Here is a 57671-nt window from a genome sequence, read left to right as displayed (position 1 = left end):
ACCGGTCGAGGACTTCGTCGAACAGGCCCAGTCGGACCTGAACGTGAAACTGGTCGAACGCTTCGACGCCGACGGCAACCCCGCGGGCACCATCGGCCGATTGACCTACGCCACCGACCTTTTCGTCGAGGAGTCGATGCAGCGGTTCGCCCGCTGGTACATCCGCATCCTCGAGGCGGTCACCGCCGACCCGCACGCGATCGTCGGCGACATCGAGTTCATGGATCACCGGCAGCGACTCGAAGTCCTCGACGCCGCAGGCGAACTCGGCGTCGCCGTCCCCGAGGCGACCATCGCCGACCTGTTCGCCCGCCGGGCCACCGCGGCCCCGGACGCGGTGGCGGTCACCGACGGCACCACCGTCTTGACCTACGGGGAGTTGGCGCAGCGCGCCGAAACCGTGGCCGCCCGCCTGATCGCCCACGGCGCGGGCCCGGAAACCCTGGTGGCCGTGGCACTTCCGCGCTCGACCGACCTGGTCGTCGGGCTGCTCGCGGTGGTCATGTCGGGTGCGGCCTACCTGCCCCTGGACGTGGCCTACCCGGCCGAACGACTGCGCTTCGTCCTCGACGACGCCGCACCGGTGGCCATGCTGACCACCTCGGCGACGGTCTCGCGCGTGCCCGAATTCGCCGGCCCGATCATCGAACTCGATGACGACACCGCCGCCGCCGGTGTGCAATTCACCCCCGTCAGTCCCGACAATCTCGCGTACATGATCTACACCTCGGGCTCGACCGGGCGACCCAAGGGTGTGGCCGTCACCCACCGCGACGTCGTCACCCTGCTCACCAACGCCGCGACGAAGTTCGACATCGGCAGCGACGACGTGTGGACGCTGTTCCACTCCTACGCTTTCGATTTCGCGGTCTGGGAGATGTGGGGCGCCCTGCTCTCGGGCGGCCGCCTGGTGGTCGTCGACTACGACACCTCCCGCACCCCCGACGCTTTCGTCGACCTCGTCGCCCGCGAACGCGTCACCGTGCTCAGCCAGACCCCCTCGGCGTTCTACGGATTCATCGACGCCCAGCGCCGCCTGCGCGCCGACGATCTGGCCCTGCGCTACATCGTCTTCGGCGGTGAGGCCCTCGACCCGGCCCGCCTGGGCGACTGGTTGCGCGAGCACCCGGCGGGCACCCCGCGCCTGGTGAACATGTACGGCATCACCGAGACCACCGTGCACGTCACCTACGCCGATATCGACAGGGCCGAGGGCGGCGGCATCGGTCGCGCGCTGCCGGGCATGGCGGTCTACGTCCTCGACGATCGGCTGCGGCCGGTCCCGGTCGGCGTCGCCGGCGACCTCTACGTCGGTGGCGGCCAGCTCTCGCGCGGCTACCACGGCGCGGGCGCGCTCACCGCGGGCCGTTTCGTCGCCGACCCGTTCGGCGCCCCTGGCACCCGGCTCTACCGCACCGGCGATGTCGGCCGGTGGCGTCGCGGCGGGACCGGACTGGAACTGGACTACCTCGGCCGCGCCGACGCCCAGATCCAATTGCGGGGTTTCCGTATCGAATTGGGCGAGGTGGAGTCCGCGCTGCTGCGCCATCTCGGCGTCGCCCAGGCGGCCGCCGCGGTGCACCGCCACGCCGAGGGCGTCGACCAGCTGATCGGCTACGTCGTCCCCGCCGACGGGCACGACCTCGACCCGGACGCCGTCCGCGTCACCGCCGCCGAACTGCTCACCGGCTACATGGTGCCCTCGGCCGTCGTGGTGCTGCCCGCGCTGCCGGTGACCGTCAACGGCAAACTCGACCGAAAGGCTCTGCCCGCACCGGACTTCGAGCGCGCCGCGGATGCCTACGAGCCGCCGCGCACACCGACGGAGATCGCCATCGCCGAGGTCTTCGCCGAGACCTTGCGGGTGGCCAGGGTCGGGGCAGGCGACGGCTTCTTCGACCTGGGCGGCAACTCGCTGCTGGCCACCGTGGCGGTGACCCAGCTGCACGCCCGCGACGTGCGGATCGAACTGCCGTGGATGTTCGACGACGCCACCCCGCGCGCGCTGGCCCGCCGGGTCGACGAGGCCGAGGGCGGTTCGGGCATGCAGGTCCTGCTGCCGCTTCGCCCCGACGGCGTCGACACCCCGCTGTTCGCGATCCACCCCGCCGGTGGTTTGGCCTGGTTCTACGGCGGCCTGGTCGGACACCTCGGCGACACCCGCCCGGTGTTCGGACTCCAGGACCCGCACGTGGTGGCCGGAGAACCCAGCGCCACCTCGATCGAGGAGCTGGCCCAGCGCTACGTCGAGGAGATCCGGCGCACCCAGCCGCGCGGCCCCTACCACCTGCTCGGCTGGTCCCTCGGTGGCGAGATCGCCCACGCCGTGGCCACCCGCCTGCAGGATCAGGGCGAGCGGATCGGGGTCCTGGCCATGATGGACAGCGCCGCGGGACCGCTGGAAACCGCCGCCGGGCCCGACTCCGCGCCGGGCGAGCTGATGGCCGACCTGCTCGGCGGGTGGCGCGAGCTGTTCGATCTCGGCGACACCGTCTCCGCGAGCACCACCGACCAGGCCTGGCAGGTGGTGCGTGACCAGATCACCGGCACCGGGCTGTTCAGCGGCGAACAGATCGACCGGGTGATGGAGAGCTTCGCTACCGCCGGCGAGCTCGCCGACAGCTACACCCCGCGCACCTTCGTCGGTGACCTGGTGTTCTTCACCGCGGGCAAGGACCGCGACGACACCGAGGCCATCGCGGGCACGTGGCAGTCCCACATCACCGGCACCATCCACAACACCGTGCTCGACGCACGCCATCTCGAACTGACCCATCCCTCCGCACTGGCCGTGATCGGCCCGATCCTCGAAGGATTCATGACGTCATGACAACTACACAGCAGCAACTGCGTCTCGACGACGGGCGCACTGTCACCTGCACCAGTCCGGCCGAAGCGCGCATGCTCTGGAACGAGATGATCACCGACGGGTACTACCGACAGGCCGCGGCCACCCTGCGGCCGGGCGATCTGGTCGTCGACATCGGCGCCAATATCGGGCTCAGCGCGATGATGTTCGCCGAGACCGTGCCGGGCGTGCGGGTGATCGCGGCCGAACCGGCCCCCGCCACCTACGACTGCCTGCAGCGCAACATGGGCGCCTACGTGCCCGACGGCGTCGCCCTCGAGGTCGCGGTCGGCGCCGCGCCCGGCGTGCTGCCCTTCACCTGGTACCCCCGCGCCACCGCCAACTCGAGCCTCTACGCCGATCGCGAGGCCGACGACGACGCCACCAGGACCTTCCTGCGCAACAGCGGTCTGCCCGACGACGCCATCGCCATGATCACGCGCGGGCTGCACGACGGCGAACAGATCGAGGTCGAGGTCACCACGGTCTCGGCGATCCTGGCCGCGGAGAACCCGACCGCCGAGATCGGGGTGCTGAAGATCGACGTCGAGCGGGCCGAGTTCGACGTCCTGCTCGGCATCACCGAGGCCGACTGGGCTCGCGTGCGCACCGTCGTCGCCGAGGTCCACGACCACGAGGGCCGCCTGGCCCAGTTCTGCGACCTGCTCGCCGCGCACGGGCTCACCCCGCAGACCAGGCAGGACTCCTCCCTGGCCGGCACCGAACTGCACGAGGTGTTCGCCACCCGCGAGTGAGGGTCACGGGGTGGTCAGTGCCTTGACCACCGCCGTGCCGAAGCCGAGGTCGTTGCTGGTCGGCAGGCGGGTGTAGGTGCCGCCGGTCTGCTGGGCGAGGGTCTGCAGGGTCTGCGTACCCTCGCCGCCGACCACCACGACATCGATGCGCACCGGCTTGCCCGAGCTGGTGGCCGCGGTGATCTGCTCGACCAGGGCCGAGCCGGTCAGACTCGAATCGTCGTCGGGGCCGTCGGTGATCAGCAGGATCGAGTTCGTCCGGCCGGGGGAGTAGGCGGCGACGGCGGCCTTGTAGGCGGCGAGCAGGCTCGGATACGCCTGATCGGCGCTCTGCTGGCTCGGCTTCACCGTGGTGATCGCCGAGCCGACGGCATTGCGCTGGGAATCGGTGAGGATCCCGGTCGCCACCTGGACCTGGTACGGGTTGGCGCCGTCGAGGTTCTTGCCGAAGGTCCACAGCCCGAGCCCGAAGTCGGGCGGCATCACCTGCAGCGTGGAAGCAACCGCGGCGATCGAGTTCGACAGGCGCGTGGTCGACCCCTCGGCCGTCCCCATCGACGACGAGACATCCAGCAGCACAGTGGCATTCACACCCAGCACCGGGTTGTCGAGGGTGGCCCGCACCTTCTCGAGCACCGCGCGCGGCGGATTCGCCGGCGCCGAGCCGATCGCGGGTCCGAAGCCCTGCGCGGCCAGCGCGCCCGCCTGTTCGGGGGCGCGCAGGAAGTCGATGAACCGCGACGCGATCAGATTCTGGGTCTTGTCGACCCACGGACCCGACAGCAGCGCGGCCGGATAGTCGGCCAGCGGCGCACTGCCGAGGGGCCGATAGGCGGTGAGCCCGCCGGTGCCCAACTGCTGCTGGGGCGCGGCCACCGCGTGCACGGGGTCGGTGGGCGCGCCGGTGATCTGCGACATCGCCGCCATCGAGTCGGGCGGGGTCTGCGCGTCCACGGCGAGCCCGGAGATCGCGGCCACCACCTGCCCGGACGCGGCGCCCTGTTCGGCCAAGGGTTCGGTTCCCGAGAGCGCGGACCCGATCGAGGCCGCCGCGGCGGTCGTCGCGTCCCCGCTGGGCAACGCCATCCGCAACCCACCCCAGCCCGACAGGCCGATCTCCTCGAGGCTGCCCTGCTGCAGGCGCGGCAGATCGCCCCAGGTGATCCGGTGCTGTTCGAGGGCCTGGCGCAGCGCGTCGGGCACGGCCAGCACGATCGGGCTGGTGGCGATGGAGGCCGGGGTGCCCTCGATCAGGCCGGGCACGCGCACCAGTTCGATCGACCGGCTCGAATCGGCGATCCACAGTCCCGGCTGCGGGCCCAGCGCCGGATCCCAGCTCGCGCTGTCGGCCAGCCCGGCCACCAGGGCCGCGGCCGGGCGCGCGGTCACGTTCACCCGCGCGCAGTGATCGCGCACCCGCGGCTCGGCCGCGTTGTAGCGTTCGGCGGCCTCGCGCACCGGACCGGCGATGGCCGGGTCGACCGAGACCTCCAGCGACGCGGGCCCCTCGACGCACTCGGCGGCGGCCGCGACATCGGTGGACTGCGCCCGGTCACTGAGCTGGAACCACGCGAAAACGGCGACGATCACCACCACGAGCACCGCTACCGCGATAACCGGACCCTTGCTGATACCGCGAGATCTGGTCCCACTGCGATGCGTACCCACGCGGCAAGTTTAAGGACATCGCGCCGCAGCGCCAGACGGCGGCCACCATCGCGCATCCGCGCAGGTCATCGCGCTCGCGGCCGGGGTGAGCGGCGCCACGGGAGCCACGCGCGAGGGCCGGGCGTCACAGTCGACACCCGGCCCTACCCCTCACGAGCGGATCACCCGGCCGCGGTCGTACTCACGGCCACCCCACACCCCCGACTGACCCGTGCTCGCGGCGTACTCGGTGCACGCCGCCAGCAGCGGGCAGCCCGCGCAGATCTCGCGGGCGTAGTCGAAGTCCTGCGACGGGTAGGGGAACCACGCCTCGTGGTTGGGATCCCCCCGGCAGGCGGCGCGGTGCCACTGCCCCGAATCGGACAGGGTCAACAGTTCGGTCAGTGCGATATCGGTGGTGGTCACGGCGCGTACTCCTTCCAGATCCGACGCTGCGCGCGAGCGAGCGGGTCGGGAGCCTTGGGCTCCCACAGCAGCCGCATCCCCGCCTCTTCCGGGGTGCGGTCGGCCTTTGTGCTGTTGCAATTCGCACAGCAGGCCACGAGATTGCTCCACGTATTGGGACCGTTGCGGCTACGCGGACGGATGTGATCGACGGTGTGCGCCCAGCCCGCGCAGTACCCGCACCGGTGCTTGTCGCGCCGCAACACCCCGGCCAGGGTGGCGCGACTGTCGTCCCCGATCGGCGCGACGTGAGCCAGGTACACATAGCGCACCAACCGGATCGTCTCCGGCAACCCGATCACCAGGTGCTGCGACCGGATCGGAAAGTGCGGCACCCGCTCGATCACGGTCTCGGCCGCACCACTGATCAGCAGTGTCACGGCCCGATCGGCACTGATCTCGTCCAGGGCCTCGTAGCTGGCGTTGAGCACGAGCACCCTGGTGCGTATCCAGGTGTCGGAAGCGGGCGCCGTCGAGTCGACGGCATGACGGATCGTCATGGGAATCACCATGTTTCGCGAGAATCGAACGCGGGGGCAGGACAGGAAAGGAGATGCGGTCAGACCGCGAACCGGAGATCGGCCGCGGTATCGATACCCAGGCGCAAGGCGCTCCGGGCCGAACCCACATGGCGATAGTTCATATCCGATTCTCGCTGTGGCACTTGCTGTTTCACGGCCGTCTCCTCCTCTCGAAGCTGCTCGTCGGTAACTCGCCCGATGCGAATCCCCCGCGTGGAATTCATGGTGACACAACCGGAGCAGAATGTCGGCCCATTTATTTCCGCCCTCGGTCAGAGGTTGCCGACCTCGCGTTCGAGGCGGCGGGCTACCAGGTCGCGGGCCTCTTCGCGGAGTGTGGGGCGGTAGGCGGTGGGGTAGACGGGGTCGGCGGGGGCGTAGGTCTTGAGGACTTCCTTGGCGAGGGTGATTTTGTGGACCTCGGTGGGGCCGTCGGCGATGGCCATGACCTCGGCGTAGGTGGTCATGTCGAGGAAGGGGAGGTCGTCGCTGACGCCCATGGCGCCGTGTAGGTGCAGGGCGCGGCGGGCGATGTCGTTCATGACCGTCGGCATGGCGATCTTGATGGCGGCGATGTCCTTGCGCACGGCGCGGTAGTCCTGGGCTCGGTCGATGCGCCAGGCGGTGCGCAGGACGAGCAGGCGGAATTGTTCCATCTGGATCCAGCTGTCGGCGATGCGCTCCTGGGTCATCTGGAATCCGCCGAGCACCCCTTTGCGGGCCGGGCGCGACACCGCGCGCTCGCACATCATGTCGAATGCCTTGCCCACCATGGCGACTGTGCGCATGGCGTGGTGTACGCGCCCACCACCGAGCCGGGTCTGTGCGACCACGAAGCCGGCCCCTTCCGCGCCGAGCAGATGATCGGCGGGCACCCGCACATCGGTGAAGCGCAGATGCCCTTCGTGCTCGCTGAACCCGGGCACCGTGAAGTTGCGCACCAGCTCGAGGCCGGGGGTGTCGGCCGGCACGATGAACATCGAAAGCCGTTGGTGCGGTGCGGCTTCGGGGTCGGTCACCACCATCACGATGTGGAAGGTGGCGAACTCGGCGAAGGAGTTGAACCACTTCTCCCCGTTGATCACCCACTCGTCCCCGTCGCGCACGGCGGTGGTGTGGAACGCGGTCGGGTCCGAGCCGCCGGTGGGTTCGGTCATCGCGTAACAGGACCCGATCTCACCATCGAGTAGCGGTTGCAGGTATTTCGCCTGCTGCTCGGCCGTGCCGAAGTGAGCCAGGATCTCGGCATTGCCGGAATCCGGTGCCTGACAACCGAATACCAGCGGCGCCCAGATCGACGTCCCGAGCACCTCGTTGAGCAGCGCGAGTTTCAACTGACCGAACCCGGGCCCGCCCAGCTCGGGACCGAGATGGCACGCCCACAACCCCTGCTGCTTCACCTGCTCCTGCAGCGGCCGCATCAGCGCCCGGATCTCGGGATCGGTGCGGTCATAGGGGTTGGGGTAGAGCAGATCCAGCGGTTCGACCTCGGTGCGGACGAACTCCGCGACCCAGTCGAGCTTGCGCTGGTAGTCCGGGTCGGTCTCGAAATCCCATGCCATGGTCAGCCTTTCGCCTTGTCGACCGGAGCGCACAGCCCGGACAGAACGGTGTCGGTGAGAATCTCGGCGATCTCGGCGGGGGAGTGCGCGCCGCGTTCGCGATACCAGTAGGCCAGCGAGTTGAGCATGCCGAGCAGCCCGTTGGTGACGATGTGATCGGCCGTGCGCAACTGCCCGCGCGAGCGCCCCGCGTCGATCACGTCCTGCCACTGCCGCTGGAGTCGATCACGCAGGCGCTGAAGTTCCGCCGCGTGCTCGGGGGAGAGCGCGTCGGCGTCGCGCAGGTGCACGGCCACCGCCAGCCGATGCGTGACGATCAACTCGACATGCCCGCGAATCAACCCGCGCAGCGTGTCGACCGGCTCCGCTCCCGCCGCCACGACGCGCTCGGCGGCCTCGAGCAGCAGCAGGGTGTAGTCGCGCAGCAGCTCCCACAGCAGTTCTTCCTTCGACCCGATGTGGTAGTACAGCGCGCCCCGCCCGACATCGGCCCTGGCCCCGATCTCGGCGACCCCGGTGGCGTGGAACCCCCGCTCGGCGAACAGCGCGAGCGCCGCGGCATTGATCCGCGCGCGGGTATCGGTGCGATCGGTGGCGCGCGGACGCCCGCGACGACGCACGGGAGCGACCGGTTCGGTGGTCACGGCGCCTCCGATCGGTCGAGCTCGCGACATATTGTTCCGGTCAGTACATTAATTCCCCGCCGCCCTACAATCAAGGGGCGGAATGGACACGGCGCGCGCAGCGTTCGAACCCACACGAGATGTCAGCGCTACCCACGGGTAACATGACATCGACTTTTCCCACCCGGTTTTCACCCAAAGTGAGGCAGTAGATGACAGAGCGGAAGCAGGTCGGCGGGCTCCAGGTTGCGAGCGTTCTCCACGATTTCATCGAGAACGAGGCGCTCCCCGGTACCGGCGTGGATTCCGCCGCGTTCTGGGCCGGTGCCGAGCAGGTCATCAACGACCTCGCCCCGCGCAACCGGGCGCTGCTCGCCGAGCGCGACGAGTTCCAGGGCAAGCTCGACGCCTGGCACCAGGAGAACCAGGGCACCGGCTACGACAAGGCCGCCTACAAGCAGTTCCTCACCGAGATCGGCTACCTGCAGCCCGAGCCCGCCGCGTTCCAGATCGGCACCGGCAACGTCGACGCCGAGATCGCCACCACCGCGGGCCCGCAGCTCGTCGTGCCGGTGATGAACGCGCGCTTCGCGATCAACGCCGCCAACGCGCGCTGGGGTTCGCTCTACGACGCGCTCTACGGCACCGACGCCATCCCCGAGGCCAACGGCGCGGAGAAGGGCACCGGCTACAACCGCGTGCGCGGCGACAAGGTCATCGAGTGGGGCCGCAACTTCCTCGACGACGCCGTCACCCTGATCACCGGCTCGCACATCGGCTCCGCGTACTACAAGATCGTCGACGGCGAGCTCGAGGTCGGCCTGGAAGACGGCACCGACATCGGCCTGGCCGACCCGTCGCAGCTCGTCGGCTACACCGGCGACCCGGCCAATCCCACCTCGGTGCTGCTCAAGCACAACGGTCTGCACATCGAGATCCAGATCGATCCCTCCTCGCCGATCGGGTCCACCGACACCGCCGGCGTCAAGGACATCGTCCTGGAATCCGCGCTCACCACGATCATGGACTTCGAGGACTCGGTCGCCGCGGTCGACGCCGAGGACAAGGTCGTCTGCTACCGCAACTGGCTCGGCCTGAACAAGGGCGACCTGGCCGAAGAGGTCAGCAAGGGCGGCAAGACCTTCACCCGCACCATGAACCCCGACCGCGTGTTCACCGCGCTCGACGGTTCCGAGCTGGTCCTGCACGGTCGTTCGCTGCTGTTCGTGCGCAACGTCGGCCACCTGATGACCTCCGACGCCATCCTCGACGCCGAGGGCAACGAGGTCCCCGAGGGCATCCTCGACGGCCTGATCACCTCGCTGATCGCCGTGCACTCGCTCAACGGCACCGCCGCGCTGGCCAACACCCGCACCGGCTCGGTCTACATCGTGAAGCCCAAGATGCACGGCCCCACCGAGGCCGCCTTCACCAACGAGCTGTTCGGCCGGATCGAGGACGTCCTCGGCCTGACCCGCAACACCCTCAAGGTCGGCATCATGGACGAGGAGCGCCGCACCACGGTCAACCTCGCCGCCTCCATCGAGGCCGCCAAGGACCGCGTGGTCTTCATCAACACCGGCTTCCTCGACCGCACCGGCGACGAGATCCACACCTCCATGGAGGCCGGGCCGATGGTCCGCAAGGCCGAGATGAAGGCCCAGACCTGGATCAGCTCCTACGAGGACTGGAACGTCGACACCGGCCTGGCCAAGGGCCTGTCGGGCAAGGCGCAGATCGGCAAGGGCATGTGGGCCATGCCCGACCTGATGGCCGCCATGCTCGAGCAGAAGATCGCCCAGCCCAAGGTGGGCGCCAACACCGCGTGGGTCCCCTCGCCGACCGCCGCCACCCTGCACGCCACCCACTACCACCTGGTGGACGTGTTCAAGCAGCAGTCCCAGATCGCCAAGGGCGGCCCCCGCGCCACCGTCGACCAGATCCTCGAGATCCCCCTGGCCCAGTCCACCGACTGGACCGACGAGGAGAAGCGTCAGGAACTGGACAACAACTCCCAGGGCATCCTGGGCTACGTGGTCCGCTGGATCGACCACGGCGTCGGCTGCTCCAAGGTCCCCGACATCAACGACATCGGCCTGATGGAAGACCGTGCCACCCTGCGCATCTCGAGCCAGCTGGTCGCCAACTGGCTGCGCCACGGCATCGTCACCGAAGCCGACGTGATCGCCAGCCTCGAGCGCATGGCCCCCGTGGTCGACCGCCAGAACGCCAGCGACCCGAACTACCGCCCGCTGGCCCCGAACTTCGATGACAACATCGCGTTCCAGGCCGCCAAGGAACTGGTCCTGGAGGGCACCACGCAGCCCAACGGCTACACCGAGCCGATCCTGCACCGGCGTCGTCGCGAGTACAAGGCGTCGGTCGCGAACGCGTGAAAATGGTTGCGTAGCAACATCTTCCAATAAGGCCCCGCCTCGGATGAATCCGAGGCGGGGCCTTTGCGACATACCCGGAAATCACCGAAAATACCGGCGTGTCACCCTCAAAACGGTCACCAAAACGGCCACACATCGAGCACAACGCACGGTGCCTGCAGGAGCGACCTACCAGTGTGTTCGCGCCTCTCTCAGGAGCTGACCCTGCCGCGAAATGCCGTAGTTTCGGGGTCGCCCGGTGTCATCCGTGGAACCGGACTGCCCGATATCCGAGGTGAGTACAGGTGGGCGCTCGTGGTGAATCCGACTGACCACTCGGCGTGCTGTTAGCGCGGCATGCCGATGAATTTAGGTCAAGTAATCAATCAGCAGCCTGATGTTGGCGGTCTCGGAGTACTTGCTCACAGTGATCGGCATGCAACGTTAGGCTCTGATCAGATCGGAGGCTGTCGGTGCCGATCGGTACGCTGCTGGTGTCACAGGGCACGGAAGGCACGGCAATGGAATACGAGCAGCGTAGGGAAGCGTGGGCGCAGGTCGCGCGGTGTATTGCTCCGACGAACGCCGCCGTAGTAGAAGCGGTTGTTGGCGGCACGAACGACGACCCGTTCGACGACCTGCGATGGGCGCTGAACGACGAGGGGCTCAGCGCTTACATTGATTGGCGGTCCGATCCGGGCGAGATACGCAGCAGCCTCGGAACGCTGAGGACGTTTCCGCGCAAGTTCGGATGGCGTTGGTTCAGTGGGTTCGTCGGAGACAGCGCTGACTGGGAGGCCGGTGACGACACGGTTTCGCTACTCGAGGAAATTGGGGAGCGTTGCCTCGGGTCTGGTTCGGCTCTGTTGTCGTTGGAGCTTGATGCCGACGGGTACGGCCTGACTGTCGTTGACGTCGAACACTCGGAACGGCTTATGCAGTTGAGTGCGCAGTCAGGACGGCAATTACGGCTGGTACGCGTAGGCGCTTGGACGAATGGAGCACACAAGTCCGGTCAGCGACTACGGACGGCCCAAGAGCCAAGTACGGCCGCTCCGTCCGCTCGGCTTCGAGCACGGGCGGTCAAGCGCGCCGCTGGCGCGGATCGCGTCTCGCGTTTGATGAACGACACCGCCGAGCGGTTGACCGCAGCCATGGCGGAAGCGGGTTTCGAGATATCGGAGGCACTGGACGGTCAGCCTGCCGAGGTATTCCAGGGCAAGCAGGTCAGCTTGCGGAACGTATGGTTCACCTTGCCGGACAGCGGGGTTCCGGGAATGACCGCTGCGGTCGTGGCCAAGTTTTCGCGGCGAGGGTTGGGCTTTCGTGGGATGGCATGGTTAGGTTCGGCCGCAGCGGGTGAGATGGCGCGGCTGGTATCGCAGCGGGGACTCAGTGGCGATGATTTGCTCCAGCTGGTCACCTTCGCTCACTTTGACAACCCGAACGATTCGAGTCGAATGTTGTTCTTCTTCGATGAGAGTGACTACGACATCGAGATGTTCATGCGGTACGTCCATGGCCCGGTGGCAGAGTGGCTTGCGGAGCGGGATTCGCTGGAAAAGCTGTTAGAACTCGCCAGGAGCGGCAATTCAATGCATGTTCTCGATCGGGTCAACCCAGACGCGACGCGACTGCGAGCCGTCGCGGTACTAGGGCTCGAGAACAACCAGCCGAACGCTGTTGCGGCGTTGATGCGCTGGTATCTGGCTCGCACAGAGTTCACCCCCAGCGATTCAGCCGAAAGCGCAGCTGTTTTCGACGCGGCGCTGATGCAGAAGTATCCGGCATATGCCCAGGCACGTGCCGTTATGTGATGTGATGTGATGCGAGTTATTGCGGCCCACATGAACGGCCGCGACAGTCGCTGGCATATGGCGGGCATCGGAGCGTTCCGAACGTGGTCGGAACGTCGGCTTCGGCCCCACATCGTCGGCGTCCGGGCTGGACCTGGCATCAATAGGTCCAGTTCATGCCGGCGCCGCGATACCGCTCGACAGAGATCGGTTCCACACCCGGTCTCAGGTGGTCGCGATACAGCGTGGCGTGGAGGTGGTCGACTTCGTGGGCGACCAGCCGGGCGATTCCGCGCTCGAACACGGTATTCCGGGTTTTGCCGTCGATATCGGTGTGTTCGAGGTGGATGGTCAGCGGGCGCGGTACCTGACCGCGCGTGGTCAACCTGCCCAGCGTCGAGCCGACCGAGTTCGCGGATCTGACAGGCTTGCGCAGCTATGTCCACAGCACGCGAAACGTCGAAACCGCCTTGCGAGCCGGACTCCCCGTCGAGATCGGCGTCAACGGAGTCGGCGAACGCCTGGCCCACAACCTAGACGGGGTTCAGCGCCGCTGCCTCCCGCTCGGCGCGCAGGTCACAGCGAATCTGATGTGTGATCGGGCCGGTGATGTGGCGGGAAGTTCGCGCAGAATCTGCAGATCGAGGGACCGCTCACCGGTTGCGGCTATCCGGTCCACCACGCCAGTTTCAGCGTCGGCGGCGATCTGTTCCTGTGCTGCAACGACTACTACCAGCGAGAACGATTCGGCAACATCACTGACGGTTCGATCCATGAGTTGATGACCAGCGACGCCGCGATCACCGCACGTCGCAAGGTCTTCGGTGTCGCCGTCGCCGAAGACGACTTCGTGCGCAGACGCTGCCACAACCAGACTCACCGCCGTCTCGTGAATCCGGCGGCCGGGGTCGTTGAGGTTGCGGATGAGGTCGCCGCGGATGCAGGCCTTGTGGTGTTCGGCGGTGTTGAAGCGGCCCCATTCCTCGGGTCCGGGGATCTTGTCGTCGAGGTGTTCGAGCCAGTCGAGGAAGACCGGGATCGCGGGTGGGATCGTGGGGAGTTTTGCGAGGTCGCTGAGCCCGTAGGTTCGTACCCCGACCGCGGCGAGGTCGCGGACGAGCCGGATGTCGTAGCCGTTGCGGCCGTTGTGGAACCAGGCGGGCAGGTTGTCGAGCCAATCGTCGCCGTGCGGCATCCCGGGGTAGGTGAAGACCGTCGGCTTGGGGGAGGACCGGTCGGGTTCCGGTCCAGCACTGTGCTTGCTGCGCGCCGATGTCGTTGCCGCGCTGGTGGTGTTGATGGCGAGTTGATGAATGTGTCGTGCCGCGAGGTGTTTTCGGTACTGGCGAAGGCTGGCAAGTACCTGATTTCCACGGTGTCGCCAGTCCGCGAGACCAGCGTCGACGCTCTGAACGGCCGGCGTTGTCGGGTCCTGGGGCTCGAGGGTCGCTTCGGCGATGCTGGTCTGCAAGGTCTCGATGAACCGATCGAGTTCCTCGATGAGGTGGGCAAGGTCGTGCTCGCTCGGTGGGTCAGAGGTCGGCGTTGTCATCGAGTTCCTTTCGGATCAGCGTGATCTTGCCCGCGCGGACCAGTGCGATCGCGCGGGCGCGGAACTCGGTCGGGTAGGGACAGCGCACGATGTTCAGCCTCTCGTACAGGCTGTCAGTTAGCCACCGGAAGTGGAACCCGAAGGGTGGGGCAGGTCACCGCTGTCACCGGATCGTGCAGCAGTCCCTTCCTCTTGTGCCGCCGAGTCAGTCGACTACGAAGTGGCGAGCGATAGGAGTGCGCGTTAGATTTGCAGCCAACCGCGGGTGCTGGTCCCGGCTGCCGACGCCAGCATGCCGTGGTGGGCTCAATCGACGAATCGAATCGGAGGGAAGTGCTCCACGATGCGGTGATAAGTCGCACTGGAATCCATCCGGTGGCCATGGCGCCATGTTGCATTGCGAGATTGAGCATGAGGGGTGGGACTATGTTGTGGTTGGTGCGGGGCCGATTGAAAGTGAATGTAGATCGGGTGCTTGGCGTGTAAACCTGCAGGTAAATTAGTGTGCTCCCCGCGCGAGCGGGGATGAGCCTCCGCAGCCGTCGATGGCGTGTGATGACGGCGGGTGCTCCCCGCGCGAGCGGGGATGAGCCCAACGCCGTCACCAAGTTCAACGTCAACCGGCGGTGCTCCCCGCGCGAGCGGGGATGAGCCCGCACTGATCGACTGGCACTCGGTACCGCAACGGTGCTCCCCGCGCGAGCGGGGATGAGCTCAAGGTTGCCCCGCCGACGTCTGTCGGTCTCGCCTCCGCACATCTTGAATCCGATTCAGAAAGTTCTTGACCGGTGTCGCCGGCACCCCTACGCTCACAGTTATTGAATGCGATTCAAAAACCTGGAGGGGTGATGGTTGGTAATCGGCGGGGTGAGGCTTCGCGGGCGGCGTTGTTGGGGGCGGGGAAGGCTGCGTTCAGTCGGGATCGGTATGAGGAGGTTTCGATTGTCGATCTGGCGCGGTCGCTCGGGGTGGCGGCGGGGTCGATCAGTTATCACTTCGGGGGTAAGAGGGGGTTTTACCTGGCGGTTCTCGAGCAGGCGGCCGAGGAGCTCTGGGGGGCGTTGTCGGCGATGCGGGGGCCGGCGTTGGATCGGTTGACGCGGGGGATCGACCTGCTGCTCGATGAGGCCGAGCAGCAGCCGAGGGCGTTCGAGGCGCTGTTCGCTGATGTGGCCGATGCGGAGGTGCGCGCGATTCGCGACCGGCATCGGACGCAGCTGACCGATGCGCTGGTTGTGGAAGTGACCGATTCGGAGTCGTCGCCGGTGTTGCGTGCGGCGATGGCGGGGTTCGTCGCCTATATCGAGGGGCTGGTGCTGCATTGGACGCGCACCCGCGAGATGACTCGCGAGCAGGTCACGGGTCTGGTGGTCGGCACCATGTTCGGCACGATTCTGGCCGCGTTGCGCACCGACCCGAGTATCGAGCTGACGCGACGCGCGATCGATGCCGCGCTCGCGGATCCGCAGGCCGTGGCGTTTCTCGGCTCCCTGTCCACCATGTCGAACACGACGGAGTGATCTGATGTCGGAAGCACTACCCACCGGCCCTTCTCGGATCGCCGAGACCCGGTTGGCGCGCGCGATCGCCTGGGGTGTCGGGCCCCGCGGGTTGCGTGGGCGGGCCGCGTTGCGTCGCGAGGTGGAGGGCAAGGTGGTCGTGATCACCGGTGCGTCCTTCGGCGTCGGTGAGGCGACCGCGCGCTTGTTCGCCGTGGCCGGGGCGCGGGTGGTGATCGCCGCACGGTCGATGGATCGGCTGCTCGAGGTGGCGGGCGAGATCAATGCCGCCGGGGGCGAGGCGCATCCGTATCGGCTCGATCTGACCGACGAGCAGTCGGTCGCCGAATTCGCCGCGGCGGTGCGCTACGACCTGGGCGAGGTCGACGTTCTGATCCACAACGCGGGCAAGTCCCTGCGTCGTTCGATCCACCTGTCCTACGACCGGCCCAAGGACATCACCGCCACCACCGGCGCGAACTACCTCGGACCGATGCGGCTCACCCTGGCCCTGCTGCCCGGGATGCGGGCGCGCGGCAGTGGCCACATCGTGAACGTCTCCACGGTCGGGATCATGTTCCCCAATGCGCCGAAGTGGGGTTTCTATCTGTCCTCGAAGCTGGCGTTCGACTGGTGGATGCGCGCGGTGGGCATGGAGGCCCGTGCCGACGGCGTCACCTTGACCACGTTCTACGGTGGTCTGCTGCACACTCGGATGAGCGCGCCCAGTCGCTGGATGCGGGTGCTTCCCGGGCAAACGCCCGACGACGCGGCGAAGGTGCTGGCCAAGGCCGTGGTGCGCAAGCCGCGCACGATGACACCGCTCTACGGGTTCCCGTCGGCGATCCTCGCGACCGTGTTCCGGTGGCCGCTGGAGCTGCTCGTCGAGCGGATCTTCCGCAACCTCGGCGACACCCAGGCCTCGCTGTCCCGGCTGACCCCGCCGGTGGCGCAGACGGTCACCGGTTCCGACGGGCAGGTGATCGCCGATGTCCGCTGAGCTGAATCACAGTCTGCGCCAATGGCGTTCGGCGATCCCGGCGGTCCTGTCCTCGGGGATGCTCACGCCGGTCGGTCCGCGCAAGGCCGCGGCGTTGGCGCGAAGCCTCTACCAGTACGGTCCGAGTCCGGCGATGTTGTTGGCGGCCACCGCGATTCGGCATCCGGACAAGACCGCGATCATCGACGACTCCGGGTCAATGACCTACCGTCGGCTCCAACAGCGGACCGAAGCGATCGCCGCGGCCCTGTATGCGGCGTGCGCGACACCGCCGCGCTCGGTGGGCATCCTCTGCCGCAATCATCGGGGGTTCGCCGAGGCGTTGGGCGCGGGCGCGCAGTTGGGCGCGGAGTTGATCTTCATCAACACCGAACTGCCTGCCGCGCAACTGCAAGCGATCCTGGGCAGGCACAACCCGGACGTGCTCATCTACGACGACGAATACGCGATCACCGTGGAGAAGGCGAACTACGCGGGGTTGCGGGTGTTGGCCTGGCGCGAACCGCACGCCGACCCCACCGGGCTGCCGACGCTGGACGACCTGGCCGCCCGAAACCATCCGCGCCCGCCCCGAGTTCGGCACGCGGTGAAGCTGACCCTGCTCACCTCGGGCACCACCGGGCTGGCCAAAGGTGTTCCGCGCGCGATCAAACCGCACGCGATCGTGTTGTTGACCTTGACCGCGATGGCGATTCTGCGCCTGCGGTCGTCGGACCGGGTGCTGGTCGCGCCGCCGATGTTCCACGGGTTCGGGTTGCTGTCGCTGCTGGGTCCGTTGGCATTGGGCGGAACGGCGGTGTGCCGCAGGCGATTCGACGCCGCGACCGCGCTCGATGACATCGTCCGCCACCGGATCACCGTGGTGATGGCGGTGCCGGTCATGTTGCAGCGGTTACTCGCCGTGCCGGGACTGGCCGAGGGGCGGCCGGCGCGTTCGACGCTGCGGGTCATGGTGACCGGGGCGGCACCGATCTCGCCGACCGCGATCTCGGACCTGATCGAGGCGTTCGGACCGATCGTGGTCAACGGTTACGGCTCGACCGAGGCCGGGCTGGTCACCATCGCCACGCCCGGCGATCTCGTGGTCGCGCCCGACACGATCGGCCGCGCCGCGCTCGGAGTGTCGGTGCGGATCCTGCGCGCCGACCGCACCGAGGCCGCGACCGGGGAGATCGGCGAGATCTTCGTGCGCAGCGGCCTGGAATACACCGGATACACCCCCGACCCCTCGGCGAAGGTCTCGACCAAGGAGGTCATCGACGGACACGTCAGTACCGGGGACATGGGCCATCTCGACGCCACGAATCGGTTGTTCATCGATGGTCGCGCCGACGACATGATCGTCTCCGGCGGCGAGAACGTCTTCCCCGGCGAGGTCGAAGACCGGCTCGCCACCCACCCCGACATCACCGACGCGGTCGTGATCGGCGTCCCCGACCCCGAATTCGGCCAAGTCCTCCACGCTTTCGTCGTGCTCGCCCCCCGAGCCGCGACACCGAGCCAGGACACACTCAAAGCCCATGTGCGCTCGGGCCTCGAACGCTACAAGGTGCCCAAACGTTTCATCGTGCTCGACGAGATCCCCCGCAACGCCAGCGGCAAAGTCCTACGGGCGAAACTGCACACCCTGGCCGGGTCCTGAGTCGCTATCCCTGACGCACGGCCTTGGCGGCGGCTCGGGCGGCGACGAGGACGGGGTCCCAGACGGGGGAGAAGGGTGGGGCGTAGCCGAGGTCGAGGGCGGTCATCTGTTCTACGGTCATGCGGGTGGTGAGGGCTACGGCGGCGACGTCGATGCGTTTGGCGGAGCCTTCGCGGCCGACGATCTGGACGCCGAGGAGGCGGCCGGTGCGGCGTTCGGCGAGCATTTTGACCGTCATGGGTTGGGCCCCGGGGAAATAGCCTGCCCGGCCGGTGGATTCGATGGTGACGCTGTGGAATTGGAGACCGGCGCGATGGGCGGCCTTCTCGCTCAGGCCCGTTCGTGCCACCTCGAGTTCGCAGACCTTGCTCATGGCGGTGCCGACCACGCCGGGGAAGGTCGCGTAACCGCCGCCGACGCCGGATCCGATCACCTGGCCGTGTTTGTTGGCGTGGGTGCCCAGCGGGATGTAGCGCAGGGTGTCCGAGACCAGGTCGAAGACCTCCACGCAGTCGCCGCCGGCCCAGATGTCGTCGTGGCCGCGCACGCGTTGCGCGAGATCGGTGAGTAGGCCGCCGCTCTCGCCCAGGGGTAGGCCGGCGTCGCGGGCCAGGTCGGTGGCCGGGCGGACGCCGATCCCGAGCACCACCACGTCGGCCGGGTACTCGTTCTCGGCGGTGGTCACGGCGCGGACCCGGCCGTCCTCGGTGCGCATCCCGGTCACCTCGGCATCGCAGACGAGTTGAATTCCCATGCCCACCATCGCTTTACGCACGAGCGCGCCCATGTCGGGGTCCAGCGTCGCCATCGGTTCGGCGGCCCGGGTGACCATCGTGACGTCGAATCCGCGCCGCACCAACGCTTCTGCCATCTCGACCCCGATATATCCGGCGCCCACCACGACCGCGCGTTTTCCGGTCGCCGACTCCAGGGCGTCGATCAGTGCCTGCCCGTCGTCGAGGGTCTGCACCCCGTAGACGCCCTCGGCGTCGATACCGGGTAGCGGCGGACGGATCGGTGTCGCGCCGGTGGCGAGCACGAGGTGGTCGTAGCTCAACCATTCCCGGTCGCCGGTGTCGAGGACGTGCGACCGGACCCGTCGGCCCGCCGGATCGAGCTCGGTCACCTCGGTGCGCAGGCGCAGATCGATACCGCGCGCGCGATGTTCGGCGGGCGAGCGCGCGATCAGGTCCTCGGCGTCGGTCACGTCACCGGCCACCCAGTACGGAATCCCGCACGCCGAATACGAGGCGAAATTGCCCTTGTCGAACACGACGATCTCGAGCTCGTCGGCACCTCGCAGCCTGCGCGCCTGCGACGCCGCCGCCAATCCGGTCGCGTCCGCGCCGACTACCACCATGCGTTGACCCATGCCACCACCGTACGAGAGGCGCGCGCGGGTGCTGGTCGGCGCGGGTGTTCGCGGTGACCGGAACGGGCGGTGACATCTGTTCGTTATCACAGCGTTGTCATTCGGAGACCTGTTGCTAGGGTGGGCAGATGGGAAGCACAGTCCTCGATGTCCTGTCATTGATCCTCGATCGCGCCACCAACTTCTGGTACTGGGCCTCGTCCGGTTCCTCGGGTGTCCCCCCGCTGTAAATCGGTCGACAGCCCACGAAACCCCCGGAGCCGCTCGGCTTTCGGGGGTTCGTCATAGGGTGGGGCGATGACGGTGGGGACGTGCGTGGACGAGGCTCCGCGGCGCTGGCGTGTGCTGATGGGGCTGACCACCGGGGCGGTGGTCGTCGCGATCGCGGAACTGGCGGTGGTCGACGCCACCCGCCTCGACCTGCTGGCCGGCGCCGCCGGGGTCGTGATCCTGCTGGCGGCGGGCCTGTCCTGGATGATCCTGGCCCCCATCGGCTGCGCGCGCTACCGACAATTCCGCACGGTCGCGCTCGCTCCCCTGATCGCCCTGGTCGGCGTCGCCGCGGTGTGGTTCGGACTCCCGGAACGCGCCGGTTGGTGGCTGTCGAAATCGGCGATGACCGAGGCCGCCGCGAACTGCCGAGAGTCCGACGAACGCTGGATCGGCATCATCCGAACCTGGTCCACCGACCCCGACGCCGGCGGCTGCCGATTCACCACCGGCGACGGCACCCACCTCGGCGGCCTGGCCTACTTCCCACCGGGAACCCAGCCTCCTGACTACGGCGGCGCCGCGTATCAGCCGACCTACACCCGCTACGACGACAACTGGTACCACTTCACGGTGAATCTCAGCGACCACTGAACCATTTTGGATGGACTCACGTTCTAACTAATAGATCAACGTTCATTTCAAACTGGGAAGGTGGCCATCATGGCGCGTGGGTTCGGCGAAGTCGGGGAGTTGGCGGTGCGGTCGATGGAGATCATGGCGGCGGGCGAGCCCGCGGATTTCGAGGCGGTGGTGCATCCGCGGGCGGTCAATCGGGAAGGGGTGGCCGAGCCGATGGCGTGCCGGGGGTTGGGGCCCGCGGCGTTCTACGCGACGGCGCTGTGGTTGCGGCGGGCGTTCGCGGATCTGGCCTGGGACGTGCACGCGGTGGTGACCGAGGGGGATACGGCGGTCGTGCACGCGACGATGTCGGGTCGCCAGGTCGGGCCGTTCGTTTCCTATGATCCGGAAGGCGGTGTGGCGCAGGCGTTCCCGGCGACCGGGAAGACGTTCGCGATCACCCAGACGCACTGGTTGCGGGTCGCCGACGGCAAGGTGATCGAGCACTGGGCCAATCGCGACGACCTCGGGATGTCGATGCAGCTGGGCTGGAACCCGCCGACCCCGGCCTACCTGCTGCGGATGCACCGCGCGACCAAACAGGCCCGCAAGGCCGAGGCCGCCTGATCCGTGCGCGCCGCCGCCACCGAATCGGGTTGTGCGTCACCGCGAGTGGCCCGCGTCCGGTGGCGGCGGCGCGGGCCACTCAACCTGTCGTACCCCGGCGCTACCGTGATCGCACAACCCGAATCCAGGGAGGGTAGCGATGGCTGAGAATGTGCGAGAACGTGCGCAGCGCCCGGAGGATCTGAGCCGGTTGGTCGTCGAGCGGTTGAACGCCGGGGACGTGGACGGCCTGGTCGAACTGTATGAATCCGACGCGGTGCTCGCGTTGCCGGACGGGGTGGTGGCCACCGGGGTCGACGAGATCAGGGCGGCGTATACGCGCCTGGTCGCGGCCCGGCCGGTCTTCCAACCGGGCCCCCAGGCGCCGGTCCTGCGGGCGGGTGACCTGGCGATGACCTCCTCGCGGCTGCCCGGCGGCAACGGCGGGACGGTCGAGGTGGCGCGCCGTCAACCCGACGGCAGCTGGCGCTGGATCCTCGACCAACCGAACGCGCCGTGGACGGTGACCGATCGGCACCCCGTCTCCGGCCTCAGCTCGGGTTGAGCCCGGTGGACAGCACGACGACGACCTTCTCGTCGGTGACCTCGCTGACGCGGACGTCGGTTCCGTTGCTGGCCTGAGACTCGCCGACCGGGATCGTGACCTGCTGCCCGCCGATGGCCAGGGTGACCAGGTCGCCGTTGACGGCGATCAGCTCGGCGTCGATACCGAGGACCGAGGCCTTGGCGCTGACCCCGCGTTCGAAGGTGATGGTGCAGCCGCTGACGGTGCACTCGGAGGTGGTGCCGGGGCCGGTCATGGTGCAGGCGGAGGTGACCGGCGCGAGCAGGAGGGCGAACGCCGCGAGCGTGAGCAGCCGTCGAACAGACATGCGATCAGTGTAGTGAACCCCGGGCGTGTCGCCGCCTATTGCGTGGAGTCGGGATCGAAGCGACAACAGTACGGTCTCGTCGTGTTGCCCGCCGGTCACACCGGTAATACCGTCGCTGACAGGTAGCTGGCATCGTGCGGTTTCGATGCCGATCGTGTGGTCCGAGGTCGGGAGGTAGGGGCATCATGATCGCGAGCGAAATGACCGTTGCCAGCCGGTGGTGGTGGCGGCCGGGGTGGACGCCGGGGCGCTCGTTCTACAACTGGCAGGTGATGCCGACCCAGCCGGTGGCCGACAAGCTGATCGAGATCTTCGCGCCGACGCTGGCCGACCTGCCGGGATTCGAGCAGGTCGACGCCGCGCGACTGCGGATCGACGTGCAGGGGATCGGGTTCGTCGACGGGGTGAAGGGGTTGCACCTGGCGGCGCTGGTGGCGGGTGCGCGCAAGCTGCTCGCGGCCCACGCGCCGTTCCAACTCACCTTCGGCCCGCCGGTGGTGGCCCAGGATTCGATCCGGTTGCCGATCGCGCTGCCCGAGGAGTTGCTGCGGGTGCGCGAGGATCTGACCAGCGCGCTCACCGACATCTGGATCCGCGAGCGGATTCCGGAGTTCGGTGAGCCGCTGCGGCCGTATCTGGCCCTGGCCCACGCCACCCGACCGACCCGGATGCGCGAGATCTGTGACGCGCTCGAGCAGGACGGGTTCACCGATTTCAGCATCGATGACACGGTCTCGGCGGTGTCGCTGGTCGAATTGCAGTGCGAGAACGACCGTTACGACTGGTGTGCGGTGAGCGAGGCGGACCTGCTGCGGGTCCCGGACCCGATCGTGGACCGCCACATCTTCGACGATCTGCCGCCGCGCACGCTCACGAGCTGAGCCGCGGCGGCGGGGTGCCGTGCGGCAGGCGTGGTCCCACCGCGATCCGCGCCCCCGGAACCCGTCCGTGGCCCCAGCCGAGCTTTTCGCGATAGCGGCCGATGTGCTCGGTCGGCACCGTCGCCTCGGACGGCAGCGGGGTGACCTCCGGGGCGACGTAGAGGGCGTCGGTGGGGCAGTACGCCTCGCACATGAAGCAGGTCTGGCAGTCGGACTGGCGGGCGATGACCGGGATTCCGCTGTCGGTGCGATCGAAGACATTGGTGGGGCAGGCCAGGACGCACTTGTCGCAGCCGATGCAGTCCTGCGCGCGCAACAGTTCGATCATGACGCCACCGCCAGCCCGGAGTTGCGGGTGCTCGCCGGGTCGACCCATGGTTCGTCGAGTCCGCCGGAGTGCAGGTGGTGGTGTTGGGCGGGATCGAGGCCGGGGTGATCGGCGCGCTTGCTCATGCCGCGAGTCTCGGTGCGCGCCAATGCCGATCGGTACATCAGGCGCCCGACGGCGGTGATCGCGGCGGCCTGCCGGGACCGCACCCGGTCCTCGCCGCTCACCCCGCCGAGCCCGGCGGACGCGGCATCCCACAGTTCGTCGAGCCGGGCCAGGGCCGGGCGCAGGCGATCACCGTGGCGCAGGAAGTTCTTCTCGAACGGGATCAGTTCGTCCTGGGCCGCGGCGACGACCTCGGCGGCGGTCACTGAAGCAGAGTTGTTGGGGCGCAACCCGACTCCACCGATTCCGTGCACGGCACCATCGGTGCGCCCCGCGGTCAGGGCGTGGGCCGCCGCGCCCGCGCCCGCCCAGCTGCCCGAGGACATCGCCCAGGCGGCATTGTGGCTGCCGCCGCCGGTGAATCCGCCGCAGATCCGTTCACGGGTGGCCGCGTCACCGGCGACGTAGAGGCCGGGAACCGTTGTCGCGCAATCATCGTCGACCACATCGATGCCGCCGGTGCCGCGCACGGTGCCCTCGGCGAGCAGGTCGATCTCGAAGCGGTCGGTGAACGGATTGATGCCGCGCCGGTCGAACTGGAGGAAGAAGTTCGGTTGACCGACGCGCATCTGCGCCTGCACCGTCTCGTCGGCGCGGTCGAGTTGGGCGAACACCTTCTCCTGCGCCAGGGTTCGCGCGATCACGGAGCGGCCCCTGGTGGACCCGGCCTCCTCGAGCACCCGCCCGTCCTCGCCGAAGAAGGTGGCATAGCCGTAGTAGGCGGTCTTGGTGATGGTGGAGCCCTTGGGGACGATGGCATAGGCGTTGGAGAATTCCATGCCGGAGAACCGCGCACCGGCCTCGGCCGCCATCAGCGCGCCGTCGCCGGTGTCGACATTGGTGCCCAGCGCCCGCGACAGGAATGCGCAGCCGCCGGTCGCGAGCACCACCGCACCGGCGGTGATCCGGTAGTCGCGATCGAGCTGACGCTGATAGCCCGCCGCGCCGCGCACCGCGCCGGACTCGTCGACGAGCAGTTCCAACGCGGGGGAGTGGTCGTGGACCTGCACGCCGAGCCGGGTCAGCCAGGCCCGCATCCGCCGCATGTACTCCGGGCCCTGCACGCCCGTGCGCATTTGCTCGCCGGTGGCCGGATCCACCGGGAACGGGTAGCGGCCCTCGACGGCGAGGCGGTTCATGTTCGCGTAGGTCTGGTCGAGGACGCGATCCATCCAGTAGTGGTCGGCCAGGTAGCCGCCGAGGGCCTCGCGGCTCGCCTTCGCGTTGGCGCGGGCGGTCGCCTCGGGCGCGACGTACCAGACGCCGGTGCCCGAGGGCGCGGTGGCGCCGCTGGTGCCGCAGTAGCCCTTGTCGACCAGGATCACCTCGGCTCCGGCCTCGCGGGCGTGGATCGCGGCCCACGACGCCGCGGGACCGCCGCCGAGGATCAGCACGTCGGTGCTGGTGTGCCAGGGGTCGTTCATGGCTGTGCTCCTGTGTCTAGTTGAGCGCTGGCGCGCTCGAGTCGCGGCCCCGAGGGTGCGTCGGTCAGGCACCGTGGCTTGTTCCTTCGTCGCTTATGCCACGGCGGCTGACCGGCGCCCCGGCCGCTTCGCGACCGCCGGGGTGAGGTGGCATAAACGTGCGGAGACGCGTCGGTGGGGCTGTTTTTCGGGGTGTGGCGCGTGCGGGTGCACGAAAATGCCAACGGTTCGGGTGGCCGGCCCCCGGGGAGCGGTGGCGCCTGGGCCTGCCAGGCGCCGCCGGGTGTCAGGCTCCGGTGAACTTCGCGCCGGAGACCGGGGTGGAGGGCGTGCCGTCGACGCCGACCGGGATGTCGCCCTCGAGGGTGGTGCGGTAGAGCACGCGGGTGACGTCGAGGTGGTCGAGGTCGCTGGGCGCGAGGTGGGCGGTGGCGCGGTTGTCCCAGAACGCGATGCTGCCGTGCTCCCAGCGGAACCGGACCGTGTAGGCGGGGTGGGAGATCTCGTCGAAGAGCAGTTGCAGCAGGGCGTCGCTCTGCGGCGGGGTCAGGCCGAGGATCCGGGTGGTGAAGCCGGGATTGACGAACAGGATCCGCTCCCCGGTCACCGGATGCACCCGCACCACCGGGTGTTCGGTCACCAGCGGGTCTGCGGCGATCTTGCGGGCGTAGGCGCTGTCGGCCTCCCACGGCGGGATGCGGCCGCCGAAGCGGTGCTCGGCGCGCAACCCGTCGAGGAAGGTCCGCAGCGATTCCGGCAGCCCGGCGTAGGCGGCGGCCAGGTTGGTCCACTGGGTGTCGCCGCCGGTCTCCGGGGCGATCTCGGCGCGCAGGATCGAGGCCGCGGGCGGGTTGATCAGCGGGGAGACGTCGGTGTGCCAGTGGTTGGTGTAGCTGAACTTCTTGCGGCCGAACTTCTTCTCGTAGAGCCTGCTGTCGACGGCGAGGATCTCCGGGTACTCGGTGGGCGCGTCGTCGTCGTAGGGGTGCGAGGGCGTGACCGCGCCGAATCGGCGGGAGAACGCGATCTGCTCGGCGTGACCGATGTGCTGGTCACGGAAGAACAGCACCTTGTGTCGGTGCAGGGCGGCGGTGAGCTCGCCGACCTGGGCGTCGGTGAGTTCGTCGCGCAGGTCGAGCCCGCTGATCTGGGCGCCGATGTGGCCCGCGACGGGGCTGATCGTCACGGTGGCAGTGGGGGTTTCGAGGGTGGTCATGTCTAGGGGTCCTTCGGGTGAGAGCCGGTGGGCTGGAGCGGGTCTCACCTGCGACAGGCGCTGCTCACCACCCGCATGAGGTCGATCTCGAGGCGGCGACGCATCAGGCGCTCACCCGCGAATCCCGCTGGGCGAACTGGCTTTCCACCGGGTCGAGCCCGTAATGGCCGCGCAGGGTGGTGGTGTCGTAGTCGTCGCGGAACAGGCCGCGCTCCTGCAGGATCGGCACCACCCGGTCGACGAAGTCCTCGAGACCGCCGGGCAGGTACGGCGGCATGATGTTGAATCCGTCGGCCGCGCCCGCCTCGAACCAGGTCTGCAACTCGTCGGCGACCTGTTCGGGCGTGCCCGCGAAGGTGCGGTGTCCGCGTCCGCCGCCGAGCTTGCCGATGAGCTGGCGCACGGTCAGGTCCTCGTTCTCGGCCAGTTCCTTGACCAGCGTGAACCGGCTCTTGCCGCCCTCGATATCGCTCTCGGCGGGCAGCGGCGGCAGGGGCGCGTCGAGGGCGTGCGCGGTGAGGTCGACCCCGAGCATGGTCGAGAGCTGGCGCAGCGCGTAGTCCGGCGAGATCAGGTCGGTGAATTCCTGTTCCAGGGCCTTGGCTTCCTCGACGGTGTCGGCGATGAACGGCACCAGACCGGGCAGCACCTTCAACTCGTGTTCGGCGCGACCGTATTTGGCCAGGCGCGACTTGAGATCGCGGTAGAACCGCACCCCTTCCTCGACGGTGCGCTGCGCGGTGAACACGGCCTCGGCCCGGTGGGCGGCGAATTCCTTGCCCGACTCCGAGGATCCGGCCTGCACCAGCAGCGGCCTGCCCTGCGGGCCGCGCGGGGAGTTGAGCGGGCCGCGCACCGAGAACCGCTCGCCGGCGTAGTCGAGGGTGTGCACCTTGCCGGGGTCGGCGAACACGCCCGCCTCGGTGTCGAGGACGATCGCCTCGGATTCCCAGCTGTCCCACAGGGCCACGGCCACGTCGACGAACTCCTCGGCGCGCTCGTAGCGGCGCGCGTGCTCGGGAATCGCGTCGAGGCCGAAGTTGTAGGCCTCCTCGGCGTTGCCGGAGGTGACGATGTTCCAGCCGGCGCGGCCGTCGCTGATGTGGTCGAGGGAAGCGAATTTGCGGGCCAGGTTGAACGGTTCGTTGTAGCTGGTGGAGGCGGTGGCGATCAGGCCGATCCGCTCGGTGACCGCCGCGATCGCCGAGAGCAGGGTGACCGGTTCGAACACCGTCATGGTGTTGCGTTCGATGCGCGGGCCCACGGCCAGAGTGTCGGCGAAGAACACCGAGTCGAGCTTGCCGCGCTCGGCGATCTGGGCCACCTGCTGGAAGTGGCGCACGTCGAGCACGCGGCGGGCGTCGGTGCGCGGGTGCCGCCACGCCGCTTCGTGGTGGCCGACACCCATCACGAAAGCGTTGAGATGAAAGGTCCTGCGGGACATGGTGATGACTCCTGGTCAGACGTTGGTGGGGGTGGTGCGCCAGCGCGAGAGGCGGCGTTCCAGGGCGACGAGCGCGAAGTTGAAGCCGAGGCCGATCAGCGAGATGGCCACGATGCCCGCGTACATCTGCGGGATCTGGAAGTTCTGCTGCGCGGCGGTGATCAGATAGCCCAAACCGGCACGCGCGCCGATCATCTCGGCCGCGATGAGGACCAGGATCGATCCCGCCGCCGCCATCCTGATGCCGGTGAAGATCGAGGGGATCGCGGCGGGCAGGATCACCTTCTGGAACAGGCGCAGCGGTGAGAAGCCCAGCGACACCGCCGATTTCACCAGCAGCGGATCGACCGTGCGGACGCCGGTGATGGTGTTGAGCAGGATCGGGAAGAAGGTGGCGTAGCCGATCAGCGCGATCTTGGACGTCTCGCCGATGCCCAGGATCAGCACGAACACCGGCAGCAGCGCCAGCGCGGCGGTGTTGCGGAACAGTTCGAGGACCGGATTGAGGAAATCGGAGACCGGCTTGTACCAGGCGATGGCGATACCGACCGGGACCGCGATCACCAGGGCGATGGAGAACCCGGTGACCGAGCGGGTGAGGCTGGCCGACGTGTGTTCGGCGAGTTGACCGTTGGCGGCCAGTTCGAGGAAGGCCTCCACCACGACCGAGAACGGTGGCAGGAACACCTCGTCGACCAGGCCGAACCGGGGCGCCAACTCCCAGACGCCCAGTAGCACGACGATGGCGAGCAAGGGTTTGGCGATGCGGATGAGCGCGCGACCGGTGCTCTTGCCGACCCGCGACAGTGTCGACGGTTCGGCGGAAAGCGGCTGGGGGACAACAGGTGCGGGGCTGAGCTCGGCGGGCCGGGTGAGGACGGGGACGGCGCTAGACATGGGCGGGACTCCTGTCGGGGGACGCGGGACCGTCGTCGACGGCCAGCTCGAGGCGTTGGGCGCGGCTCACCTCGGACTGGAGTTCGGTCCAGATCCGGTGGCGGTAGTCGCGGAACTGCTCGCTGGAACGGACATCGATATCGCCCGCGCGATCGATGTCGATATCGATCACGGCCTTGACCCGGCCCGGTCGCGAGGTGAGCACCGCGACCCGCTGGCCCAGATACACCGCCTCGTCGATGCCGTGGGTGATGAACAGGATCGTCTTGCCGGTGGTGCGCCAGATCCGCAACAGCTCGTCCTGCAGCGACTCCCTGGTCTGGGCGTCGAGGGCGGCGAACGGCTCGTCCATCAGCAGCACCTCGGGATCGAAGGCCAGACTGCGCGCGATCGCCACCCGCTGCTTCATGCCGCCGGACAGCTCGTGCGGGTACCGGTCACCGAAACCGGCCAGTCCGACCAGCTCCAGGTAGTGCTCGGCGATGGCCTTGCGTTCCTTGCGCGGCACGCCCTTGGCCTCGAGCCCGAACTGGATATTGGTGCGGGCGGTGCGCCACGGCAGCAGCGCGTACTGCTGGAACACCACGCCGCGATCCAGGCCGGGGCCGGTGATCGGGGCGCCGTCGAGCAGGATCTGCCCGGAACTGGGGGTGCTCAGGCCGCCGAGCAGGTCCAGCAGGGTCGACTTGCCCGACCCGCTGGGGCCGACCAGGACCAGGAATTCTCCGGCGCTGACGTCGATGGAGATGTCGTCGATGGCGGTGAACTTCTCGGTGCTGCCGCGCACGGCGAACTGTTTGCTCACCGAACGCAACGCGAGTTTGGCTGGGGCGTGGCTCATTTCGCGGCCACCACCTCTCCGGTCGGACCGCTGCTGGGCTGGTAGGTGCCGTTGGCGTAGGGGTTGTCCTGGTTGGTGAACAGCTCCTTGGCGGTGATCTTGCCCTTGGGCAGTTCGCCGTTGCGCTCGAGCCAATCGATCCAGATCTGGATCTCCTTGTCCGCGATCACCGCGCCGGGCACCGGGATGCCGGGCGAGCGCCAGTAGTCGAGCAGCTTGAGGTTCTCGTTGCGGCCGCGCTTGCTGATGATGTCGGTGAACTTCGCGACCACCTCGTCACGCGGGGTCACCTGCAACCAGCGGGTCGCCCGTGCGGTGCCCTGCACGAAATCCTTGACCGCCTCGGGGTTCTGGGCGATGTAGTCCTTGCGGAAAACGTAGGTGCCGTAGTCGAATTCGCCGAAGATGTCCTTGTCGGTGAACAGTGGGTGCAGCCCGCCACGGGCCACCGCGGTCTCGCGGAACACGCTGCCGAGCGCGCCGACGTCGATCTGGCCGCTGCGCAGCGCCTCCTCGGTGTTGACCGGCGGCACCACGATCAGCTGGACCTGCTTGATCTCGTCCTCGCTCAGGCCCTGCTGGTGCAACCACTCCCTGGTGACGAACTCGTGGTGCGCGCCGAGGGTGTTGACGCCGACCTTCTTACCGATCAGATCGCGGGCGGTGCGGATCCCGGCGTCCTCGCGCACGAAGTAGCCGGTGAACGACTTCGCGTCGGAGCCATAGGAACTCAGCACCGACTGCACCGGCGCGCCGCCGGCGGCGAGCTTGACCACCGCGCCGTTGAACGCGCTGCCGAACTCGACCTGCTTGGTGGCCGCGGCCTGGATATTGGCCGGGCCGCTGGTGGTGTCGCCCTCCCACTGCAGGCTGATCTTGCTGAAATAGCCCAGGTTGTCGGCCAGTTCGAACGGCGTGACCTGTCCGGTCTGTCCCTGGTAGCGCAGCACGGTCTTGCCGTCGGCGGTCGTGGCCGACTCGGAACCACCGCACGCGGTGAGGCCCGCGAGCAGAGCGGGGGCGACGAGCGCGGCGGCGAGCGCACGCAGCGGACGTCGTCGGAAGGTGTTGGACAACATGTTTCGCGAATTCTTTCGACGGCGCGCGGGATCGCGCGGCGTCGCCTGATCGGCGCACGCCGCGACGATCCGCACACGGAGGGCGGAGAGTGACGGGAGAAAAAAAAGAAAGATCGGCGGCGCGGAATGCCACCGCTCGGTCAGCTGCGACAGAATCCGGGAGACAGGCGCATCAGGTCCACCGTTCGACGGCGGACGAGCGCGGGGGATTCGATCATGGCGAGACTTTCGTGAATCGGAACGGCGAAGGGGACGCCGCTGCTATTCGATAGTGCTGCACGCCCGCACGGTTGGGCAATAGCGTTTCCACATCGTGAAAATCACGGTGCGTCGAATTCCTCACCAGCGGCGGCGGTGTGGAAATACGGGCCGATGCGCACCGCGATCTGGTGCATCGCGGGCAGGACCGCGCGCACGAGATCGCGATCCAGGCGCACCGCGCGCGCCTGCACCCCCAGCGCGCCCCACACCTGTCGGTCGGGACCGAGCACCGGGACCGCGATCGCGCGGATCGGTTCGTCGCTGTCGATCTCCTCGACCGCGAAGCCGCGCCTGCGCACGGTGTCGAACAGTTCGCCGTGGCCGGCGGGGCTGTGCGCGAGCAGTGCCTGTCCCACCGCGCTGCCGGTGAGCGAGCGGCGCTCCTGCGGAATCTGGTTGTGGCAGAAGTGAACCGGTGGTCGGGCCTGGAACACGGTGAGGGCCTCGTCGGCGTCGGGGACGCTGAGACTGACGGTGATCTTGATGCCGGCGGCCAGCGCGTACAGGTGCGGGGCGGCGGCGTCGAGGCCGAGGCGTGACAGCGCGGGCCGGGCCAGGCACGCCAGGCCGTGGCCGATCCGGTAGCGATCCGAGGCCGGGTCCTGCTCGAGCAGGCGCCCGCGCACCAGCGCCTGGGCCAGCCGGAAGGTGGTGCTCACCGGTAGTCCGGCGCGTTGGGCCAGTTCGCTCACCGACAGTTCGGGATCGCCGCCCTGGAAGCAATTGAGGACATACACGGCACGGTCGACGGCTTGGGCGCCGGAACGTGGCGGTTCGGTGGCGGTCATGACGGCCTCCTGTTCGACGGCGTCGGGGGCAACGGCGTTGCGTCGACTCTTGCGACCGTCCCGGCCCCGGCGCAATGATTCGGCGCACGGGTGCGTCGAATTCGCGCGGGGTGATCGAATCCCGGTGAGAACAAACCTGTCGGTGCCGTGCGGGTGCGTGGATCGTGGGAGTCGCCCGCGCGGTCGAGTGTTCCGCGCGATTTCCCCGACCAGCTGTGACCTCGGCGTGCCGTGGTCGCTCGGCGACACAGGAAGGTCGGCATGACCATCGACATCGCACGCACGCACGACACCACCTCGGTGTTCGACTCCATCGATCAGGCGGTCGGGCACACGCCGCTGGTGCGGCTGAATCGGATCACCGACGGGGCCGCGGCCGCGGTGTACGTCAAGCTCGAGTACCTCAATCCCGGTGGGAGCGTGAAGGATCGGGCGGCGTTGTTCATGCTCGATGCCGCCGAGGCGGCGGGGGAGTTGCGGCCCGGTGGGGTGGTGGTGGAGGCGACCTCCGGCAATACCGGCATCGGGCTGGCGGCCATCGCGGCGGCTCGGGGGTATCGCACGGTGGTGGTCGTGCCGGACAAGTCCAGTCGCGAGAAGATCGCGCTGCTGCGCGCCTACGGCGCCGAGGTGCATGTGACACCGGGTGGGCGCCCGGTCGGGCATCCCGAGCATCTGCGCAGCGTGGCGTTGCGGCTGGTGGAGGAGATCCCGGGGGCGTGGTTCGCGGGCCAGTACGACAATCCGGCCAACCCCGCCGCGCACCGGGCCACCACCGGGCCCGAGATCTGGGGCCAGACCGGCGGCCGGGTCACCCACTATGTGGCCGGGATCGGCACCGGCGGAACTGTCAGTGGCGCAGGCGAATTCCTCGAGGAGATCTCCGATGGGCGGGTCGAGGTGGTCGGAGCGGACCCCGAGACCTCGGTGTACGGCGGGGGTGACGGGCGCGCCTGGTACGTCGAGTCGGTGGGGCACTATCTGCATCCCGAGACCGAGCTCGACGAGTGGCCGCAGTCCTATCACGCCGAGGTGATCGACCGGATCGAGCGGATCCCCGACGGGGAGTCGCTGCGGGTCCTGCATCGGTTGGCCAAGGAGGAGGGGCTGCTGCTCGGTGGGTCCTCGGGGACCGCGGTGGCCGCCGCCCTGCGCGTGGCCCGCACGCTCGGGCCCGACGACGTGGTGGTGGTGATCGCGCCCGATTCCGGGCGGGGGTACCTGTCGAAGTACTTCGATGACGGCTGGCTCGGGCAGTTCGGGTTCCCGCTGCTCACCTCCCACACCGAACCGACGATCGGATCGGTCCTCGACGTGGTGGGCGGGCATCGGGGCGCGGGTGCGTCGGGTGTTCTCGCCACGGCACGCTTGCTCGACTCGACCGCCACGGTGGCCTCGGCGCGCACGGAACTCGGTGCGCACCAGTCGATTCCGGTGGTGCTGGCGCGGCGGGCGGCGGGCCCGGCGGTGGTGGCCGAAGTGCTCGGCAGCGTCAGCGCGGGAGGCTTGGCGGACGCTGACGACCTCGACCTGATCCGGGCGCACCTGGATCCGCCGCTGCCGTTCGCCGGCACCACCGAACCGGTCGCGGCCGCGGTGGCGCGATGGGGTGCGCACCGGGGTGCGGTGCTGATCGTGCACGAGGGGCAGATCATCGGGGTGGTCGCGGCCGCCACGCTGTTGGCCGCAGCGGCGCGGGTCGGTGCGTCGCCGGAACCCGATGCCGGCGCGGATGCGGCGCTCAGCGTTTCCACGGCACGGTGATGGTGACCGCGATGGGCGTGGGCGAGGGGTACTGGACCTGGGCTCGGTGGTGGCGGGCGGACCCGGAATCGCCGGTCGGCGATGCTGTGTCGGCGGCGAGCGCGGACGACTCGGAATGGGAGAACGCGCTCACCGCCTCGGTGCTCGCCTGGACGGCCTTGCTCGGCGGCTAGTCGGAGCCGAAGGGCGGTGTACGGCGAGAGAGTCCGGCGGTTCTGCGGGCCGTTTGCTGAAAGCGGCAAGAGGGTCCGGAGGACTCAGCGGCTCGTCGGTCGAACTCGGACAGCGAGGGGTGCGCGTCGGCCGACAAGGGGCTCGGTGGTCCGATGACGGATTGACGGCGCAGGATGTCGGTCACGCGGACGGTGGGTTCAGGATTCGGAGGTGTCGGGTTCGGGGCGGGGTTCGGGTGGGGACAGGGGGCGGGCGACGCGGATGACGCCGGATTCGAGGTCTAGGACGACCTCGGGTTGGGCGTTGGTGTCGCCGCTGCCGCTGTCTTCGAGCTTCTTGCTGGGGAAGATTTCGCCGATGATGCCCACGGGGTCCAGGGTAGCCGGGGTAGCCACCAGTTGGCCGGGCCCATGAGTTGGACCAGGGCGGGGACCAGGAGCATGCGGACCAGGGTGGCGTCGAGGATCAGGGCGATGATCATGCCGAGGCCGAGCAGGCGCATGGGGGTCAGCGGCGAGAGGGCGAAGGCGCCGGTGACCAGGATGAGCAGCAGGGCGGCGGCGGTGATGACGCGGGCGGTGGCCACGGTGCCGGTGCGCACGGCGGTGGCGGTGTCGGCGCCCGCGCGGTGGGCCTCGGCCATGCGGGAGAGCAGGAAGACCTCGTAGTCGGTGGACAGGCCGAAGACGACGGCGATGATCAGCACGGCCATGCCGGCCGGGAGCGGTCCGGGACTGATGCCGAGCAGGGTGGCCAGATGGCCGTCGCAGAAGATCCAGGTCACCACGCCGAAGGTGGCGGCCAGGCTGAAGAAGGCCATGACCACGGCTTTGAGCGGGAGCACGATCGACCGGAACGCCACGGTGAGCAGCACCAGGGTGGCGGCCACCATGATCGCGATCATGAACGGCAGGTGCGACAGGGTCGCGGCGACACTGTCGGCGGTCGCCGCGGTGTCCCCGCCGACGGCGATCGAGGTGCCGGTGGGTGGTTCGAGGGCGCGCAGGGCGGCGACGGTGGCGGTGGCCGCTTCGCTGCGGTCGGCGGCGGTCAGGAAGGCGCGCAGCACGACGAAGTCGTCGGCGCGGCCCACCTGGACCACCTGATCGACCCCGGTCAGCGCGCGGACCGCGGCGATCGTCTCGGCGACCGCGCTGGAACTCGGTGCCTCGGCGCCGCGCAGCAGGATCGTCGCTCCGCTGGACGCGGCGGGGAACGCGGCGGTCAATTCCTCGACCGTGGAACGCATCTCGCTGTCGGCGGGCAGGGCGCGGTGGTCGACTTCGCCGAGTCGGATTCCGGCCAGCGGGGCGGCCAGGACGAGCAGGATCGCGCCGACCGCCACGGTGACGGCGCCCGGTCGGCGCAGCACCGCCCCGACGACCCGGCCCCAGAACCGCTCCGTGCGCCCGGTCGACCTCGCCCGCCCGATCCGGGCCCCGAACAGCACGAGCAGCGCGGGCAGCACGGTCAGCGACAGTGCGGCGGCGAGGGCGACCGCCGCGATGGCGCCGATGCCGAGCGAGCGCAGCACCGCCTGCGGGAACACCAGCGTCCCGGCGAAAGCGCAGATCAGCAGCAGCGCCGAGGCCGCGACGGTGCGTCCGGCGGTCGCGTAGGTGCGGGCGAGGGCCGAACGCACGTCGCCGCGCTCGGTGTATTCCTCGCGGAATCGGCTGAGCAGGAACAGCCCGTAGTCGATGGCCATGCCGAGTCCGAGCAGCGAGGCGATGTTCACCGCGAACGTGGTGACCTCGGTGAACTCGGCCAGCAACCGGATCGCGCCCAGCGCCCCACCGACCGCGAGCACGCCCACGACCACCGGAATCGCCCCCGCCACGATGCCGCCGAACACCAGCACCAGGACCAGCAGCGCCAGCGGCAGCGAAATGGATTCCGCGACAATGAGATCGCGCTGGGAACGCTCGATGATCTCGGTGTTGAGCGCGCTGTAGCCCGACAGTCGGGTCGGCACGCCGTCGACGCGCAATGCCTCGGCGATGGCGGGGTAGGCGGCCAGACGCTCGGTGTCGTCCCCGGCGGTGAACACCACCGCCACGGCGTGGCGACGGTCGGGCGAGACCAGGTAGTTCGCGAACGGTCCGGTCCAGTAGCTGTCCACCGGCCGGGCCAGCAGGGCCGGGTCGATCCGCTCGATTCCGGCCCTGACCTGTGGTCCGAGCTGGTCGATGGTGGTGCCCGCCGGGGCGGTGTAGAGGGCGATCACGTCGGGGCTCTGCGGTCCGAGGTGTTCGGTGACCACGCGGTCCACGAACGCCGATTCGCTGCCGGGATCGAGAAATCCACCGGCACTGAGCCGTTCGGTGACACCGGCACCGCAGGCGGCGCACAGGCCGATGAACAGCACGACCGCCGCGAGGACGGTGCGCGGACGCGCGAGAACCAGCCGTGTCATGGGCGCCGCGCCGCCGAATCCCGTGCGGGCAGTTCGTTTTCCAGCACGGTGACAATGCGGTCCAGGAGCGCTTCGAGTCGGTCCTCGATGCCGACACCGTTGCGCGCGGACACGGTGAGGTGGGTGTGCCCGTCGAACTCGGTGAGCCCGATCAGCAGCGGCATGGCGACACTGTGCTGGGGCAGCACGAACAATCCGGTGGGCGTGAAACCGGGCACGGTGAGCTCGGCGGTGGTGAAGCCGCCCATGTGGGACACGGTGGCCGAGGCCAGGTTTCGGCCGGCTCGCGCGCCGAGCCAGTTCGTGGTGTGCAGCACGCCGCGATTGATCACGTCGGGGACCAGGGTGATGCGGGTGTTGGCGAGCTGGTCGAGTTCGCGGTTCTCGCGCAGCCCGGTCTTGATCTGCTCCTTGACCCGCAACCAGTCGCTGCCCGGGGTGATGTCGAGGAACAGCGGGAGCGCGAGATTGGCGGTGGAGTGCAGCGCGGGATCGTGGCGGCGCAGATCCACCGGCATCATGATGCGCGAGGGGCCGGGGATCTCGGCGGCGAGCAGCGCGCACACGCGAGCCAGCGCACCAGGGCCCGCCGCGCCGATGATCCGGTGGCGCAACAGGTGTCGGGGAGCATGACGCCGCTGCCTGCCCCGGCCGACGGCGGTGCGGTAGCGCGGGACGAGTGGAGTCGGTGTGCCGGGGGCGCCGACGCGGTCGACGAGTTCCTGGTCGGCGACCGGATCGAGCTGGGGGATCGGATCCTCCCCGCGCAGCACTCGCAGCACATTGCGTGCCCACAGCACCATGCCCATGCCGTCCATCACGCCGTGGAAGACGCGGAAGATCAGCGTGGTCGGCGCACCGGTGAGCAGCAGCACCTCCACGGTGGACTCGGGGGTGGGCCCGATCGGGCTGGTGAGGACCGGGTCGGACTCGAGCGCGGGCCCGAACAGTCGATGACCGGCCGCGATGCGCACGGCCGGTGCCACCCCGCTGTCGACCCACTCGGTGTCGCGCCGGACCAGCCGCGCGCCGGGGGTGACCTCGGCGGCCTCGGCGACGGCCCGACGCAACCGGGCGGGGTCGATCTCGCCCTCGCCGGTGATCGCCAACTGCATGAGGAACGGCGGCGCCAGCTCCCGCATCGGGAAGTACATGCGCTCGGTCGTCGTGATCGCGCGTCGGAAAGTGTTGCTGCCGTGCATATCTGCCTCGCAGGAGTCGATGGGGCGGTGACTACCGCAGGTCTCGGGTGAGGGTTTCGACGCCACCGTTGTCGGTGAGCCAGGCCAGGAATTCGGCGAGTCCGGTGTCGCGGTCGACCACGGGGGCGTACCCGAGGTCGCGACGGGCGGCAGCGGTGTCGTAGGTGGCGGTGCGGGTCATCAGAGCCACCGCGTAGCGCGACAGTGGCGGCGACCACCGGTCGGCCACCGCCGGAATCCGCCACACGGTCTCGATGGCGTTCACCACCGCCGCGAGCACCCGCGGATTCGGGCGCCGGGTGGGCGGTTGGTAACCGAGTCGGGTGGCCACGTCGCCGAGAAACCCCCACACATCGGTCTTCTCGGCATCGGCGATGAAGTACGCCTTGCCGCCGATGTCGGTCGCGCTGAGCGCGAGCAGGCAGGCGTGGACGATATTGTCCACGTGGCACAGCGACGCCTCGATCGCGCGCCCGTAGCACAGATCCGGCAGCTTGCCCTCGGCGGTGCGACCCAGCAGCCGCACGATCGGACCCGACCGGTCACCCGCGCCCCAGATCGCGCGCGGACGTAGCGCGACGGTGGTGAAACCCGGTGCGTCGGCGGCGATGACGGCCCGTTCGGCGGCGGCCTTGGTCTCGGAGTAATGATTCAGGTAGCGGCGCGGATACGGCAGCGATTCGTCGACCTCGCGCTGGTCGCCGCCGTCACGGTCCATCAGCGCGCTCGGGCTGGAGATGAACACGAACCGGCTCGCCCCACCGCGCCGTGCGGCATCGAGCAACTGTTCGGTGGCCCGGACGTTCTCGACCCAGAACCGGTCCCTGGTGCCGCGCTCGTCGACCCGGGCGGCGCTGTGGATCACCACGTCGACACCGCTGGTCGCGCGGGCCAGCGAGGCCGGGGAGCTCAGGTCGCCGTAGACCAGGCGCACCCGCTCCGCCGCCGGACCGAGATCGTCGAGAATGCTGGTGGGGCGCACCAGGATCGAGACCTCGTTGGCGTCGTCGGCGACCAGCGCGCGCGTGATCGCCCCACCGAGGAAACCGGACGCGCCGGTGACCAGGATCTTCATCGTCGGATGTCCTCGTGCTTGCCCGCCCACCGGGTCAGTTCCTCGCGCCCGATCTTGGCGTTGTGGCGGATGTCGACCGGGAAGCCCGGATGGATCAGGAACTCGGTGATCGGCACCACGGTGTCGAATTCGACCGCGCGCGTGCGCAATCGGGTCAGGGTGGCGCCGGGGTCGGCGTTGGGCGCCAACTCCACGCACAGCACCGGCCGTTGCGCGCCGAACGTCCCGACCCCGACCAGCGCGGTCCGCGACACCCCGGCCACCACATTGAAGACCTGCTCGACCTGCACGGTGAACATCGGCCCGCGCGCGGTGCGCACCCGCTGACTCTTGCGCCCGCAGAACCAGATTCGGCCCTGCTCGTCGACCCAGCCCAGGTCGCCGGTGCGGTGCCAGATCCGGTCACCGTCGGCGATCTTGTTCGCGGCGTTGGCCTGTTCGGGCCAGTAGTAGCGGGTGCTCACATTGGGTCCGGCGACGACGATCTCGCCCACCGGCCCGGCCGGTTCCTCGGCCTCGGCCCAGGTCGCGACCGGATCGTCGGTGATCCCCAGCAACCGCACCTCGACCCGATCGGCCGGGCGACCGATACAGGTGCCCTCGCCGCGATGCGCCCGCTCGACCAGACCGTCGAGCAGTTCCCGCGATTCGATGGTCGACATGGGCAGCGCCTCGGTGGCGCCGTAGCCGGCGTAGACCTGCGCGTCGGGGCGCAGCACCTCGCGCAGCCCGGCCACACACCAGGCGGGCACCGGCGCGCCACCGGAGAACACGCTGCCGAGGGTGGGCAGCTCGACCGGGTGCGCGCACAGGTGCTCGAGCAGCGGGATGAGCACGGCGGGCGAGGCGAACAGCGTCCGCACGCCGAAGCGTTCGATCGCGTCCACCACGTGCGCGGGATCGGTGGAGCCGACCTTGCTCGGGATCAGCGGGGGCAGCACACAGCGCGCGCCCAGCAGCAGGTCGAGCACGCCGACCAGCGGCAACGTGACCAGCGAGGTGTCGGGGGCGGTGTGCCCGCGCGCGGCGTGGACCTGCTCGACCATGGCGGCGAGATTGGCGTGGGTCAGCTCCACCGCCTTGGCCGGGCCGGTGCTGCCGGTGGTGAACCCGATGATCAGCACGTCGTCGGGTTCGGCGGGCACCCGCTCGGGCAGCGGGCGGGTCGCGGTGCGGCCCACCGAACCCAGGGTGGGGCCGCGCCAGAACCAGCGCCGACCGACCGTGAGGGTGGTGCGCACGTGCCGGAAGCTGCGGGCGAACAGCACCCGCACGGCGTGCGCGGCCGGAATGCCGATGAACGCCTCGGCCCGCACCGCCCGCAGACAGTGCACCATGCGGCGCACCCCCATGCCGGGATCGATCACCACCGGGACCGCACCGATCTTCAACAGCGCGAACAGGATCGCGTACAGCTCCGGGCTCGGCAGCACCAGCACGATCGTGCGGGTGCCGCTGCGCACGCCAGAGCCGATGAGCTCCTCGGCGATCGCGTCGGACCAGCGGTCGAGGTCGCGGTAGCTGACCGAGCGGTAGTCGGGCAGGCCGTCGGCGCGGGTGCCGTCCGGGTAGATCACGGCCTCGCGCTGCGGGTCCGCGCGGGCCAGCTCGCGGAAGACGTCGATGGTCTGCCAGTAGGTCGCCGTGCTCACGCGGGGAGTCCGACCGGGAGCCGGTAGAGCGCGGCCGCCGCCGAGGGGCCCGCGCCGGCGGCCACGAACAGCACGTGGGTGTACTCGGCCAGGGAGTCCGCCGCGATCGCGCGGTCGTAGGCCAGCGGCAGGGCGGCGGTGTGCGGGTCGCCGTCGGTGAGATCGGGGGTGCGCACGGCGTCCTGGTCCAGACCCAGCGCGTCGGCCAGGCGCTTGGGGAAGTACGGGCTCGGGGTGGACGCGATCAGCGCGACCCGGCCCTCGCCGGCCTCGACCAGGGCGACGCGGGCCACGTCGGTGGCCACGGCCAGGACGCGGTCCTCGAAATCGGCGTCGCGTTCGACGGTCATGGTGGCGCGGCCGACGGTGCCCATGGTGGCGGTGTCGACGTAGGCCTGACCGGCCGGGGTGCCGGGGGCCGTCGCGAGGTGGACGGGGCCGAAACCTTCGGGGCCGTCGATGTTTTCGAGCAGCAGGGCGGCACCGGCGGTGGTGTAGGGATAGGTGGCGTCGGCAGTCGGGCGGGTCAGCGACGGGTGGGTGTCGCCGGCGACGATCAGCACGAACTCGGTGGACCCGGTCGTCAGGACCGACCCGGCCACCTGCACGGCGTTGAGCACGCCGACCGCGCCGTTCATCAGGTCGAAGGAGAAGGTGCGCGAATCGGCGCGGACGTAGTCCAGGCCGATGCCCGCTTCCTTCTGGATCAGCGCCGAGACGGCGGGTTCGACGGTGTTGGCGTCACGGAAGATGCCGGTGTTGATCAGCACACCGACCTGGTCGGGACGAATCCCAGCCCGCGCCAAGCACTCTCGGGCGGCGCGGCCGCTGTGCGCGACGACGCTGTGGGTGTCGGTGGTGGTACTGGCGGCGGTGGCGCGGATGCGGATGCTCACGATGACCCTCAGACCTTCAGGGAGGAGATGGTGGTGGACAGGAACCCCGCGACGACACCGGAGGCGGCGGGCACCATCAGCAGCTTGGCCCCGGCCTCGATGTTCTGTTCGGCGAGCTGATCGTGCAGCACGAGGAAATGCGATGTCGTGGAGGTGTTTCCGTACTTCTCGATCACATTGAGGTCGGTCGGGATCTCGGCGCCGAACTCGCGCGCGGCCACCGCGTTCATGTACGGCACCGCGGCGGCGCCGAACTGGTGGTGGATGACGTAGTCGAACCGCTCGTCGGCGAACTCGCGACCCTGGGCGTCGAGGTAGTCGCGCTGGGCGTCGGGCCACAGCAGGAACCGGGCCTCGTTGTGCATCTTGCGGTTGTCGGTGTAGAGCGCCACCCCGGCGGACTTGTCGCTGGGCATGCCAAGGCACAGGTGCGAATGCTCGGCGGCGGTGAGCAATTCGATGTAGTGGATCTTGTCGGCGTCGTCGACGGCCTGGTCGAGCACGACCGCGCAGCCGGAGTCGCCGACCGAGAGCGAGGCGAACTGCAGGTCGTACTTCTCCGAGATCTCACGCACCGCGGTCTCGGCGATCGGCGTGATCGCCTCACCGCTGACGACCATGCCGTTGCGCACCACCCCCGAACGGATCATCCGGTCGAGAATGTAGGTGCCGGTGAGCATTCCGGCGCACGCGTTGGACACGTCGAAGGTGATCGCGGACCCGGCACCGAGCGTCTCGGCGATCGCGGACGCGAACGAGGGCTCCATGTACATGCGGGTGCCCTGCTTGCTGCGGGTGATCGAACAGGAGATGATCACGTCCAGATCGCCCGCGCCGTAGCGCGATCGGCTCAGGCAGTCCTGTGCGGCCTCGACCGCCAAGGTGAACGAATCCTCCGTCGTCTCCGGTCGCGTATCGCGCACGCGCCGTTCCTTGATGCCGGTGATGCGTTCGAGGTCGAAAGACGGGGGCGTTTTCAACCGGGAGATCAATTCGGCGGTGGACAGGATTGTCGACGGAAGATATGCCCCGATGGATTCGAAACGCGAATGCGACACGTGAACTCCCGGATGCTTCGAAGAATGGTGACCGGTCGAAATCGGCTCGCCGGTGAATTCGAACCATACCGGTTGTAATCGACTGCTGTGGTGCGTGATCCAGCCCACTCGACGGTGTTGGTCGGGGTGCGGGCGTAGGTGGTTCGGTGTGTCCGGCTATTCGCTCAGCGCGCGCGAATTGCCTGCTGGGACTGTAGGTTTCAGGGAGACCGAACCGGTCGGCAATCGGTGCGCTCGCGGGTACCGTCGGGATGCGATCCCGAACGGCAATGCTCGCGCAGTGAGGGACCTCACGAAAGTGCGCACGGTCGAATATCTGCGCGACCGCGCGCACTTGTTTCGCGATCAGAAATCGGCGCGCGAAATTTGTCGCGCGCGAGTAGCGGGGTCGGTCACCAGAATCGTGGCGTCAATCCCCACGCGGCGAACTCGGCCGTCAACAGCTCGCGCAGGGCGTCGCGCGTCGGGAAACGGTCGGGGTCGCCACCGGTGACCACCAGGGTCACGGTGTGGTCGTCACAGGAGAAGGCGAGATTGATCCCGACCTCCACCTGACGGAACAGCGCCACCGGGCCCGCGTTGACCACCGGGCGCATGATCACATCGCGCGCCCGGTGCTCGCCGATTCGCGCGATGTTCTGCGCGGTGCGACCCAGGTTGGTGCACAGGCACTCCGGCGCCTTGGCGGTGCGGGCGAACCGGTGCAGCACCACCTTCGGCAACAGCATCTGCACCGGTTGCAGGTGCTGGATCGGCGGGATGGTGGCCGGATCGCGGTAGGCGAGACCGGCGGCCTTGAGGTCGGCGCGCACCCGGCCCAGATCGGCGCGCGCGTCGTCGCGGTAGCGCACGCTGATCGGCAGGCCGGTGGTGGCGTTGGCGCGCGGGTCGTCGGCCTCGCGCATCGAATGCGGGATGTCCACCCGCACCTCGGCCCCGTCGGCGATCCGCCCGCTGCGACCCAGCGCACCGACGGCGAGGCCGATGAGCAGACCGTTGGTGGTGCCGCCGTGCGCGGCCGCGACCGCGTCCCATTCGGCGAGGTCGAGCTGGACGATGGTCTCGGCGGGCTGCCAGGTCTCGGCGTGCGGCAGGCACGGCTGGGTCGGACGCGGATTGCGCGCCGGTTCGCTCACGCCACGGGCCCGCCGCGCCGCCCGCACGCCCCGCGCGACGGCGCGCAGTTGGTGGCGGGCATCGGCGAGATCGGCGGCGAGCCTGCCCGCGCCGGCCACCGGCCCGACGAGCCTGCCCGCGCTGGTGGCGCGATCGGGGGTCTCGCCGCGGTTGAGTCGACCAAGGGAGTCCACGATCGCGTGCATCATGCCGCCGCCGTCGCAGGCGACGTGCGAGGCGACCAGGGTGACCACGGTGCCACCGGATTCGGTCGGCGCCCCGGCCAGCTGCCACACCAGGCCGCGTTCGGGGTCGAACTCGACGGCGGCCTGCTCGCGGAACCAGTCAAGGACGCCGTGGTCGGGGATCGGGGTGTCCGACCAGCGCAACGGCAGCGACTCGGAGGCGGGCTCCCAGTGCGCGCGGGCGATCGGGAACCGGGTGGTGCGCACGCGCCGGGCGATGAAACCCGTGGCCAGGTGCGCGTGCCAGGACTGCAACAGGTCGCGGCCCAGCGCGGTGTCGAACCGGTAGGCCAGCTGGTTGACCAGGGCGTTCGGGTAGAGGCTGTGCAGTTTGAAGAACAGGTCGTCGTCGGCGGTGATGCGGTTGAGGCCCGCGGGCGCGGTGCCCACCGTGACGGCGGGGGAGGTGACGGTCATCGAGAACTCCTCGTCGGGAACAGCACGTCAGCGCGAGCGCAGCGTGCGCACGGTCAGCGGGGCGAACACGGCCACCACGGCCACCGAGGCGACCAGCGACCACCAGGCGTCGGCGCCGACGGTGCCCTCGGCCGCCAGGGTGCGCACCGCCGAGACCAGATACGACACCGGGTTCAGGTCGGACACGAACCGCATCCAGGTGGGCATGGCCTCCTCGGGCACCAGGGCGTTGGAGGCGAACCCGAGGAAGGTGAGCACCAGCATGGACATGCCCTGCACGGCCGCCGGGCGGGCGATGGTGGCGCCGATGAACGCGAACAGCCAGCTGATCGCGGTGGTGGCGAACACGACCAGCACCGCGCCGGCGATGAAACCGCCGGTGTACTCGGGTCGGTAGCCCATGCACAGGCCCACGATCACGACCGTGGTGGCGGCGATCAGGTAGCGCACGGCCCCGGCCAGCAGGGCCCCGGCCACCGGGGCCGAGCGCGCGATCGGCATGGCGACGAAACGGTCGAAGACGCCCGAGTGGATGTCCTCGGACAGCTGCACCCCGGTCGCGACCGAGGAGGTCAGCACAATCTGGACCAGCACGCCGGGAATCATGATCGGCAGATACGCGCTCATGGAGCCGGCGATGGCGGTGCCGAAGATGCTGCCGAACAGCACCGGGCCCACGATCGGCAGGGCGATGGCGTCGTAGAGCAGCTGCGGGCTGTGCCGGAAGGTGAGCAGCCCGCGCCAGGCCATCATCAGCGAATGCTGCAGCGCGGCAAGCGGACTCACCCGGGTCACCCGGGGCTTGCGCACCACCTGGGTGGGGGTGTCGGCGGTGAGGGTCATGGTCATGCCGCCTCCTCGGTGCGTGCGTGTCCGGTGAGCGAGAGGAACACCTCGTTGAGATCGGGGCGGTCAACGGCGAAGCCGCGCAGGGTGATCTTCGCGTCGCGGCAGGCGGCGACGATATCGGCCCCGCGCGCGACATCGTGCAGGGTGACGGTGAGCGTGCCCGTCGAGGAACCCTCCGGGACCTCGCCGGTGAGCTCCTGGATCAGGGCCTCGGCCCGGCGCAGGTCGGCGGTGTCGGGGATGTCGAGGCGAAGAACCTGTTCGCCGATCGAGGATTTGAGCTCGGCCGGGGTGCCCTCGGCGACCAGGGTGCCACGGTCGATCACCGCGATCCGGTCGGCCAGGGCGTCGGCCTCCTCGAGGTACTGGGTGGTGAGCAGCACGGTGGCGCCGCGCGCGACGAGTCCGCGCACGATGCCCCACATGCGATCGCGGGTGTGCGGGTCAAGGCCGGTGGTCGGTTCGTCGAGGAAGATCAACGGCGGCACCGTGATCAGCGTCGCGGCCAGGTCCAGGCGCCGTCGCATGCCGCCGGAGAAGGCGCTGACGCTGCGGCGCGCGACCGCGGCGAGCTCGAATTCCTCGAGCAGCTCCTCGGCCCTGGCGGCCGCCGCCCGCCGCGACAGTCCGAGCAGGCGGCCGAACAGGCGCAGATTCTCACCGGCGGTGAGGGTTTCGTCGACCGAGGCGTACTGGCCGGTGAGCCCGATCATGGAGCGGACCGCGGTCGCGTCGCGCACGACGTCGTAGCCGAAGACCTCGGCGTTGCCCCGGTCGGGACGCAGCAGGGTGGCCAGCATGCGCACGGTGGTGGTCTTGCCCGCGCCGTTGGGGCCGAGCATGGCGAACACCGACCCGGCCTCGATGCTGAGATCGACGCTGCCCACGGCGGTGAAATCACCGTAGGACTTGCCCAGTCCGCTGGTGCGGACGGCGACTTCGGTGCTCATTGCGGCCTCCCGGCGTGGATGCGAACAGGAATCGGAAGGGTCGAACAGGCGAGGGCCTCCACCTCGTCGACGGCGCGCGCGACGCCGGTGTCGGCGAAGCGGTTGGCGTAGGCGGCCGCGCGTGAGACCAGCGTCGGGTCCGCGACCTGATCGAGCAGCGCGGTGAGCTCGGCCATGCCGAGGTCGGTGGCGCGCAGGGTGCTCGCCAGGCCGAGGCGGGTCAGCGCGCGACCCCAGTACGGCTGATCCGCCTGGACCGCGCAGATCACCTGCGGCACACCGGCTCTCAGCGCGGCCGCGGTGGTACCGGCGCCGCCGTGGTGCACGGCGGCCACGCAGCGCGGGAACACCGTGGCGTGATCGACCTGGTTGACGATCGCCGCCTCCGGGGTCCACTGCGGTGCGATGCTCGCCCAGCCCGAGGCCAGCAGCAGTCGGCGGCCGCGGCGGGCGCAGACCTCGCGCACCATCGCGACCAGGCCGGCCGGATCGCTCACCGCCATCGACCCGAAACCGACGTAGATCGGCGCCGAACCGGCGTCGAGCCACGCGGTGAGCGCCGGATCGGTGGGGGTGCTGAGGAATCCGGTGGTGTCGACCACGAACCCGGTCACCGGATGCCGGGTCGGCAGCTCGGCGGACAGACCGGGGAACAGGTCGACGTCGTAGGCCTGGATCGACACCCGGCCCGGCAGCGGGTGTTCGACGATCCCGAACTCCGCGAGGGGCCGCTCGAGCGCGGCGTCGCGCGCCCAGCGCAGCCCCGCCCAGATCCGCCGGTTGAGGGCGCCGGGGATCCGTTCGCCCCACGCGGTCGGCACCACCGGCACCGACCGATTCGGTCGGATGGGAAAGAAGTGCACCGCGGCCAACGGCAGACCGACATGCCGGGCGGCCTTCTCGGCCGCCTCCTCGCCCGCCATCCCGGTGACCAGCACGTCGTGGCCGGGCGCCAGCACGAGCAGATCGCGCACCGCCTCGGCCACGCCGCGCCGTTGCAGATCCAGCACCGCGCGCATCCGCTCGCGCGGACTCGCGCTGCGGAAACGGTGATCGTTGTGCTGGGTCGCCAGCAATTCGGCGCTGTCGCAACCGAACCCGACGGCGGGCACGCCGTGGGCGGTGGCGAACTCGACCAGATTGGGGGACAGGGCGAGCGTCACCGAGTGCCCGCGCGCGAGGAGCTCACGGGCGAGCAGGATGCCGGGTTGGGCGTCGCCCCGACTCCCGGTGAAGGCCAGCAGTGCGCGCATGCTCAGCCCGCGCTCAGTGCCGCCGCCGGGTCGGCGATCGCGGCACCGGCCACCGGCGCCCTGGTCACCGAGTACATGGCGGCGGCGAACTCGGCCAGGAACCGCTCCATCACCTCGCCGGGCAGTCCGGCGGGATGGCGGGTGGAGACGTAGAGGCCCTCGGGGCCGCGCACGACCCAGAAGTACACCTCCTCGGTGGAGTACGACACCGCGCGCAGGGTGCGCCCCCGCAGGTCGGCGACCAGTTCGTAGTCGGGCAGCATGCGGATGTCGAGGAAGGAGGCGCCGTAGGTGGGGCCCTCCATCGCGCCGACCATCGCCAGCGACCGCCCCCAGGAGGCGTCGTTGCACAGGTGGGCGCGCTTGAGCGAGGCGCGGGTGGCGTCGAGCGCGACGGGCATGTCCGCGTCGGCGGGCAGGGTGATGTCGACCGGGACGACATTGACGAACCAGCCCATCGACTCGAGCCAGGTGAGATCGGGGCGGGTGGCGATCGGCATGACGGTGCGGAACCGGTTCTCGCCGAAGGTCTCGCGCGAGGCCACGGCCAGCGCGGCGAACACGGCCACCGAGAGCCGGTGCTTGAGCCCGTTCAGCGCGGCCTCGACCTGTTCGAGCTGGTCGATGTCGAGCAGGGTGCGCGAGACGCTGGGCTGGGCGTGCTCACCGTCGAGTACGGCGACATGGTCGGCGGCGAAACGGGGCATGGGCGAGCCCGGCGTACCGAGGAACTCGCGCCACACCCCCACGGCGGGGGAGTCGGGGGTCAGCTCCTCGGCGGCGGCGCGCTCGCGCACGGCGTAGTCGGCGGGGCTGCCGAAGGTGGCCGAGTCGCGGATCTCGCCGCCGGTGGTGACCGCGGTGTAGAGGGTGCGCAGCTCGAGGATGAGCACGGCCTGGGAGTAGGCGTCCAGGACCGAGTGGTCGGCGCCGACCAGGACGGTGAAGTCGTCGGTCTCGTGCGCGACGGTGGCTACCAGCAGGTGCGGCCACACCAGCGCGGACAGGCGCAGTTCCAGTGTGTCGCAGAGGAATTCGTTGATCTGCTCGCCGTCGGTGAGGTCGGCGACGACCGCGCCGACCACGTCGACGGTGCCGGGCTCGGTCGTGACGCGGTGGTAGCCGCCGTCGCCGGTGGGGGCCACGGTGGTGCGGAAGCCCTCGTGGCGGTCGTGCCACAGCCGCAGGGTGGTGGCCCAGGCGGCGGGGTCGAGCGGGGCGTCCATCTCGAAAATGGTGCCGATCCAGCGACCGCGACCGGGTCGGGTGTCGGCCGGATCGAGGAAGCCGAGGTACTGCTCGTGCACGCTGGCCAGCGGGCGTTCGTCGTCGTGCCAGGCGTCGGGCGTGGTGAGTTCGGGGGTCCAGATCGTCAACTCGCCGCCGCGGATACGGAACTCGGACAGATGGGTGTATTCCATGGCTGGGGTTACCTCGAGGATGCAAGCCGAGAACGGCGCGTCAGGGATGCGGTGGACGCGGGTCGCGCCACCGGATGTTGCTCTGGATCCCGCACCGGATGTAGCTGGCGAACCCTGGGCTATCGCGAGTCTATAACTCTGAGAGTTTTCTGAAATATTGCTTAGTCACAATTGAGGGGTGTGAAGAAGATCACTTTCACAATTGTGATGAATCACAACCTAGGGCACGTGCCCCTGGAGTAAGGGGGTTTTCGTTCAGAGGAGTGAGTCGAACTCGGTCAGCACCGTACCGTGGCGCACCACGCCCGACAGACCCGGTAGTTCGATCGGCGCCGACCAGGTGCGCAAGCCGTCGTAGCTGTCGCTGACGAGGTAGCGGCCCTCGGTGTAGGCGTGAAGCCGTGGCCCCACGTCAGGTCAGTGCCGTTCTGCGTCCCATGGTGATCGCCATGACCCGGGATTATCCGAGGGTGCGCGCGGTGTCGGGCGCAGGCGCGCCGTCGGTCAGGAGGTCGCGGGTTCGGGGACCGGCGCGGGGTCCGGTCGGTCCACCGGCAGGCGCAGGTCCACGATCAGTCCGATCACCCCGATCGACAGGCAGATCGCCGAGACGGTGATCGCGACCGGATGGCTGTCCCCGGCCAGCGAACCGGCCAGCACCACCGTCGCGATCGTGCCGGGAGCCGAACCCGCCAGTGTCGCAACCAGATACGGCCACACCCGCACCGACGACAGCCCGCAGCAGTAGTTCACGATCGAGAACGGCGCGACCGGGATCATCCGCAGGGCGGCCACCGCCAACCAGCCGCGCCGGGCCAGGCGCTCGTCGACCGCCCGCACGGCCGGATGGGTCAGGTGCTTGGCCACCCGGTCGCGGCCCACCGCGCGCACCCCGAGCAGGGCCGCCGTCGCGCTCACCGCGGTCGCGGTCAGCGCGAGCACCGAGCCGAGGATCGGGCCGAACAGGATTCCGCTGGTCACGGTCAGCACGGTGCGCGGCACCGGCGCGATCGCGACGACGGCGTAGAAGAGGAAGAACAGCAGCGGCAGCAGGGGCCCGGCGTCGCCCGCCCAGTCACGGATCTGCTGCGGACCCGGCAACGGCACCAGCATCGCCGCCACGAACACGGCGGCGAGCCCGGCCAGAGCCAGGAGCAGGCGCGGGGAGCGGATCAATCGGGACACCAGGACAAGGGTAGGCGACGAGCGGACCCGGTCCCGATCAGCCGACGCGGTCCCGGAGTGAGCGGACGTGGTGTCACAGATACCATCAGGAGCGAACGGGACACATCCCGGTTCGCCGTGGGCTCCCACTGTGGGGTTTCACGGATCGACTCACACGCCGGGGTGTGGTCGTCGAAGGGAAGAGGGAACAGCAGCTATGCCGAATGGTTCAGAGTCCGGGGCGCGACCCGCACCGGATCCGGTGCCCGAGTACGCCGCGTGGCGCAAGGGTGTGGCGGGCGTGCTGGCCAAGGCGCGCCGCGTCGAGGTGGGCGAGCTGCCCGCCGAGCCCGAGCGGCTGCTCGACGAGACCACCTACGACGGGCTGACCATCGCCCCCCTCTACACCCGCCGCGACGAGCTCCCCGAGCAGCCGCTGCCCGGTTCCTTCCCGTTCGTGCGCGGCGGCGACGCCGCCCGTGACCCCCAGCGCGGCTGGTTCGTCGGTGCGTTCGCCGGTGCGCCCGACGCCGAGGCCACCAATCGCACGATCATGACCGGCCTGGAGAACGGCGTCAGCGCGATCGCGCTCGGCGTCGGCGCCTACGGGGTCGCTGTCGACGACATCGGCGTCGCGCTGCGCGGGCTGCTCTACGAGCTGGCCCCGCTCACGCTGGTCGCGGGCGCGGACACCACCGCCGCCGCCGACCAGGTCTTCGAGCTGCTCGACGGGTACCCCCTCGTCGAGCGCGAGCAGATCCGGGTCGGCCTCGGCGCCGCTCCGCTCACCAGCGCGTTCACCGGGGCCGATGACCTCGACCAGACCCAGACCGTGGCCCTGGCCGTGCGCGCGATCGCCCGGCCCGAGACCGTCCGCGCGATCACCGTCGACGGCATCGCCTTCCACAACGCCGGCGCCGCCGACGCGCAGGAACTCGGTGCCGCCGTCGCGGCAGGCCTGGCCTATCTGCGGCTGCTGACCGGCGCGGGCGTCGACATCGCCGACGCGTTCGGCCAGCTCGAGTTCCGCTTCGCGGCCACCGACGACCAGTTCGCCACCATCGTGAAATTCCGTGCCGCGCGGCGACTCTGGGCGCGCGTGGCCCAGGCCTGCGGTGCGCCCGCGTTCGGCGCGGCCCCGCAGCACGCGATCACCTCGGCCGCCATGATGACCCAGCGCGACCCGTGGGTGAACCTGCTGCGCACCACCCTCGCCGCGTTCGGCGCGGGCGTCGGCGGCGCGGACTCGGTGACGGTGCTGCCCTTCGACGCGGCCCTGCCCGCCGGTGAACTGGGCGTGTCGACCACCTTCTCCCAGCGGCTGGCCCGCAACACCCAGCTGCTGCTGCTCGAGGAATCGCGCCTCGGCCACGTGCAGGACCCCGCCGCGGGTTCCTGGTACGTCGAGGCGCTGACCGACGAACTCGCCGCCAAGGCATGGGAATTCATGCAGGAGCTCGAGGCCGCCGGTGGTTACCTCGCCGCCCTCGACGCCGGTCTGCTCGCGGCGCGCATCGGGGAGACCGCCGCGACCCGCGCCGCCGATGTGGCGCACCGCCGCACCGCCGTCACCGGGGTCAACGAATTCCCCAACCTCGCCGAGCGGCCGCTCTCGGAGCAGGCCCGCGAGCCCGGCCCGAACGCGCGCTACGGCGCGGCCTTCGAGGCCCTGCGCGACCGCTCCGACGCCTACCTCGCCGCCGAGGGCACCCGCCCGAAGGCGCTGATCGTGGCGCTGGGCCCGGTGGCCGAGCACAACGCGCGCACCATCTTCACCGCGAACGTGCTCGCCTCCGGCGGCATCGAGTCGGTCAACCCGGGACCGCTCACGGTCGACGGAATCGCCGCCGCCGCAACCGAATCCGGTGCCCGCATCGCGGTCCTGTGCGGTGCGGACGCGCGCTACGGCGAGCAGGCGGGCGCCGCGACCGACGCGCTGCGCGCCGCCGGGATCGACACCGTGCTGCTGGCGGGCCCGGAGAAGTCGGTCGCGCAGTACAGCGGAACGCAGCGTCCCGACGGATACCTGAGCCTGCGCATCGACGCGGTCGCGGTCCTGTCGCAGCTGCTGGAGAAGGTGGGAGCCTGATGACCACGTCCGATATCGAGCACCGCATCGGCAGTTTCGCCGAGGTCCCGCTCACCGAGCACCCGCCGGTGCCGGCCGAGGTCGACACCGAGCAGGTGAACGAGTTCGTGGCGCAGGCCGCGACCGCGAACCACACCACGCCCGAGCAGCTGGTCTGGTCGACCCCCGAGGGCATCGAGGTGCCGCCGGTGTTCACCAAGGCCGACCGCGATGCCGTTGTCGCCCAGGGCTATCCGCTCGACACGGTGCCCGGTGTGGCGCCGTTCCTGCGTGGGCCCTACCCGACGATGTACGTGAACCAGCCGTGGACGATCCGCCAGTACGCGGGCTTCTCCACCGCCGCGGACTCCAACGCCTTCTACCGCCGCAACCTGCAGGCCGGACAGAAGGGCCTCTCGGTCGCCTTCGACCTGGCCACCCACCGGGGCTACGACTCCGATCACCCGCGCGTGCAGGGCGATGTGGGCATGGCCGGTGTCGCGATCGACTCCATCCTGGACATGCGCCAGCTCTTCGACCAGATCCCGCTGGACCAGGTGTCGGTGTCGATGACCATGAACGGCGCGGTGCTGCCGATCCTGGCGCTCTACGTGGTGGCCGCCGAAGAGCAGGGCGTGACCCCCGACCAGCTGGCCGGAACCATTCAGAACGACATTCTGAAGGAGTTCATGGTCCGCAACACCTACATCTACCCGCCCAAGCCCTCGATGCGGATCATCTCCGACATCTTCGCCTTCACCAGCGCGAAGATGCCGAAGTTCAACTCCATCTCGATCTCGGGCTACCACATCCAAGAGGCCGGTGCGACCGCCGATCTGGAGCTGGCCTACACGCTGGCCGACGGTGTCGAGTACATCCGCGCGGGCATCGCGGCGGGCATGGATGTCGACAAGTTCGCGCCGCGCCTGTCGTTCTTCTGGGCCATCGGCATGAACTTCTTCATGGAGGTCGCCAAGCTGCGCGCGGGCAGGCTGCTGTGGAGCGAGCTGGTCTCGACCTTCGAGCCCACGAGCGCGAAATCGCTGTCGCTGCGCACCCATTCGCAGACCTCGGGCTGGTCGCTGACCGCGCAGGACGCCTACAACAATGTGGCGCGCACCTGCATCGAGGCGATGGCCGCGACCCAGGGCCACACCCAGTCGCTGCACACCAACGCCCTCGACGAGGCGCTGGCGCTGCCCACGGACTTCTCCGCGCGCATCGCCCGCAACACCCAGCTGCTGATCCAGCAGGAGTCCAACACCACCCGCCCGATCGACCCGTGGGGCGGCTCGTACTACGTGGAGTGGCTCACCCACCAGCTCGCCGAGCGGGCTCGCGCCCACATCGCCGAGGTGGAAGCGCACGGCGGGATGGCACAGGCGATTTCGGAAGGTATTCCGAAGCTGCGCATCGAAGAGGCCGCCGCCCGCACGCAGGCGCGCATCGACACCGGTCAGCAGCCGGTGATCGGCGTGAACAAGTACCAGGTGGAGGAGGACCACGAGGTCGAGGTCCTCAAGGTCGAGAACTCGCGCGTGCGCGCCGAACAGATCGAGAAGCTCGAACGCCTTCGCGCCGACCGTGATTCGGCGCAGGTCGAACGCGCGCTGGCCGAATTGACCCGTGCCGCGGCCTCTTCCGAGGGCGGCATGGACAACAACCTGCTCGCCCTCGCCATCGACGCGGCCCGCGCCAAGGCCACCGTCGGGGAGATCTCCGACGCGCTGGAGAAGGTGTACGGCCGCCATCAGGCCGAAATCCGTACCCTGTCCGGTGTGTACCGTGACGAAGCAGGCAAGGCCTCCAACATCGGCGCGGCCATCGCCCTGGTCGAGGAATTCGCCGAGGCGGAGGGCCGTCGCCCGCGCATCCTGGTCGCCAAAATGGGCCAGGACGGGCACGATCGCGGCCAGAAGGTCATCGCGACCGCCTTCGCCGACCTCGGCATGGACGTCGACGTGGGTCCGCTGTTCCAGACCCCCGAGGAGGTCGCGCGCCAGGCCGCCGACAACGACGTGCACATCGTCGGCGTCTCCTCGCTGGCCGCCGGACACCTCACCCTGGTGCCCGCGCTGCGCCGGGCACTGGCCGAGGTGGGCCGCGAGGACATCATGGTCATCGTCGGTGGCGTCATCCCGCCCGGCGACTTCGACGAGCTCTACGAAGCCGGTGCGGCGGCGATCTTCCCGCCCGGCACCGTCATCGCCGACGCGGCCATCGACCTGCTGAAGAAGCTCGGCGCGGCGCTCGGGCACGAGATCGGCGGCGGCACACCGGAATGAGCGGTCAGCGCCCGGCTGCGGCGGCCCGCGTGAACACGGAGGGCGTCCGAGCATGCCGCATCGGAACAGCATGAGCGCGGCTGCGGCCGGGGGTGCCGACGCGCACCCCCGGCTCGGCACCACCGCCGGTGTCGGCGCGCCGCGCAACGACGGACGCACCAGCGTGGGCGTGCGCCGCCCGATCGATGTCGACGCGCTCGCCGCGCAGGTCAGGGCCGGTGAGCGGTCCGCGCTCGCGCGCGCGATCACCCTGGTCGAATCCACCCGCTCCGATCACCGGGAACTCGCCCAGCAGCTGCTGCTGCGGGTCGCGGCGGAACCGGGCGGTGTCGTCTCGAACCGGGTCGGCATCACCGGGGTGCCCGGCGTCGGCAAGTCGACCTTCATCGACGCCCTCGGCATGTACCTGCTGGCCGAGGGGCATCGGGTGGCGGTGCTCGCCGTCGACCCGTCCTCGACGCGCACCGGCGGGTCGATCCTCGGTGACAAGACCCGCATGGCGCGGCTGTCGCTGGAAGCCGACGCGTTCATCCGGCCCTCGCCCACCGCGGGCACCCTCGGCGGGGTGGCCAAGGCGACCCGCGAGACCATCGTGCTGCTCGAGGCCGCCGGGTACGACGTGATCCTCGTCGAGACCGTCGGCGTCGGACAGTCCGAGGTCACGGTGGCCAACATGGTCGACGTGTTCTGCTTCCTGACCCTGGCGCGGACCGGAGATCAGTTGCAGGGCATCAAGAAAGGCGTCCTCGAACTCGCCGAACTGGTCGCGGTCAACAAGGCCGACGGCAAACACGAGCTCGAGGCCAAGGGCGCGGCCCGCGAACTGGCCGGGGCGCTGCGGCTGATCCACCCGCACGACGCGCTGTGGAAACCGCCAGTGCTCACCATGAGTGGGCTCGAGGGCGTGGGTCTGGACAAGTTCTGGAACACCGTGCTCGAACACCGGCGCGTGCTCACCGACGCGGGCGAGTTCGCCGAGAAGCGGCGTCGCCAACAGGTCGACTGGACCTGGACGATGGTGCACGATCAGATCCTGCGTCGCCTGGCCGACAACCCGCGCGTGAAAGATGTTCGCGCACAGGTGGAATCGGCGGTCCGCGACGGCTCCCTCACGCCCGCTCTCGCCGCGGAAGCCATCCTGGGCGCGTTCGACGCCTGAGCTCTCACATCCACCGGGCGCGGCGGAACACCACGATCAGCCCCGTGCACAGCGAGGCCATGACGAGCACGGTGAGCGGATAGCCCCACGGGTGGCGCAGTTCCGGCATGACATCGAAGTTCATGCCGTAGATGCCCGCGATCATGGTCGGCACGGCCAGCACCGCGATGTAGGCGGAGATCTTGCGCATATCGGTGTTCTGCTGCACCGCGATCTTGGCCATGGCGGCGCCGACCAGGGTGGTGAGGGTTTCGTCGAGGTCGTTGATGCGCTCGGCGACGCCGCTGTGGTGGTCGGCGACATCGCGCAGGTAGCGGCGGATCTCCTTGGGCAGCGGCGTGCGCGGGGAGATGAGGGTTTGCAGCGGGCCCGCCAGTGGTCGCACGGCCCGGCGCAGTTCCACGATCTCGCGTTTGAGCTGGTAGATCGCGTCGATCGGGATGGTGGTGTCCGGGCTGAACAGTTCCTCTTCCATCGACTCGACATCGAACTCGACCGCCTGGGCCACCTCGAGATAGGAGTCGACGACCTGGTCGGCGATGGCGTGCAGGACCACGCCCGGTCCCAGTGCCAGGCGTTCGGGTTCGGCTTCGAGGCGGTGGCGGACGGCGGTGAGTTCGTTGTGTTCGCCGTGGCGGACCGCGACCACGAAATCGGTGCCGAGGAAGACCATGATCTCGCCGGTCTGCACGATCTCGCTGACGGTGTGCGGGTCGTGTTCGACATAGGCCACGGTCCGCATCACGGTGATCAGGGTGTCGTCGTAGCGTTCGTATTTCGGGCGCTGCCTGCCGGTGACGGCGTCCTCGACGGCGAGTTCGTGCAGGCCGAAGGTCGCCGCGATCTCGCCCATCTGGTGCGAGTCGGGCTCGAACAGCCCGATCCACACGAAACCGGTACCGCGACTACGGATCTCGGCCAGCGCCGATTCCGGGGTGAACCGGCCGGGCAGGCGGGCGCCGTCGACATAGGCGGCGCAGTCGACGATCGCGCGCGCGGTGGGGACGGTGGGTCCGGTCACCGCGGGGCCGCGTCGTCGACCGCGAGATCCGAAGGGCGAGCGCGTCATCACCGCGCCGAGGCTGCGTCGGGGGGTGAGCTGGGGCGCGCGCGAGCCATCCACCGCCGCTCACCTCGCTCTCCTCGATCGTGGCGCAGCATCCCACGACGACCGAGTCCACGCAACCGACAGGTCGGGTCCCTCGGGCGGTCGTCCCCGGCGGCGACGGTGGCCACCGGGTTGCTGTTCGTTCGTTGAGCCAGGCGGAATTCGCCAAATTCTGCGATGAAAGGCCAGTTCGAGGCGATATTTTCGCGATGGTAACCCACGTCCACCGTATTTGCTACCTGTTGCCTGTGCTCGATTGCGGGGATCATGGAAGGTGTCGAAGGCCGTTGGCCTAGGAGGTAGCAGTGGCGATCTTCCGATCAGACAGCGTTATCAGCAGCGATCGCACGCCCGAGCGGGCGACGCTCGGGGGCGACGGGCACTGGCGACTCAGCTGGCTTCCCGAACACGCGTTGACCGTGGACCAGGCGATGGCCGGACTGCGGTTGGACGAAATCGTCAGCGATCCGGGCTCGGTGCACGACCGGATGGCCGTGGCCGAGGCCACCAGCTGCGCGGACCGCATCGGCATCCTGTTCGAACTCGCGGTCATCCGGCTGTGGAAGCGCACGATCGCGACCCTGACGCTGTGCGGGGTGGTCGTGATGCTGCGTCGGCGAACGGGGTGGGTCAGCGCACTGTGACGACGCGGGAGTGCCGTCCGGTGGCGCCGTCGGGGAACGGCGTCGCGCGCGCGTCGGTCTGGACGTCGCCGGCGCCGTCGACCGCGCGCACCCGCAGCGCGTGGCTGCCGGGGGAGGCGTCCCAGGTCCAGGTCCACTGACGCCAGGTGTCGAGGGAATAGGCCGCGGCCAGGGTGGTCGGCTGCCACGGACCGTCGTCGACCTGGATCTCCACCGCCTCGACGCCACGGCCCTGGGCCCAGGCCACACCGGCCACGGTCACCGGTCCGGCGGGCAGGGTCGCGAACGCGGCGGGGACATCGATGCGCGAGGCGGTCTTGATGGGCGCGCGCGGTGCCCAGCCGCGGTCGGTCCAGTACGCCCGCGCGCGGTCGAAGCGGGTGATCTCCAGGTCGATGACCCACTTGGTGGCCGAGACATAGCCGTAGAGGCCGGGCACGATCAGCCGGGCCGGATACCCGTGGGCGACGGGCAGCGCCTCGCCGTTCATGGCGACGGCGAGCAGCGCGTCGGGGGTGTCGCGGACGGCGGCCAACGGGGTTCCGGCGGTGAAGCCGTCGATGCTGCGCGAGAGGACCATGTCGGCGTCGGCGGACGGGCCCGCCTCGGCGATCAGCTCGCCCAGTCGGTAGCCGGTCCAGCGGGCGGTGCCGACGAGATCGCCGCCGACCTCGTTGGACACGCAGGTGAGGGTGATGACGGATTCGACGGCGCGTCTGCTGCTCAATTCGTCGAAGTCCAGGCGTATTTCGCGCTCGACCATGCCGTGGATGCGCAATCGCCACTGGGCGCGGGTGAGTTGGGGGAGTTGCAGCGCGGTGTCGATGCGATAGAAGTCCGGGTTGGGCGTGACGAACCGGGTCAGGCCCGCCACCCCCTTGTCCATCTCGGCGGTGACCGGCGGCGCGGGAGCGGCGACCCGGGGCAGGACGAATCCGGCCCGGTCGGCGGCGATATCGCGCAGGCGGGTGCCGAGGAACCGGCCCGCCGCGCCCGCCGCCGCGGCGCCCGCGGCCACCGCGGTCAGTGCGATCAGGAATCCACGCCGGGTCGGACCCGCGTGCGCGGTGGTCTCGGTGGGAACCAGGAACAGCACGCACAGCGCGGCGATCCCCGCCAGTGCTCCCACCACCGCCGGTACCGCGAAAAATGGGGTGGCCGTGGGGCGTTGCAGGGCCAGCACGGCCACCACGAGCCCGAGCGCGCCGAGCAGCCCTATCGCCGGTCCGAGGCGTCGTCGAGCCACCTGGCCGATCAGCGCGGCCGCCGCCACCATGACCACGCCCATCGTGATTGCCAGGGCGAGTTTGTCATTGGTGCCGAACCAGCGGATCGCGTTGTCCTTCAGCCACTTCGGTGTGTGATCGACCACCGTGGCGCCGAGGACGAAGAAGGGGGACGAGGTCGGGTCGAGGAACACCGCGACCAGATGGCCGACCCCGAG

At 69.4% G+C, this 57671-nt stretch carries 49 protein-coding genes (1 of these 49 cut by a window edge); 18 read left to right on the top strand and 31 right to left on the bottom strand.

Features of this window, described 5'->3' with window-relative positions; all coding sequences use genetic code 11:
- Positions 1–2830: part of an amino acid adenylation domain-containing protein coding region (locus tag ACFP3H_RS06120; protein WP_378600777.1), annotated on the top strand (this coding region is incomplete at its 5' end). The annotated region extends 7386 nt beyond the left edge of the window; the window shows 2830 of its 10216 annotated nt.
- Complete coding sequence (locus ACFP3H_RS06115; RefSeq protein ID WP_378600774.1) at positions 2827–3603, top strand: FkbM family methyltransferase; 777 nt, start codon at positions 2827–2829, stop codon at positions 3601–3603. The genes ACFP3H_RS06120 and ACFP3H_RS06115, both read left to right, overlap by 4 nt.
- A gap of 3 nt (positions 3604–3606) precedes the next feature.
- On the opposite strand, the gene ACFP3H_RS06110 is transcribed toward ACFP3H_RS06115, so the two are convergent.
- The 5 genes from ACFP3H_RS06110 to ACFP3H_RS06090 all read right to left on the bottom strand — a co-directional run bounded on the left by ACFP3H_RS06110 (position 3607) and on the right by ACFP3H_RS06090 (position 8472).
- Positions 3607–5271: a substrate-binding domain-containing protein gene (locus tag ACFP3H_RS06110; protein WP_378600771.1), complete on the bottom strand. Its 1665-nt coding sequence runs from the start codon at positions 5269–5271 to the stop codon at positions 3607–3609.
- A gap of 150 nt (positions 5272–5421) precedes the next feature.
- Positions 5422–5676, bottom strand: a complete 255-nt coding sequence (locus tag ACFP3H_RS06105) for a WhiB family transcriptional regulator (protein ID WP_378600768.1) — start codon at positions 5674–5676, stop codon at positions 5422–5424.
- On the bottom strand, positions 5673–6215 hold the full coding sequence (locus ACFP3H_RS06100; RefSeq protein ID WP_378600765.1) for an HNH endonuclease: 543 nt from the start codon (positions 6213–6215) through the stop codon (positions 5673–5675). Before ACFP3H_RS06100 ends, ACFP3H_RS06105 begins: the two co-directional genes overlap by 4 nt.
- 293 nt (positions 6216–6508) lie before the next feature.
- Positions 6509–7798 carry an acyl-CoA dehydrogenase family protein gene (locus ACFP3H_RS06095; RefSeq protein WP_378600762.1) on the bottom strand — a complete coding sequence of 430 codons (1290 nt, stop codon included), beginning with the start codon at positions 7796–7798 and terminating at the stop codon, positions 6509–6511.
- A gap of 2 nt (positions 7799–7800) precedes the next feature.
- Positions 7801–8472: a TetR/AcrR family transcriptional regulator gene (locus tag ACFP3H_RS06090; RefSeq protein ID WP_378600759.1), complete on the bottom strand. Its 672-nt coding sequence runs from the start codon at positions 8470–8472 to the stop codon at positions 7801–7803.
- 161 nt (positions 8473–8633) lie between these two features.
- On the opposite strand from ACFP3H_RS06090, the gene ACFP3H_RS06085 reads away from it, so the two are divergent.
- Positions 8634–10817, top strand: a complete 2184-nt coding sequence (locus ACFP3H_RS06085) for a malate synthase G (RefSeq protein ID WP_378600756.1) — start codon at positions 8634–8636, stop codon at positions 10815–10817.
- A 452-nt stretch (positions 10818–11269) separates the two neighbouring features.
- Positions 11270–12613, top strand: coding sequence for a DUF6630 family protein (locus tag ACFP3H_RS06080; RefSeq protein WP_378600753.1), 1344 nt, complete (start codon positions 11270–11272; stop codon positions 12611–12613).
- A gap of 139 nt (positions 12614–12752) precedes the next feature.
- Here the strand turns inward: ACFP3H_RS06080 and ACFP3H_RS06075 are convergent, their stop codons facing one another.
- A complete protein-coding gene (locus tag ACFP3H_RS06075; RefSeq protein ID WP_378600750.1) occupies positions 12753–12977 on the bottom strand; it encodes a peptide deformylase in 225 nt (74 codons plus the stop codon).
- A gap of 249 nt (positions 12978–13226) precedes the next feature.
- Between ACFP3H_RS06075 and ACFP3H_RS06070 the strand changes: the two genes are divergently transcribed.
- The 4 genes from ACFP3H_RS06070 to ACFP3H_RS06055 all read left to right on the top strand — a co-directional run bounded on the left by ACFP3H_RS06070 (position 13227) and on the right by ACFP3H_RS06055 (position 18285).
- The gene (locus ACFP3H_RS06070) at positions 13227–14168 is read left to right on the top strand and encodes an SPASM domain-containing protein (RefSeq protein WP_378601612.1); all 942 of its coding nucleotides are present in this window, start codon (positions 13227–13229) and stop codon (positions 14166–14168) included.
- A gap of 794 nt (positions 14169–14962) precedes the next feature.
- Entirely contained in the window at positions 14963–15664 is a 702-nt protein-coding gene (locus ACFP3H_RS06065; protein ID WP_378600747.1) for a TetR/AcrR family transcriptional regulator, read from the top strand.
- A gap of 4 nt (positions 15665–15668) precedes the next feature.
- On the top strand, positions 15669–16643 hold the full coding sequence (locus tag ACFP3H_RS06060; RefSeq protein ID WP_378600744.1) for an SDR family NAD(P)-dependent oxidoreductase: 975 nt from the start codon (positions 15669–15671) through the stop codon (positions 16641–16643).
- On the top strand, positions 16633–18285 hold the full coding sequence (locus tag ACFP3H_RS06055) for an AMP-binding protein (RefSeq protein ID WP_378600741.1): 1653 nt from the start codon (positions 16633–16635) through the stop codon (positions 18283–18285). The genes ACFP3H_RS06060 and ACFP3H_RS06055 overlap by 11 nt, the downstream gene beginning before the upstream one ends.
- Positions 18286–18289: 4 nt before the next feature.
- Here ACFP3H_RS06055 and ACFP3H_RS06050 read toward each other — a convergent pair whose 3' ends face one another.
- On the bottom strand, positions 18290–19657 hold the full coding sequence (locus tag ACFP3H_RS06050; protein WP_378600738.1) for an FAD-dependent oxidoreductase: 1368 nt from the start codon (positions 19655–19657) through the stop codon (positions 18290–18292).
- A gap of 297 nt (positions 19658–19954) precedes the next feature.
- Between ACFP3H_RS06050 and ACFP3H_RS06045 the strand changes: the two genes are divergently transcribed.
- From ACFP3H_RS06045 to ACFP3H_RS06035, 3 genes are all read left to right on the top strand, one after another.
- On the top strand, positions 19955–20521 hold the full coding sequence (locus tag ACFP3H_RS06045) for a hypothetical protein (RefSeq protein WP_378600735.1): 567 nt from the start codon (positions 19955–19957) through the stop codon (positions 20519–20521).
- Between the two features lie 69 nt (positions 20522–20590).
- Positions 20591–21115 carry an ester cyclase gene (locus ACFP3H_RS06040; RefSeq protein ID WP_378600732.1) on the top strand — a complete coding sequence of 175 codons (525 nt, stop codon included), beginning with the start codon at positions 20591–20593 and terminating at the stop codon, positions 21113–21115.
- A 139-nt stretch (positions 21116–21254) separates the two neighbouring features.
- Positions 21255–21659 (top strand): YybH family protein, encoded by a 405-nt coding sequence (locus tag ACFP3H_RS06035; protein ID WP_378600729.1) that lies wholly within the window; start codon positions 21255–21257, stop codon positions 21657–21659.
- Here the strand turns inward: ACFP3H_RS06035 and ACFP3H_RS06030 are convergent.
- On the bottom strand, positions 21646–21987 hold the full coding sequence (locus ACFP3H_RS06030; protein ID WP_378600727.1) for an LSm family protein: 342 nt from the start codon (positions 21985–21987) through the stop codon (positions 21646–21648). The genes ACFP3H_RS06035 and ACFP3H_RS06030 overlap by 14 nt on opposite strands.
- A gap of 185 nt (positions 21988–22172) precedes the next feature.
- On the opposite strand from ACFP3H_RS06030, the gene ACFP3H_RS06025 reads away from it, so the two are divergent.
- On the top strand, positions 22173–22868 hold the full coding sequence (locus ACFP3H_RS06025; protein WP_378600725.1) for a 2'-5' RNA ligase family protein: 696 nt from the start codon (positions 22173–22175) through the stop codon (positions 22866–22868).
- Here the strand turns inward: ACFP3H_RS06025 and ACFP3H_RS06020 are convergent.
- The 8 genes from ACFP3H_RS06020 to ACFP3H_RS05985 form a co-directional block, all read right to left on the bottom strand.
- Positions 22858–23196, bottom strand: coding sequence for a 4Fe-4S dicluster domain-containing protein (locus ACFP3H_RS06020; RefSeq protein ID WP_378600722.1), 339 nt, complete (start codon positions 23194–23196; stop codon positions 22858–22860). The genes ACFP3H_RS06025 and ACFP3H_RS06020 overlap by 11 nt on opposite strands.
- Positions 23193–24785, bottom strand: coding sequence for an FAD-binding protein (locus tag ACFP3H_RS06015; RefSeq protein WP_378600720.1), 1593 nt, complete (start codon positions 24783–24785; stop codon positions 23193–23195). The genes ACFP3H_RS06020 and ACFP3H_RS06015 overlap by 4 nt, the downstream gene beginning before the upstream one ends.
- Before the next feature lie 286 nt (positions 24786–25071).
- Positions 25072–26001 (bottom strand): TauD/TfdA dioxygenase family protein, encoded by a 930-nt coding sequence (locus ACFP3H_RS06010; protein ID WP_378600718.1) that lies wholly within the window; start codon positions 25999–26001, stop codon positions 25072–25074.
- A gap of 103 nt (positions 26002–26104) precedes the next feature.
- A complete protein-coding gene (locus ACFP3H_RS06005) occupies positions 26105–27445 on the bottom strand; it encodes an LLM class flavin-dependent oxidoreductase (RefSeq protein ID WP_378600716.1) in 1341 nt (446 codons plus the stop codon).
- A 15-nt stretch (positions 27446–27460) separates the two neighbouring features.
- Positions 27461–28342 carry an ABC transporter permease gene (locus ACFP3H_RS06000; RefSeq protein WP_378600714.1) on the bottom strand — a complete coding sequence of 294 codons (882 nt, stop codon included), beginning with the start codon at positions 28340–28342 and terminating at the stop codon, positions 27461–27463.
- Positions 28335–29183: an ABC transporter ATP-binding protein gene (locus tag ACFP3H_RS05995; protein WP_378600712.1), complete on the bottom strand. Its 849-nt coding sequence runs from the start codon at positions 29181–29183 to the stop codon at positions 28335–28337. Before ACFP3H_RS05995 ends, ACFP3H_RS06000 begins: the two co-directional genes overlap by 8 nt.
- Complete coding sequence (locus ACFP3H_RS05990) at positions 29180–30262, bottom strand: ABC transporter substrate-binding protein (RefSeq protein ID WP_378600710.1); 1083 nt, start codon at positions 30260–30262, stop codon at positions 29180–29182. Before ACFP3H_RS05990 ends, ACFP3H_RS05995 begins: the two co-directional genes overlap by 4 nt.
- A gap of 320 nt (positions 30263–30582) precedes the next feature.
- Positions 30583–31311: an IclR family transcriptional regulator gene (locus ACFP3H_RS05985; RefSeq protein WP_378600708.1), complete on the bottom strand. Its 729-nt coding sequence runs from the start codon at positions 31309–31311 to the stop codon at positions 30583–30585.
- A gap of 261 nt (positions 31312–31572) precedes the next feature.
- On the opposite strand from ACFP3H_RS05985, the gene ACFP3H_RS05980 reads away from it, so the two are divergent.
- Positions 31573–33075 (top strand): PLP-dependent cysteine synthase family protein, encoded by a 1503-nt coding sequence (locus ACFP3H_RS05980; RefSeq protein WP_378600706.1) that lies wholly within the window; start codon positions 31573–31575, stop codon positions 33073–33075.
- An 11-nt stretch (positions 33076–33086) separates the two neighbouring features.
- Positions 33087–33248, top strand: a complete 162-nt coding sequence (locus ACFP3H_RS05975) for a hypothetical protein (RefSeq protein WP_378600704.1) — start codon at positions 33087–33089, stop codon at positions 33246–33248.
- Between the two features lie 281 nt (positions 33249–33529).
- On the opposite strand, the gene ACFP3H_RS05970 is transcribed toward ACFP3H_RS05975, so the two are convergent.
- From ACFP3H_RS05970 to ACFP3H_RS05910, 13 genes are all read right to left on the bottom strand, one after another.
- On the bottom strand, positions 33530–35665 hold the full coding sequence (locus tag ACFP3H_RS05970; protein WP_378600702.1) for an MMPL family transporter: 2136 nt from the start codon (positions 35663–35665) through the stop codon (positions 33530–33532).
- Positions 35662–36867 carry a peptide synthetase gene (locus tag ACFP3H_RS05965; RefSeq protein WP_378600700.1) on the bottom strand — a complete coding sequence of 402 codons (1206 nt, stop codon included), beginning with the start codon at positions 36865–36867 and terminating at the stop codon, positions 35662–35664. Before ACFP3H_RS05965 ends, ACFP3H_RS05970 begins: the two co-directional genes overlap by 4 nt.
- A 31-nt stretch (positions 36868–36898) precedes the next feature.
- The gene (locus tag ACFP3H_RS05960) at positions 36899–37942 is read right to left on the bottom strand and encodes an NAD-dependent epimerase/dehydratase family protein (RefSeq protein WP_378600698.1); all 1044 of its coding nucleotides are present in this window, start codon (positions 37940–37942) and stop codon (positions 36899–36901) included.
- Positions 37939–39594 carry a fatty acid CoA ligase family protein gene (locus tag ACFP3H_RS05955; RefSeq protein WP_378600696.1) on the bottom strand — a complete coding sequence of 552 codons (1656 nt, stop codon included), beginning with the start codon at positions 39592–39594 and terminating at the stop codon, positions 37939–37941. Before ACFP3H_RS05955 ends, ACFP3H_RS05960 begins: the two co-directional genes overlap by 4 nt.
- Entirely contained in the window at positions 39591–40490 is a 900-nt protein-coding gene (locus ACFP3H_RS05950) for a hypothetical protein (protein WP_378600694.1), read from the bottom strand. The genes ACFP3H_RS05955 and ACFP3H_RS05950 overlap by 4 nt, the downstream gene beginning before the upstream one ends.
- 8 nt (positions 40491–40498) lie before the next feature.
- A complete protein-coding gene (locus tag ACFP3H_RS05945) occupies positions 40499–41548 on the bottom strand; it encodes a 3-oxoacyl-ACP synthase III family protein (RefSeq protein ID WP_378600692.1) in 1050 nt (349 codons plus the stop codon).
- A 392-nt stretch (positions 41549–41940) separates the two neighbouring features.
- On the bottom strand, positions 41941–43326 hold the full coding sequence (locus ACFP3H_RS05940; RefSeq protein WP_378600690.1) for a hypothetical protein: 1386 nt from the start codon (positions 43324–43326) through the stop codon (positions 41941–41943).
- 27 nt (positions 43327–43353) lie between these two features.
- Entirely contained in the window at positions 43354–44175 is an 822-nt protein-coding gene (locus tag ACFP3H_RS05935) for an ABC transporter permease (RefSeq protein ID WP_378600689.1), read from the bottom strand.
- Complete coding sequence (locus ACFP3H_RS05930; RefSeq protein WP_378600688.1) at positions 44172–45125, bottom strand: ATP-binding cassette domain-containing protein; 954 nt, start codon at positions 45123–45125, stop codon at positions 44172–44174. Before ACFP3H_RS05930 ends, ACFP3H_RS05935 begins: the two co-directional genes overlap by 4 nt.
- Positions 45122–46378, bottom strand: coding sequence for a glycosyltransferase (locus ACFP3H_RS05925; protein ID WP_378600686.1), 1257 nt, complete (start codon positions 46376–46378; stop codon positions 45122–45124). Before ACFP3H_RS05925 ends, ACFP3H_RS05930 begins: the two co-directional genes overlap by 4 nt.
- A gap of 2 nt (positions 46379–46380) precedes the next feature.
- Positions 46381–47799 (bottom strand): condensation domain-containing protein, encoded by a 1419-nt coding sequence (locus ACFP3H_RS05920; protein WP_378600684.1) that lies wholly within the window; start codon positions 47797–47799, stop codon positions 46381–46383.
- Positions 47800–48054: 255 nt separating this feature from the next.
- On the bottom strand, positions 48055–48210 hold the full coding sequence (locus ACFP3H_RS05915; RefSeq protein ID WP_378600682.1) for a hypothetical protein: 156 nt from the start codon (positions 48208–48210) through the stop codon (positions 48055–48057).
- 93 nt (positions 48211–48303) lie between these two features.
- Entirely contained in the window at positions 48304–48984 is a 681-nt protein-coding gene (locus tag ACFP3H_RS05910; protein WP_378600680.1) for a TVP38/TMEM64 family protein, read from the bottom strand.
- A 196-nt stretch (positions 48985–49180) separates the two neighbouring features.
- Between ACFP3H_RS05910 and ACFP3H_RS05905 the strand changes: the two genes are divergently transcribed.
- From ACFP3H_RS05905 to meaB, 3 genes are all read left to right on the top strand, one after another.
- Positions 49181–51052 (top strand): methylmalonyl-CoA mutase family protein, encoded by a 1872-nt coding sequence (locus ACFP3H_RS05905; RefSeq protein ID WP_378600677.1) that lies wholly within the window; start codon positions 49181–49183, stop codon positions 51050–51052.
- Positions 51052–53316, top strand: coding sequence for a methylmalonyl-CoA mutase (scpA, locus tag ACFP3H_RS05900; protein ID WP_378600673.1), 2265 nt, complete (start codon positions 51052–51054; stop codon positions 53314–53316). The genes ACFP3H_RS05905 and scpA overlap by 1 nt, the downstream gene beginning before the upstream one ends.
- Positions 53317–53386: 70 nt before the next feature.
- Positions 53387–54475, top strand: coding sequence for a methylmalonyl Co-A mutase-associated GTPase MeaB (gene meaB / locus ACFP3H_RS05895; RefSeq protein ID WP_378600670.1), 1089 nt, complete (start codon positions 53387–53389; stop codon positions 54473–54475).
- Between the two features lie 4 nt (positions 54476–54479).
- Here meaB and ACFP3H_RS05890 read toward each other — a convergent pair whose 3' ends face one another.
- Entirely contained in the window at positions 54480–55544 is a 1065-nt protein-coding gene (locus tag ACFP3H_RS05890; protein WP_378601609.1) for a magnesium and cobalt transport protein CorA, read from the bottom strand.
- Positions 55545–55888: 344 nt separating this feature from the next.
- Here ACFP3H_RS05890 and ACFP3H_RS05885 point away from each other — a divergent pair, with 344 nt between their 5' ends.
- On the top strand, positions 55889–56227 hold the full coding sequence (locus tag ACFP3H_RS05885) for a hypothetical protein (protein ID WP_378600668.1): 339 nt from the start codon (positions 55889–55891) through the stop codon (positions 56225–56227).
- Here ACFP3H_RS05885 and ACFP3H_RS05880 read toward each other — a convergent pair.
- Positions 56214–57671: molybdopterin-dependent oxidoreductase (locus tag ACFP3H_RS05880; protein ID WP_378600666.1), on the bottom strand; the 1458-nt coding region annotated here is incomplete at its 5' end. The genes ACFP3H_RS05885 and ACFP3H_RS05880 overlap by 14 nt on opposite strands.

It is taken from the genome of Nocardia lasii, assembly GCF_042658545.1.
Taxonomy (GTDB): domain Bacteria; phylum Actinomycetota; class Actinomycetes; order Mycobacteriales; family Mycobacteriaceae; genus Nocardia; species Nocardia lasii.
The sequence above is the reverse complement of the archived record's forward strand: the minus strand, read 5'-3'. Positions and strand labels throughout refer to the sequence as shown.

Coding starts and splice junctions, on each gene's coding strand:
- meaB (WP_378600670.1), top strand. CDS start 53,387: ATGAGCGCGGCTGCGGCCGGGGGTGCCGACGCGCACCCCCGGCTCGGC.
- ACFP3H_RS05985 (WP_378600708.1), bottom strand. CDS start 31,311: ATGACCGCCACCGAACCGCCACGTTCCGGCGCCCAAGCCGTCGACCGT.
- ACFP3H_RS06020 (WP_378600722.1), bottom strand. CDS start 23,196: ATGATCGAACTGTTGCGCGCGCAGGACTGCATCGGCTGCGACAAGTGC.
- ACFP3H_RS05980 (WP_378600706.1), top strand. CDS start 31,573: ATGACCATCGACATCGCACGCACGCACGACACCACCTCGGTGTTCGAC.
- ACFP3H_RS06025 (WP_378600725.1), top strand. CDS start 22,173: ATGATCGCGAGCGAAATGACCGTTGCCAGCCGGTGGTGGTGGCGGCCG.
- ACFP3H_RS06095 (WP_378600762.1), bottom strand. CDS start 7,798: ATGGCATGGGATTTCGAGACCGACCCGGACTACCAGCGCAAGCTCGAC.
- ACFP3H_RS05965 (WP_378600700.1), bottom strand. CDS start 36,867: ATGCACGGCAGCAACACTTTCCGACGCGCGATCACGACGACCGAGCGC.
- ACFP3H_RS06015 (WP_378600720.1), bottom strand. CDS start 24,785: ATGAACGACCCCTGGCACACCAGCACCGACGTGCTGATCCTCGGCGGC.
- ACFP3H_RS06030 (WP_378600727.1), bottom strand. CDS start 21,987: ATGTCTGTTCGACGGCTGCTCACGCTCGCGGCGTTCGCCCTCCTGCTC.
- ACFP3H_RS06085 (WP_378600756.1), top strand. CDS start 8,634: ATGACAGAGCGGAAGCAGGTCGGCGGGCTCCAGGTTGCGAGCGTTCTC.
- ACFP3H_RS06090 (WP_378600759.1), bottom strand. CDS start 8,472: ATGTCGCGAGCTCGACCGATCGGAGGCGCCGTGACCACCGAACCGGTC.
- ACFP3H_RS05940 (WP_378600690.1), bottom strand. CDS start 43,326: ATGACCGTCACCTCCCCCGCCGTCACGGTGGGCACCGCGCCCGCGGGC.
- ACFP3H_RS05995 (WP_378600712.1), bottom strand. CDS start 29,183: ATGAGCCACGCCCCAGCCAAACTCGCGTTGCGTTCGGTGAGCAAACAG.
- ACFP3H_RS06060 (WP_378600744.1), top strand. CDS start 15,669: ATGTCGGAAGCACTACCCACCGGCCCTTCTCGGATCGCCGAGACCCGG.
- ACFP3H_RS06005 (WP_378600716.1), bottom strand. CDS start 27,445: ATGTCCCGCAGGACCTTTCATCTCAACGCTTTCGTGATGGGTGTCGGC.
- ACFP3H_RS06115 (WP_378600774.1), top strand. CDS start 2,827: ATGACAACTACACAGCAGCAACTGCGTCTCGACGACGGGCGCACTGTC.
- ACFP3H_RS05920 (WP_378600684.1), bottom strand. CDS start 47,799: ATGGAATACACCCATCTGTCCGAGTTCCGTATCCGCGGCGGCGAGTTG.
- ACFP3H_RS05890 (WP_378601609.1), bottom strand. CDS start 55,544: ATGACGCGCTCGCCCTTCGGATCTCGCGGTCGACGACGCGGCCCCGCG.
- ACFP3H_RS05930 (WP_378600688.1), bottom strand. CDS start 45,125: ATGAGCACCGAAGTCGCCGTCCGCACCAGCGGACTGGGCAAGTCCTAC.
- ACFP3H_RS06000 (WP_378600714.1), bottom strand. CDS start 28,342: ATGTCTAGCGCCGTCCCCGTCCTCACCCGGCCCGCCGAGCTCAGCCCC.
- ACFP3H_RS05960 (WP_378600698.1), bottom strand. CDS start 37,942: ATGAAGATCCTGGTCACCGGCGCGTCCGGTTTCCTCGGTGGGGCGATC.
- ACFP3H_RS05970 (WP_378600702.1), bottom strand. CDS start 35,665: ATGACACGGCTGGTTCTCGCGCGTCCGCGCACCGTCCTCGCGGCGGTC.
- ACFP3H_RS06050 (WP_378600738.1), bottom strand. CDS start 19,657: ATGGGTCAACGCATGGTGGTAGTCGGCGCGGACGCGACCGGATTGGCG.
- ACFP3H_RS06040 (WP_378600732.1), top strand. CDS start 20,591: ATGGCGCGTGGGTTCGGCGAAGTCGGGGAGTTGGCGGTGCGGTCGATG.
- ACFP3H_RS06035 (WP_378600729.1), top strand. CDS start 21,255: ATGGCTGAGAATGTGCGAGAACGTGCGCAGCGCCCGGAGGATCTGAGC.
- ACFP3H_RS06055 (WP_378600741.1), top strand. CDS start 16,633: ATGTCCGCTGAGCTGAATCACAGTCTGCGCCAATGGCGTTCGGCGATC.
- ACFP3H_RS06010 (WP_378600718.1), bottom strand. CDS start 26,001: ATGACCACCCTCGAAACCCCCACTGCCACCGTGACGATCAGCCCCGTC.
- ACFP3H_RS05905 (WP_378600677.1), top strand. CDS start 49,181: ATGCCGAATGGTTCAGAGTCCGGGGCGCGACCCGCACCGGATCCGGTG.
- ACFP3H_RS05990 (WP_378600710.1), bottom strand. CDS start 30,262: ATGTTGTCCAACACCTTCCGACGACGTCCGCTGCGTGCGCTCGCCGCC.
- ACFP3H_RS05975 (WP_378600704.1), top strand. CDS start 33,087: ATGGGCGTGGGCGAGGGGTACTGGACCTGGGCTCGGTGGTGGCGGGCG.
- ACFP3H_RS05925 (WP_378600686.1), bottom strand. CDS start 46,378: ATGCGCGCACTGCTGGCCTTCACCGGGAGTCGGGGCGACGCCCAACCC.
- ACFP3H_RS06100 (WP_378600765.1), bottom strand. CDS start 6,215: ATGACGATCCGTCATGCCGTCGACTCGACGGCGCCCGCTTCCGACACC.
- ACFP3H_RS05935 (WP_378600689.1), bottom strand. CDS start 44,175: ATGACCATGACCCTCACCGCCGACACCCCCACCCAGGTGGTGCGCAAG.
- scpA (WP_378600673.1), top strand. CDS start 51,052: ATGACCACGTCCGATATCGAGCACCGCATCGGCAGTTTCGCCGAGGTC.
- ACFP3H_RS06045 (WP_378600735.1), top strand. CDS start 19,955: ATGACGGTGGGGACGTGCGTGGACGAGGCTCCGCGGCGCTGGCGTGTG.